This window comes from Candidatus Delongbacteria bacterium, assembly GCA_041675285.1.
GTDB lineage: Bacteria > CAIWAD01 > CAIWAD01 > CAIWAD01 > CAIWAD01 > CAIWAD01.
In genome coordinates this window covers 1-56,771 of sequence record JBAYTZ010000002.1, presented here as the reverse complement: position 1 = coordinate 56,771, position 56,771 = coordinate 1, and the positions used below count along the sequence as shown (strand labels likewise).

General features: G+C 63.0%; 57 protein-coding genes. 43 read left to right on the top strand and 14 right to left on the bottom strand.

Annotated elements, in window-relative coordinates:
- Nucleotides 1–743: 743 nt before the first annotated feature.
- From WC326_01965 to WC326_01920, 10 genes are all read left to right on the top strand, one after another.
- Nucleotides 744–1,349: a hypothetical protein gene (locus tag WC326_01965; protein MFA7329816.1), complete on the top strand. Its 606-nt coding sequence runs from the start codon at nt 744–746 to the stop codon at nt 1,347–1,349.
- A gap of 7 nt (nt 1,350–1,356) precedes the next feature.
- On the top strand, nt 1,357–2,766 hold the full coding sequence (locus WC326_01960) for a hypothetical protein (protein MFA7329815.1): 1,410 nt from the start codon (nt 1,357–1,359) through the stop codon (nt 2,764–2,766).
- Between the two features lie 578 nt (nt 2,767–3,344).
- Entirely contained in the window at nt 3,345–4,289 is a 945-nt protein-coding gene (locus WC326_01955) for an IS1595 family transposase (GenBank protein MFA7329814.1), read from the top strand.
- A 225-nt stretch (nt 4,290–4,514) separates the two neighbouring features.
- Nucleotides 4,515–5,372 carry an abortive infection family protein gene (locus WC326_01950; protein ID MFA7329813.1) on the top strand — a complete coding sequence of 286 codons (858 nt, stop codon included), beginning with the start codon at nt 4,515–4,517 and terminating at the stop codon, nt 5,370–5,372.
- Nucleotides 5,373–5,375: 3 nt separating this feature from the next.
- Nucleotides 5,376–5,816: a DNA mismatch endonuclease Vsr gene (gene vsr / locus WC326_01945; protein ID MFA7329812.1), complete on the top strand. Its 441-nt coding sequence runs from the start codon at nt 5,376–5,378 to the stop codon at nt 5,814–5,816.
- Nucleotides 5,803–7,014, top strand: coding sequence for a DNA cytosine methyltransferase (locus tag WC326_01940; GenBank protein ID MFA7329811.1), 1,212 nt, complete (start codon nt 5,803–5,805; stop codon nt 7,012–7,014). Before vsr ends, WC326_01940 begins: the two co-directional genes overlap by 14 nt.
- Nucleotides 7,011–7,622 carry an Eco29kI family restriction endonuclease gene (locus tag WC326_01935; protein ID MFA7329810.1) on the top strand — a complete coding sequence of 204 codons (612 nt, stop codon included), beginning with the start codon at nt 7,011–7,013 and terminating at the stop codon, nt 7,620–7,622. Before WC326_01940 ends, WC326_01935 begins: the two co-directional genes overlap by 4 nt.
- 365 nt (nt 7,623–7,987) lie before the next feature.
- On the top strand, nt 7,988–8,422 hold the full coding sequence (locus WC326_01930) for a hypothetical protein (GenBank protein ID MFA7329809.1): 435 nt from the start codon (nt 7,988–7,990) through the stop codon (nt 8,420–8,422).
- A 61-nt stretch (nt 8,423–8,483) separates the two neighbouring features.
- Nucleotides 8,484–9,551, top strand: a complete 1,068-nt coding sequence (locus tag WC326_01925) for a DNA cytosine methyltransferase (protein ID MFA7329808.1) — start codon at nt 8,484–8,486, stop codon at nt 9,549–9,551.
- Between the two features lie 3 nt (nt 9,552–9,554).
- Entirely contained in the window at nt 9,555–11,192 is a 1,638-nt protein-coding gene (locus tag WC326_01920; GenBank protein MFA7329807.1) for a TIGR02391 family protein, read from the top strand.
- Nucleotides 11,193–11,349: 157 nt separating this feature from the next.
- Here the strand turns inward: WC326_01920 and WC326_01915 are convergent, their stop codons facing one another.
- The 13 genes from WC326_01915 to WC326_01855 form a co-directional block, all read right to left on the bottom strand.
- On the bottom strand, nt 11,350–12,054 hold the full coding sequence (locus WC326_01915) for a hypothetical protein (GenBank protein ID MFA7329806.1): 705 nt from the start codon (nt 12,052–12,054) through the stop codon (nt 11,350–11,352).
- Nucleotides 12,055–12,266: 212 nt separating this feature from the next.
- Nucleotides 12,267–13,304 carry a hypothetical protein gene (locus WC326_01910; GenBank protein ID MFA7329805.1) on the bottom strand — a complete coding sequence of 346 codons (1,038 nt, stop codon included), beginning with the start codon at nt 13,302–13,304 and terminating at the stop codon, nt 12,267–12,269.
- 77 nt (nt 13,305–13,381) lie between these two features.
- The gene (locus WC326_01905) at nt 13,382–13,927 is read right to left on the bottom strand and encodes a hypothetical protein (GenBank protein MFA7329804.1); all 546 of its coding nucleotides are present in this window, start codon (nt 13,925–13,927) and stop codon (nt 13,382–13,384) included.
- Nucleotides 13,928–14,013: 86 nt separating this feature from the next.
- Nucleotides 14,014–14,205 (bottom strand): hypothetical protein, encoded by a 192-nt coding sequence (locus WC326_01900; GenBank protein ID MFA7329803.1) that lies wholly within the window; start codon nt 14,203–14,205, stop codon nt 14,014–14,016.
- A 9-nt stretch (nt 14,206–14,214) separates the two neighbouring features.
- Nucleotides 14,215–14,619 carry a hypothetical protein gene (locus WC326_01895; protein ID MFA7329802.1) on the bottom strand — a complete coding sequence of 135 codons (405 nt, stop codon included), beginning with the start codon at nt 14,617–14,619 and terminating at the stop codon, nt 14,215–14,217.
- Entirely contained in the window at nt 14,616–14,858 is a 243-nt protein-coding gene (locus WC326_01890) for a hypothetical protein (GenBank protein ID MFA7329801.1), read from the bottom strand. Before WC326_01890 ends, WC326_01895 begins: the two co-directional genes overlap by 4 nt.
- Nucleotides 14,859–14,869: 11 nt before the next feature.
- Nucleotides 14,870–15,061, bottom strand: a complete 192-nt coding sequence (locus tag WC326_01885) for a hypothetical protein (protein ID MFA7329800.1) — start codon at nt 15,059–15,061, stop codon at nt 14,870–14,872.
- Between the two features lie 64 nt (nt 15,062–15,125).
- Entirely contained in the window at nt 15,126–15,791 is a 666-nt protein-coding gene (locus WC326_01880) for a hypothetical protein (protein ID MFA7329799.1), read from the bottom strand.
- A gap of 228 nt (nt 15,792–16,019) precedes the next feature.
- On the bottom strand, nt 16,020–16,337 hold the full coding sequence (locus tag WC326_01875) for a hypothetical protein (protein ID MFA7329798.1): 318 nt from the start codon (nt 16,335–16,337) through the stop codon (nt 16,020–16,022).
- A 57-nt stretch (nt 16,338–16,394) separates the two neighbouring features.
- Nucleotides 16,395–16,697 (bottom strand): hypothetical protein, encoded by a 303-nt coding sequence (locus WC326_01870; protein ID MFA7329797.1) that lies wholly within the window; start codon nt 16,695–16,697, stop codon nt 16,395–16,397.
- Between the two features lie 200 nt (nt 16,698–16,897).
- The gene (locus WC326_01865) at nt 16,898–17,305 is read right to left on the bottom strand and encodes a hypothetical protein (protein ID MFA7329796.1); all 408 of its coding nucleotides are present in this window, start codon (nt 17,303–17,305) and stop codon (nt 16,898–16,900) included.
- Nucleotides 17,306–17,447: 142 nt separating this feature from the next.
- Entirely contained in the window at nt 17,448–17,807 is a 360-nt protein-coding gene (locus tag WC326_01860; protein ID MFA7329795.1) for a hypothetical protein, read from the bottom strand.
- Between the two features lie 38 nt (nt 17,808–17,845).
- Nucleotides 17,846–18,712: a tyrosine-type recombinase/integrase gene (locus WC326_01855; protein MFA7329794.1), complete on the bottom strand. Its 867-nt coding sequence runs from the start codon at nt 18,710–18,712 to the stop codon at nt 17,846–17,848.
- 127 nt (nt 18,713–18,839) lie between these two features.
- Here WC326_01855 and WC326_01850 point away from each other — a divergent pair, with 127 nt between their 5' ends.
- The 32 genes from WC326_01850 to WC326_01695 all read left to right on the top strand — a co-directional run bounded on the left by WC326_01850 (nt 18,840) and on the right by WC326_01695 (nt 50,999).
- The gene (locus WC326_01850; protein MFA7329793.1) at nt 18,840–20,426 is read left to right on the top strand and encodes a hypothetical protein; all 1,587 of its coding nucleotides are present in this window, start codon (nt 18,840–18,842) and stop codon (nt 20,424–20,426) included.
- Between the two features lie 9 nt (nt 20,427–20,435).
- Nucleotides 20,436–21,980, top strand: a complete 1,545-nt coding sequence (locus WC326_01845; GenBank protein MFA7329792.1) for a hypothetical protein — start codon at nt 20,436–20,438, stop codon at nt 21,978–21,980.
- Nucleotides 21,980–26,446, top strand: coding sequence for a phage minor head protein (locus WC326_01840; protein ID MFA7329791.1), 4,467 nt, complete (start codon nt 21,980–21,982; stop codon nt 26,444–26,446). Before WC326_01845 ends, WC326_01840 begins: the two co-directional genes overlap by 1 nt.
- A complete protein-coding gene (locus WC326_01835) occupies nt 26,443–26,952 on the top strand; it encodes a hypothetical protein (GenBank protein MFA7329790.1) in 510 nt (169 codons plus the stop codon). The genes WC326_01840 and WC326_01835 overlap by 4 nt, the downstream gene beginning before the upstream one ends.
- On the top strand, nt 26,949–27,260 hold the full coding sequence (locus WC326_01830; GenBank protein MFA7329789.1) for a hypothetical protein: 312 nt from the start codon (nt 26,949–26,951) through the stop codon (nt 27,258–27,260). The genes WC326_01835 and WC326_01830 overlap by 4 nt, the downstream gene beginning before the upstream one ends.
- A gap of 90 nt (nt 27,261–27,350) precedes the next feature.
- Complete coding sequence (locus tag WC326_01825) at nt 27,351–29,930, top strand: DNA adenine methylase (protein ID MFA7329788.1); 2,580 nt, start codon at nt 27,351–27,353, stop codon at nt 29,928–29,930.
- Nucleotides 29,931–29,983: 53 nt separating this feature from the next.
- Nucleotides 29,984–30,379 carry a hypothetical protein gene (locus WC326_01820; protein MFA7329787.1) on the top strand — a complete coding sequence of 132 codons (396 nt, stop codon included), beginning with the start codon at nt 29,984–29,986 and terminating at the stop codon, nt 30,377–30,379.
- A gap of 29 nt (nt 30,380–30,408) precedes the next feature.
- Nucleotides 30,409–31,272 carry an HK97-fold major capsid protein gene (locus WC326_01815; protein ID MFA7329786.1) on the top strand — a complete coding sequence of 288 codons (864 nt, stop codon included), beginning with the start codon at nt 30,409–30,411 and terminating at the stop codon, nt 31,270–31,272.
- A gap of 85 nt (nt 31,273–31,357) precedes the next feature.
- Nucleotides 31,358–31,918, top strand: a complete 561-nt coding sequence (locus tag WC326_01810) for a hypothetical protein (protein MFA7329785.1) — start codon at nt 31,358–31,360, stop codon at nt 31,916–31,918.
- Nucleotides 31,919–31,924: 6 nt separating this feature from the next.
- The gene (locus tag WC326_01805; GenBank protein ID MFA7329784.1) at nt 31,925–32,374 is read left to right on the top strand and encodes a hypothetical protein; all 450 of its coding nucleotides are present in this window, start codon (nt 31,925–31,927) and stop codon (nt 32,372–32,374) included.
- Nucleotides 32,371–32,745: a hypothetical protein gene (locus tag WC326_01800; protein MFA7329783.1), complete on the top strand. Its 375-nt coding sequence runs from the start codon at nt 32,371–32,373 to the stop codon at nt 32,743–32,745. Before WC326_01805 ends, WC326_01800 begins: the two co-directional genes overlap by 4 nt.
- Complete coding sequence (locus tag WC326_01795; GenBank protein MFA7329782.1) at nt 32,745–33,236, top strand: HK97 gp10 family phage protein; 492 nt, start codon at nt 32,745–32,747, stop codon at nt 33,234–33,236. Before WC326_01800 ends, WC326_01795 begins: the two co-directional genes overlap by 1 nt.
- A complete protein-coding gene (locus tag WC326_01790) occupies nt 33,233–33,784 on the top strand; it encodes a hypothetical protein (protein MFA7329781.1) in 552 nt (183 codons plus the stop codon). Before WC326_01795 ends, WC326_01790 begins: the two co-directional genes overlap by 4 nt.
- Before the next feature lie 8 nt (nt 33,785–33,792).
- Complete coding sequence (locus WC326_01785; GenBank protein MFA7329780.1) at nt 33,793–34,026, top strand: hypothetical protein; 234 nt, start codon at nt 33,793–33,795, stop codon at nt 34,024–34,026.
- A 9-nt stretch (nt 34,027–34,035) separates the two neighbouring features.
- A complete protein-coding gene (locus WC326_01780) occupies nt 34,036–35,430 on the top strand; it encodes a hypothetical protein (GenBank protein ID MFA7329779.1) in 1,395 nt (464 codons plus the stop codon).
- Between the two features lie 33 nt (nt 35,431–35,463).
- The gene (locus WC326_01775) at nt 35,464–35,928 is read left to right on the top strand and encodes a hypothetical protein (GenBank protein MFA7329778.1); all 465 of its coding nucleotides are present in this window, start codon (nt 35,464–35,466) and stop codon (nt 35,926–35,928) included.
- 92 nt (nt 35,929–36,020) lie between these two features.
- Nucleotides 36,021–36,359, top strand: coding sequence for a hypothetical protein (locus WC326_01770; GenBank protein MFA7329777.1), 339 nt, complete (start codon nt 36,021–36,023; stop codon nt 36,357–36,359).
- 218 nt (nt 36,360–36,577) lie between these two features.
- Nucleotides 36,578–39,334, top strand: a complete 2,757-nt coding sequence (locus WC326_01765; GenBank protein ID MFA7329776.1) for a phage tail tape measure protein — start codon at nt 36,578–36,580, stop codon at nt 39,332–39,334.
- Nucleotides 39,324–40,049, top strand: a complete 726-nt coding sequence (locus WC326_01760; protein ID MFA7329775.1) for a hypothetical protein — start codon at nt 39,324–39,326, stop codon at nt 40,047–40,049. The genes WC326_01765 and WC326_01760 overlap by 11 nt, the downstream gene beginning before the upstream one ends.
- Entirely contained in the window at nt 40,049–40,819 is a 771-nt protein-coding gene (locus WC326_01755) for a hypothetical protein (GenBank protein MFA7329774.1), read from the top strand. Before WC326_01760 ends, WC326_01755 begins: the two co-directional genes overlap by 1 nt.
- Complete coding sequence (locus WC326_01750) at nt 40,804–41,370, top strand: phage baseplate assembly protein V (GenBank protein ID MFA7329773.1); 567 nt, start codon at nt 40,804–40,806, stop codon at nt 41,368–41,370. Before WC326_01755 ends, WC326_01750 begins: the two co-directional genes overlap by 16 nt.
- Nucleotides 41,371–41,378: 8 nt before the next feature.
- Nucleotides 41,379–41,627, top strand: coding sequence for a hypothetical protein (locus WC326_01745; protein ID MFA7329772.1), 249 nt, complete (start codon nt 41,379–41,381; stop codon nt 41,625–41,627).
- Nucleotides 41,624–42,052: a GPW/gp25 family protein gene (locus WC326_01740; GenBank protein ID MFA7329771.1), complete on the top strand. Its 429-nt coding sequence runs from the start codon at nt 41,624–41,626 to the stop codon at nt 42,050–42,052. Before WC326_01745 ends, WC326_01740 begins: the two co-directional genes overlap by 4 nt.
- Nucleotides 42,049–43,236 carry a baseplate J/gp47 family protein gene (locus tag WC326_01735; protein ID MFA7329770.1) on the top strand — a complete coding sequence of 396 codons (1,188 nt, stop codon included), beginning with the start codon at nt 42,049–42,051 and terminating at the stop codon, nt 43,234–43,236. The genes WC326_01740 and WC326_01735 overlap by 4 nt, the downstream gene beginning before the upstream one ends.
- The gene (locus tag WC326_01730) at nt 43,236–43,916 is read left to right on the top strand and encodes a hypothetical protein (protein ID MFA7329769.1); all 681 of its coding nucleotides are present in this window, start codon (nt 43,236–43,238) and stop codon (nt 43,914–43,916) included. Before WC326_01735 ends, WC326_01730 begins: the two co-directional genes overlap by 1 nt.
- A gap of 4 nt (nt 43,917–43,920) precedes the next feature.
- Entirely contained in the window at nt 43,921–46,050 is a 2,130-nt protein-coding gene (locus tag WC326_01725; GenBank protein ID MFA7329768.1) for a hypothetical protein, read from the top strand.
- Complete coding sequence (locus WC326_01720; protein MFA7329767.1) at nt 46,050–47,180, top strand: fibronectin type III domain-containing protein; 1,131 nt, start codon at nt 46,050–46,052, stop codon at nt 47,178–47,180. Before WC326_01725 ends, WC326_01720 begins: the two co-directional genes overlap by 1 nt.
- Before the next feature lie 12 nt (nt 47,181–47,192).
- A complete protein-coding gene (locus WC326_01715; protein MFA7329766.1) occupies nt 47,193–47,630 on the top strand; it encodes a hypothetical protein in 438 nt (145 codons plus the stop codon).
- 12 nt (nt 47,631–47,642) lie between these two features.
- On the top strand, nt 47,643–49,427 hold the full coding sequence (locus WC326_01710) for a hypothetical protein (GenBank protein ID MFA7329765.1): 1,785 nt from the start codon (nt 47,643–47,645) through the stop codon (nt 49,425–49,427).
- Nucleotides 49,424–50,173, top strand: coding sequence for a hypothetical protein (locus tag WC326_01705; protein MFA7329764.1), 750 nt, complete (start codon nt 49,424–49,426; stop codon nt 50,171–50,173). The genes WC326_01710 and WC326_01705 overlap by 4 nt, the downstream gene beginning before the upstream one ends.
- Before the next feature lie 11 nt (nt 50,174–50,184).
- The gene (locus WC326_01700; GenBank protein ID MFA7329763.1) at nt 50,185–50,400 is read left to right on the top strand and encodes a DUF350 domain-containing protein; all 216 of its coding nucleotides are present in this window, start codon (nt 50,185–50,187) and stop codon (nt 50,398–50,400) included.
- Nucleotides 50,400–50,999: a transglycosylase SLT domain-containing protein gene (locus WC326_01695; protein ID MFA7329762.1), complete on the top strand. Its 600-nt coding sequence runs from the start codon at nt 50,400–50,402 to the stop codon at nt 50,997–50,999. The genes WC326_01700 and WC326_01695 overlap by 1 nt, the downstream gene beginning before the upstream one ends.
- Nucleotides 51,000–51,149: 150 nt before the next feature.
- On the opposite strand, the gene WC326_01690 is transcribed toward WC326_01695, so the two are convergent.
- On the bottom strand, nt 51,150–52,364 hold the full coding sequence (locus tag WC326_01690) for a site-specific integrase (GenBank protein ID MFA7329761.1): 1,215 nt from the start codon (nt 52,362–52,364) through the stop codon (nt 51,150–51,152).
- Nucleotides 52,365–53,262: 898 nt separating this feature from the next.
- Between WC326_01690 and WC326_01685 the strand changes: the two genes are divergently transcribed.
- Nucleotides 53,263–56,226 (top strand): SUMF1/EgtB/PvdO family nonheme iron enzyme, encoded by a 2,964-nt coding sequence (locus tag WC326_01685; protein ID MFA7329760.1) that lies wholly within the window; start codon nt 53,263–53,265, stop codon nt 56,224–56,226.
- Nucleotides 56,227–56,771: the final 545 nt, after the last annotated feature.

Genomic DNA, 56,771 nt, shown 5'->3' with positions numbered 1-56,771 from the left:
GCCAGGACTAAACCGGGGCGGGGGGGGGTTCTGGGAAAAGCGGGCACTCCAACGGGGGAACAATGAGAGTAAGGGGTGTCTCCGAGCTCGTGCGTTTTCTAGAATATGTTTGACTCTCGAGATGTGACTCGTTACTCTATGCTCAGCGGTCCACAGACACACGAGATACAGAGAGATTCTACGGCCGCAAGGCGGTTCTTCTCCATGAAGAGGTTTCTATGGCAGATGCTGCATCCATAATCCAAAAAGTAAGACCCACCGGTCTACCAGTAGAACCTTCCTCAATTGAAAAGGCTCTGGAGATTTATCTGCCAGAGCACCGGTATGTAGTCAGGGCAAATTTCTCGCCTTTGGCAGTAACAGCTACTGTAAGACTTGTTAGTTACTCTGTGACATTCCCGGGAATACTAGAGTACGTGACAGCTTCCCAGCTTATGACGCTGATTTCGCAGGTTGGCTACCTCTTGATACACCAAGCGATTGCCGCAAATCTTGCGCCTATAAATATGGAAGATTATCTGGTTAGTCAGCGAGCAGGAGATGTTATTTTCACGCATGTAGACGGACTCCGGTTTAGACGTAAGGTAATGCATTCTGAAGGTGAGGTAAACCTGTTGGTCAGTTGTCAGCGATTCGCTGTTCACGGGCGCATGGTAGTAAGTCATGTCACGTTTGATTTCGCTGACTCTGCCGCCCGAGGCGCAGGCACAGTTGTAATTCTACTGCCGTCTTGAGGTTGGCTTATGAACTTCAAAGTCGATGATGCAGTTACGTTGCTTAATATTCAATATGGAGTATGTTTTGGGGTGTTATTTGCCCATCAATTTGTTGATCCAACGATTGCCACTCAGCTCACGTTTAATTGGCCGTCAACTTTTTCATTAAGGGCGTCAGTGCTGTCCCTAACGATTTACTTCTTTCTTGACTGGACAACAGTAAATACACTTCGTGCCCGTCAGGATCTCTGCCAGGATGGTGATGTGTCTTTGCTTCGTGTGGTGTTTCTTTCGCTTTGGATATGGTTTCTCGGCATTGTAGTCACACTTGGTCGAACATCAGGTGACGATCGGTTACTTTTTCTTGCTGTTTACGCGCTAGCAGCAAGCAGTTACCACATTGCAAATTATCTATTTGGATGGTATCCAGTTGCACAAGGGAGACAGCTTTTTGGTACACTTGCCGGTCTGGGGGTTGCTTTCCTCTCTCTGGTTCTCCTCTTGAGATGGTTTCTTCAAGTGGGCACCACTAACGCAACAGAGAATGCTCAGTTATTTCTGTCCACAATTCTTGTATTAGTGCTGGTGAAGGTTTTCCACATCTCCATACTTGCAAGTCGTAAAACTGCGTGAGGCGGACATGAATGGCATTGGCTTTTTCGTTCTAGTGATGATTTTGTTGGCCATAAACGGAGCTGTAGGTTTCTGGCACACACGTCGCGATAATCGGACCACGCAACTCATCTATCGTGCCGACCCTGGAGTTCGTGGTTGGCTCGGAATAGCACTAACTCTTACTGGCACCGTGGTTGGCGGCGGCATGTTCTTGGCTGTTGGACAAATCGGATTTGAGGCTGGATTGGTGGGCTACCTTGTAGGAGTTATCTATCTTTTCGGTCTTGCGTTATTGGCTCGTTTCGTCAGACATATCCGAAAATTGATGTTTGATCGAAAAGCACATACTCTTATCGAGTTGGTTGCGTGCAACTACTCACGTCCAGTTGCTGTCCAGTTCGCGGTTATAAATTGTCTCATGTATGTTTTTTTGTTAGCAGGCCAGTTCGTAGGGATGTTTGTATTCGCCAAATATGTAGCTGCGACAATTGGAGTTGAATGGATACCTTGGGTTCTTGTTACAGTGGCTGCGGGGATGATGCTTTGTTATCCAGTTTGGGGTGGTCTGCGGAAAGACGTCATAACAGATTACTTTCAGGTTACGATTGTTGGGCTCGTTGGTGGTGTACTCTTGATTGGGCTGCTACAGACCGGCTTCTTTTCAGAAGGTATAAAAAACTTGCCGCTATCTAAGCTTGATGGCACTGGATACGGCTTCGTCTTCTTAATTGGCATAGTTCTTTTCCTCGGCCCACTTTTCCTTGTTCGTATGGACGTATGGCAACGAATCTGGACGGCAAAGTCCGACCGAGATGCGGTCATCGGTCTTGTGCTAGCGGGCGTCTTATCACTATTATTCTACGTCTTGTTTACTTCTATTGGAATGGCTGCGTTTTTAAAGGGATCCATTACGGCGGAGAATGCGACTCTTGGGTGGGTGTTCGAGACCTTCTCAGATCCTTGGATGTTGGCTTTTATCAGTGGTGGCTTTTTCTTTGCAGTTCTAAGCTCGGCCGACACATTTATCAATAATGCGTCGGTCTTTCTCTCGTGGGTGGTAAGTGGTGGCAATTGGACTAAGGCTGAAAATAATCAGACTCTAGACAAGGCGTTAGTTAAGAAGACTAGAATAATTGCACTCGTCTTAACCGTTTCGGCTCTAGGTCTTGCCTTTTTGATTCCTAATTTTGTAGACCTGTTTGTGGGCGCATTCTCGTTACTCTTGATATTCCTTCCAATGATTGCTGGACTCTTGGTGGAGGAGTGGAGAAGTAGTGCTGCTGCGATATCATCTGGCTTGTCTGGGGTAATAGTGTTCCTCGTTCTATTCTTTACCTGGAATCCTACTCAAGCTTTCGCCCCTGCGGTAGTATTAGCAATAGTTATTCACGCCGTTGTTGCACGGTTCTCGGCTTCACGGAAGGTGTCGGCATAAGAATTTTCCTATTTGCTGAGACAAATAAGCATTAGAATATTGTTGGTCAGCCTGATTAGATCTGTATTCCGTGGCCGACAGGAAGTAAGAAATCGAAATACCTTGTTTTAGTGTTGTTCGAGAAAGCTGATGCCACTTTGTTCTGAGTTGCTCCGCGCCACAAGAGCCTTTCGGCGTGCCCTTTCTGAAGGAGCGGTTTCAGCCACGTTGGGCAACTGCCACGAAAGGTGAACGCGTCAACTATCTGCTATTCTTGACGGAACTCTAAAGGCTGCTGGAGCTGCCTAAGCCCGAGCCCGCCCAGGCCGACCACCAGGAGAACGGTTGTGGTTTGGAGCGCTGTGTGACCTGGGTTGGCACCAACGACAGCATCACCCTCAATTTCATCTACTTGTACCGGCGCGGCTGTTTCGTCTGCGAGGCCAAAGAGTGAATTGAGCGCAAAGCCCCTTCCGTGTTTTCCTAGGTTCTTCATGATTACGTAGCTGATTCAGCCAGCTAACCTGTTGATGTTCATTGGCAATCAGATCGGCTGTCCCACCCTGGGCGTTTCTTCGTGCATCGTCCAGGAGGAATCCATGCTGTCGTCCAAGATCCAATTCCAGAAGGGCCTCGGGCTTGCCGAGTTCCTTCGCCGATTCGGCACCGAGGCCCAATGCCGGGAAGCCTTGCGCCAGTGGCGTTGGCCGGACGGCTTTGTCTGTCCTCGTTGCGGACACGATGTCGGGCATTCCCTTCGCACTAGGCCGGTGGTGCAATGTGGAAGGTGCCGCAAGCAGACCTCGTTGACAGCCAACACCTTGTTCCACTGGTCCCGGCTGCGTTTGACCCAGTGGTTCCTGGCGATCTACCTGATCAGCCAGACCAAGACCGGCATGTCGGGGCTGGAGCTGTCCCGGCACCTGTGTGTCCAGCAGAACACGGCTTGGCTGATCTTGCACAAGCTCATGGAAGCCATGAGGTTCCGGGAGGAGGAGCGGCAGTTGGGGCCTTATGTCGAGGTGGACGACGCCTACCTGGGCGGTCGTGCACCTGGCAAGAAGGTGGGACGCGGCTCGCCCAACAAGACGCCGTTCCTGGTGGCGGTCGGCAAGAACGACTCCGGCCTTCCTGTGCATGTGCAGCTTCAGGTGGTCAAGGGGTTCCGCCGGGCCGTCATCGCGACGTGGGCCAAGGACCATCTGAAGCCGGACGCGCACGTGCGCAGTGATGGCCTGTCGGCGTTTCGGGTGCTGGAATCCCATGCGCGCGTGCACCAGCGCCTCATCGTCAATGGAGACAATCGGATGATGGACACGGCCTTCTTCTGGTCCAGCACCATCTTGGGCAATCTGAAGACCAGCTTGCAGGGCGTGTATCACCAGATCCACGGCAAGTACGTGCCGCGCTTTCTGGCCCTGTTCCAGTACCGGTTCAACCGCCGCTTCGATTTGAAAGAGCTGGCGATCAGCGCCATGCGCCTGGCGGCGAGATCCAACCCGTTGCCTTTGCGTCAGATCCGTTTGGCTGAGTCAGCTACTTAATCATGAGGTTCTTTGATATGAAGGTGTTGGGCGAATCCTGGCTTGGTGGATCCTACACCAAACACCTATCGAGGGACACGAACCGGCGCCGGTTCAGAGGGGCGTCCGTCGCATGGCGGGGACCCCAAACGAGCGTCGCGGCTGATGGGGTGCAACCGCGCGCGGGCGGTTTTCCATGTAGGCGACTTCTCCGTGTTAGCTTCTTGCGTGGCAATTGGAGTGATCATGGCGAGTGAGTTGATTCGCGCGGAAACGAGAAATCTGCTTCGGGAGTACTTCGTCGGGACAAGTCTCTCGATCATCAGGGACCGCTTCGAGGCGGCTGGAATCACCTGCGACGAGTTTTTCGATCCGGGTGTGTCAGGGGAACGGCGAGGTCTCGTGATGCGGTATTACCACGCGCTGGACCTCACGTCTTGGAAGGACGTGAAGAAACTGATGCGTGTGTTTGAATCGGTCCTGGATGAGTTGGAGGTCGGTGTCGAGGCCAAGGACCAATACAGGGCTGGCTTCGCCAAGGAAGAGCTGGGAAAGTTCAGTCGGGCCCTTCGCCGCGATGGGTTTCGATGGGAGGATGCTCGTCTTCTCGCGCCAACCGACTTGCTCACGATGGAGAACATTCATCATGCAATCTCTGGGTTGGACGCGCCCGAGTTGAATCGGCAGATCACGCGCTTGCGCGATTCCGTGAACGATGATCCCGCGCTGGCGGTGGGCACGGCGAAAGAAATGCTGGAGACCACCTGCAAGACGATTCTCGGGGATTGTGGCGTCGAGGTTGAAACAGGTTGGGATGTTTCGGAATTGCTGAAGCGAACTCGACGGGAACTGAAACTACTGCCTGATGACGTGCGTTCGGCGGCCAAGGGCGCGGAGACCGTCAAACGACTGCTGAGCAACCTGGGGCAAGTTGGCATCGGACTGGCCGAGCTTCGGAATTTGTATGGCAGTGGGCATGGGCGTGCTGGCAACACGAAGGGGCTTTCGCCACGGCACGCGAGACTGGCCGTTGGTGCCGTTGTCACGGTAGTGCAGTTCTTGTTCGAGACTCACGAGGACAGGAAGCGATCCCAGATAGTGTGAAACATGGACACGCTGACACCAGCCGAGCGCAGCGAGCACATGAGCCGGATCCGGAGCCGCGACACGGGACCCGAGATGGTCGTGCGCCAGCTCGTCCATGGCATGGGATTTCGCTACCGGCTCCATCGCCGTGAGCTGCCGGGATGTCCCGACCTCGTCTTTAATTCACGGCGCAAGGTTATCTTCGTGCATGGGTGCTTTTGGCACGCACATGATGGTTGCCGCAACGCCAGGATTCCCAAGTCGAACCAATCGTTCTGGTTGACGAAACTTGCCGCGAACAAGTCGCGGGACCGCTCCAGCTTGGAGCGGCTGGTTGACATGGGATGGAGAGTCCTGGTCTTGTGGGAGTGCGAACTGGGCGACATGGAAACCACGGCAAGCAGGATCCGTGGATTCCTGGAAGGCGGGATGCCCGAGGGGAGTGACGATGCGATCGGTTGAGCTGTTCGCCGGCGCGGGCGGCCTAGGCCTGGGGCTTTCCCTGGCCGGCTTCCACCCGGAGTTGGTGGTTGAGTGGGATCAATGGTGTTGCGACACGCTGACTCGCAACAGGGAGCGCGGCTACCCGCTGGTGAATGACTGGCGCGTGGTGCGCGAGGACGTGCGAAAGGTCGATTACGGGGAGGTGCCGGGCCCAGTGGACCTGGTCTCCGGTGGGCCGCCGTGCCAGCCGTTCTCGATTGGCGGAAAGCATGGCGCCTTCATGGATGACCGGGACATGTGGCCCGCCGCGGCGGACGTGGTGCGGCGCCTCGCGCCCAGGGCCTTCCTCTTCGAGAACGTGAAGGGGATCACCCGCGCCTCGTTCATCAACTACTTCCAGTACATCCAGCTGCGCCTCTCCTTCCCCGAGGTGCTCCCCAAGCGGGATGAGCAGTGGATCGATCACCTTCGTCGTCTTGAGCGCCACAAGACCAAGGGCAACACGCGTGGGCTGTGGTACAAGGTCGTGGCTCGCGTGCTGAACGCGGCGGACCATGGCGTGCCGCAACGGCGGGAACGCGTGTTCATCGTGGGCTTCCGGAGCGATCAGCGGCAGGGGTGGTCCTTCCCCGAGGCGACACATTCGTTGGATCGCCTGCTGTGGGACCAGTGGGCGACGGGCGAATACTGGGATCGTCACGAGGTGCCCAAGCGAGACCGGCCGGCGCATGCTGGCCAGCATGAAACCAGGGCGCGTCTGCTTCTTCGGGCCGGGATCGAGCCTGGTTTTGGGCGTGAGAAGCCGTGGCGAAGCGTGCGCGACGCGATCGCGGATCTTCCCGATCCCGAGCGCGGTCGGCGGGGACATCATCTCAATCACCAGTTCCAGGACGGGGCCCAGGTGTACCCTGGCCATTCCGGCAGCCCCATCGACTTGCCAGCGAAGACGCTGAAGGCGGGTGATCACGGCGTGCCTGGCGGCGAGAACATGCTGGTGCGCCCCGACGGCACGGTGCGCTATTTCACTGTGCGGGAATCGGCGAGACTACAGACGTTTCCCGATGGCTACGAGCTGCATGGGTCTTGGACCGAGTCGATGCGCCAGTTGGGGAACGCCGTGCCGGTGCGGCTGGCCCGGGTCGTGGGCGCGAGTCTGGCCGGGCAGTTGATTCAGGGCGACATCGATCGGCTGTCCCACCAGGGCATCGCGTCATGAGCACGCAACCCTACAACCCCCTCGACAAATCGAATCTCGGAAAGAGCATTGCCGACGCGATGCTTGCCTCCACGATCCAGCAGCTGGGGACGCTGAAGCGGTTCACGGGCGCGGGCATCTACGCCATCTACTACGCGGGGCCGTTCGAACCCTATGCGCCGATCTCATGGGACGGCAAGGAGCCGATCGACCTGCAGCCCATTTACGTGGGCAAGGCGGTGCCCGATGGCGGACGCAAGGGAGCGGTTCAGGACGAAGGAAAGTCCAGCACGGCCCTGTTCAAGCGCTTGAACGAGCATGCCAAGAGCATCGACCAAGTGGAGAACTTGGATCTGAAGGATTTTCACTGCCGCTACTTGGTCGTGGACGACATTTGGATCCCCTTGGGCGAGCGGCTCCTCATCAACCGCTTCGCGCCGATTTGGAACACGCTGGTCGATGGCTTCGGCAATCATGATCCAGGTTCGGGCCGCCACAAGGGCATGCGGGCGCGGTGGGACGTCTTGCATCCTGGCCGGTCCTGGGCATTGAAATGCAAGGCGAGAAGCGAGTCGACAGAGCAAATTGCCCAAGACGTCAAGACGCATTTAAGGGCATTGGTCGGATAGACGCTTGACGTTATAAAACCCGGTTGATTTTCGAATCTCCTCGGATCGGTGACATTGTTCGATCAAACGTAGAGGCACCGTTGAATCCACGACACTTGTTTGTTGATTCTCGAATGACAGGGCTCTGCGCCTACTGTGGTGGCGATCCCGAGACTCGCGACCACGTACCATCCAAAATCCTCCTCGACGACCCGCTTCCTGTCGACCTCCCCACCGTTGACGCATGCGCAAAGTGCAATGGCTCCTTCTCGCTGGACGAGGAGTACGTGGCGTGTTTTCTTGACTGCGTCATTTCCGGGACCTGCAAGCCAGAAAGTGTGTCACGGCAGAAGGTCAGTAGGGCTCTGTCGAGGAATCCACAGCTGATGGCACGCATGGCAGATTCGTGTCGAATCAATGAAGAAGGGATTCAAACATGGGTTCCAGATGATAGCCGATTGCGCAACATTGTGCTCAAGTTGGCTCGTGGACATGTGAATTATGAATTGAGTCTTACATTAGTAGAAGAACCAAACTTAGTTTATGCAGAGCCTTTTATTTTGATGTCTGAATTTGATGTATCAAAGTTTGAACAGGGGAATATGATTGATTCGCGCCTTTTTCCTGAAGTGGGAAGTAGATCCTTTCTTAGGAAACTTGGATCACGTCCATATGATAGAAATCCTGGACCCTGGATTGTTGTGCAAGAAGGTCGCTATCGTTATTCAGTAGAACAGACGGATGGAGTTATAGTTAGAATTGTCTTGAGTGAATACTTAGCATGTCTGGTAAAGTGGCAATTTGATAGAAATGAAGATTGAATTGACTGAGTGTATTGATTTGCCTGTCAAATCAAAAGTTCTGAAAGGAAGTTGATAGGCCGTGAAAACTGAACGTGACATACACGATACTGCCAATTCATCCATCAACAAGGACAATGTAGGCAGGCCCACTGCGATCGATTGCTTTGCTGGGTGCGGCGGTATGACCGAGGGCTTTCGACAAGCAGGTTACAATGTGATCGGAGCCATTGAAATTGACCCAAAGGCGGTAGAAGTCTATCAGCTGAATCACATAAATGTTGTTGTTTGGCAGTGCGATGTGAGAAATGTTACCTCTCGGTCGATTTTTGAAAAGCTGAAGATCAAAAGGGGGGAATTGGACTTGATTGGCGGTTGTCCGCCTTGCCAAGGATTCTCAAGATTGCGAACAAGGAATGGAAAGCACGAGATTCGAGACGACCGGAATGACCTTATTTATGAATTTCAGAGGCTCGTTCTTGAACTATTTCCAAAGCACGTTATGCTCGAAAATGTTCCGCATCTAATCAATGATAAACGTTTTTTGAACTTCACTAATTCACTTAAGGAAGCTGGGTACTCAATCAAATCGGACGTGTTAAACGTTGCCAAATATGGGGTGCCGCAGCGCCGAAGAAGAACAGTGTTGGTTGCCAGTCGAGTGTGTGATCCATGCTTCGCAAGTGAATCAACTGAATCTTGCACGGTGCGACAAGCCATTGGATCTCTGGGCCCCGCAGGAAGCAGTGGGGATCCATTGCATGATTTGCCCGAGAAAAGGTCGGCAGTGGTGAGCGAGAGAATCAGTAAGATTCCAAGAGATGGAGGAGGGCGGAAATCCCTGCCTTCGCATCTACGCCTCCATTGTCACCAGGACTCGGATGGATATAGAGACGTGTATGGACGCATGAATTGGGATGAGCCTGCGCCCACGATTACCACAGGGTGCTTCAATCCTTCAAAGGGTCGCTTCCTACATCCAGACGAGAATCGAGCGATCACGATTCGTGAAGCCGCACTCCTTCAGTCCTTTCCTTCGACCTATGTTTTCCCATGCGGAATGGGAAAGGTGAAACTGGCCGAGATGATTGGGAATGCCCTTCCGCCGGCATTTATTCGCCTACATGCGCAGGCATTGACTAGAGGATAGACCATGAGTGATTCACCTTTCGAGATGCGTTTTGATCCACGCACGATCAAACATCTTGGCGTGCGAATGTACTCTACATTGCCGCCAGCCATAGCGGAAATTATTGCAAACTCGTATGATGCTGACGCGACAAACGTCACTGTAAAACTTCGCGAAGAGGATGGAAATCCTGTTGAAATTGTCGTAAGTGACGATGGCGATGGCCTAACCAGGGACGAGATTAACGAGAAGTTCTTGGTTATAGGACGTAATCGGCGCGACGCGGAAGGTGATGATCCATCATTGAAATATGGCAGGAAACGAATTGGGAAGAAAGGACTGGGCAAGCTAGCACTTTTCGGATTGGCTAAAACTATCAAAATAATCACCAACAAAGACGGGAAGAGAAATAGTTTCGTCCTCGACTGGGATGATTTAAATAGCGCCACTGGAGTTTATAAACCAGTAGCAATTGAGGTAGATCGGCCAACAGATAGCCAAGATGGAACAGTAGTTTCCTTGACTGGATTGAAGAGAAGATCGCCTTTTGACGCTGTTGGACTTGCTGATAATCTGTCGCGACTATTTATTGTCGATGAGACGTTTGTGATTGCCATTGAGACATCAAGGGGAGACAGGATTTCAATTGATAATCAACGCAGGTATAGAACTCTTAATGTTGAGTTTAGTTGGGATGTTTCGGAATCTCAATTTGTGCCCAGCAGTTCACCGTACGTTGGACAGCTTACCGGGACGTTGATAACGGCCGAGACTCCAATAGCTCCGTCATCTGGCCTTCGGGGAATTACATTATTCTCAAGACAAAAACTTGTAAATGCCCCTGAGTTTTTTGCATCAAGCACATCAAGCCATTTTTATCAATATCTGACTGGGTGGATTAGAGTCGATTTCATTGATGATCTGGATGAAGATGTCATCTCGACCAACCGACAGTCGCTTGACTGGGAGCATCCTGAGATGGCGAAGTTGCGAGATTTTCTATCTGGGATTGTGTCGCAGGTGAACAACGATTGGCGTAGGAAAAGAAAGGAAAAGAAAGAGGAGGACTTGAGGAGGACAACCGGCATCGACACTGAAGCATGGATGAGCACGATGCCCCCAGATGTAAAAGAGAGCACCAGTCAGATCATAGAGAGTCTTGGTGGTGAAGATGCGTTAGGACGTTATACGCCTATCATTAAGGCGTTGCACACGTTGGTGCCTGAATATCCTCTTCTTCACTGGAGACATCTTCACGAAGGAATTCGTGAGAGAATCAAACGTTACTACGAGAACAATCAATATGGCGATGCGGCAAGTCAGGGTGTGCAGATATATTGCCAAATAATTCGTGATTTGACAGGACTGACTCAGGACGGGCACGATTTGGTGAACAGGGTATTTGGTGGCAAGCCCTTCGCCACACTTCCACCGCTTCAGCTAAATGGCCTAGTTTCCGATTCAGAGAAGAACATTCAAGAAGGGCAGGCGCATCTTTCTCGCGGCGTGGTCACTGGCTTTCGCAATCCTATTTTGCATGCTCCACTGGACGTGTCTGTCCCGGCCGTTTTTTCGGAACTGGACTGTCTAAATGTCCTTAGCCTTGTATCCTATCTAGTCACTCGATTGGATCACGTGAAGGTGAATGTGCCTGAGGTTTAAAATCGACAAGAGGCGGCCAGCCGCCCAGGAGTAGACGGCCGGCCGCTGACCTGAGCTCCACGACGCGGTTCGAGAGTGCGAATCCCAAGGGCCCGGAGCAAGATGCGTGGGCCCTTTTCGCGCCTGAGGAAACTTCACTGTCCAAATTCCCAGCCAGTTACTCTTTAACCTGGACGCCCATGATGAGGCGGATCTCGTGCGTCGCGTCGCCGGGGTCAGCCTCATCCACCTGCCAGCCGGCACCCAGCGCCATCCAGAGGCCGTCCCCACCATGCGCCAGCGTGGGCCCCAGGAACAGGCTCTCCTCGCTGGCACGCAACTCCCCGCCCAGGCGTAGGTGGTCTAGCAGGGGGACACTGAACCCGGCGGCCAGTTCGAACTCAGTCTCGTCCTCTTCGAATTCCACGACGGGATTCACGGCGAAGTCCACAGGGCCGAAGGTCTGGGAGAGGAGCAGTTTGGCCTCCCAGACCGTCTCGCTGAGCGTGCTGTTGTTCTTGTGCTCCAGGTAGAGGATGGGGTGGGCGAAGGCCTGGGCGTCCTGCAGGAGCCGGTAGCGGAGTCGGACCTTGAAGCCATCCCAATCCAGCGGGGCGCCGGGCGTCCGTGAGAACACCTGGTACACGGCCGCGTCCAGGCGGTCCGACATACCGATCTCAAGCTCCGCCTGGTGGACCGTTTTGAGGTTGGTCTCCCGGTTCGCCCAGTCCGGGCTTTGCACCGTCAGGTAGTGCTCCAGCTCGGCCTCGCCCGGCTTCATCATGGCCGAGCCGTAAGTCCAGACCCAGGGACGCTGGTCGGCCCATGTGGTTGTTGAGAGCAGAAGTGCCGTCGTCACGATTTCCAGGCGCCGGATCATCATGTCGTCCTCCGATGGTTTGTCCTTTCGCGATGGTGCCCTGGGCAATCCATCCGCGGTGCTCCAACATGTTAAAGTTAGGCAAGACAAACAAAAGAAGGACAGGATGAGTTTTAAAAAGGCGGCCACCCCCGCACCTGGATTCAAGGGAGTGGCCGCCGGCGAAACGCGCTGTTGAAAGCTGAACGTAGCGAATGGAGTGGGGGTTCCCGGGGCTACCCCACGGGCCGGATGGTGGCCGGCAACTGATCCAGGTCCTCGACATTGATGGGGATGGGCGGGATCCATTTGAGCCGGCGGTCCAGGCGGCCCTGGCCGACGAGGTACGTGTGCCAGTGGGCGCGGCGGATGTGCGGCCTGGGGCTGGCGTGCGTGCCGGTGGCCGTGGCAATCGTCCCTTCCTGGGCGGCGGCCATCCCGCGGCGCAGGGCGGCGCCGATGCGCGTGCCGACGTCCCAGGTGCGTGGCTGGTTGGGCGGGAAATAGCGCAGGCCGCGCTTGGTTCTCAGAGGTGTCGGGAGGCATTGCCGTGGCTGGATCATGTCGGCGTTGTCGCTGCACAGGTAGAGCAGGAGGGGGACGACGGCGAAGAGGGCTGCGTGGACGAACACGTTCTCTTCGCCAACGGGCGGCTTGGGGCCGGCCAGGCTTTTTTTCCAAGCGTCGATGATGTGCTTCTTCGTCTGATCGAATGTCTGATCGAGCCTGAGCGTGGTGATTTGTGGTGTCCCGAAAAGGAAGTCGCCGAGCATGATGCAGAGGACATCGACGCCATCAGTGTGGGTGTCGAACCAGGCCCAGACTCCATCGACATAGAACTCGCCAGTCCCGGCCATGTTGGGGACGGGTAGCCTGGGTGTTTCCAGGTAGACGCACCATTCTGGGATGCGGACGATGGCCGGCGGGAGGGGGCGGCTGGTGTCGAATCCTCCATCCAGCAAGGTTTGGTATAGGGCTGGGTCGAAGCGGTAGATCCCCTGGGTCGCACGCCATGCGAACAGGCCCGCCGTGGCCCCGCCGAAGATCCTGACCGCGCTTTCTTTGGCGATGTCCATGAGCCGAGGCTGCGCCGCCGCCAAGGCAAAGGTGCCTTCCCCGAAGGAGCAGAGGACGTGAGCTGGCGGCGGACTGATTCCGAGCCGGCGATGAAGAGCGACGCGGTGTGCGAGTTGTCGATCCACAGCGGACCAGATGCCTTCGAATTGGCGGTTGAATGCTGCGAGGGCTTGGCAAGGAATGGGCAGGTCGTTCATCGGATGGTCTCCATGGACTTCAATCGGCGTGGGGCCAGTAAAGGTGCATTGCAAGGGTGAGACCTGGTCGTCACGCGTCATCCTTTGCGATCACGTTCTCGGGAAAAGAGGCTCAGTGCCTCCTTGAGTTTGCGCATGCGGGTGCCGTGGCTTCGGCTGGCCTGGGCTTCGCGGACGAGGCGTTCGCCCCGCCAGTAGTAGCCGGATCCACATCCGCGGAAGGGGGCCTCTTCGGTCTGGGCCTGGGCGAGGGCAGCCTGGTACTCGGTGGCGGCCAGTCGGGAACGTGCCTGGGCCTTTTCGGGGACGGCCAGCTTGACCTGGACGGCGCCTGAAGCGAGGCGTTCGAAGGTGGCGGCCATGCCGGCGCCGTGGTTCTCGCCCCCGCAGCGGCAATCGCACTCGGGCCCGGTGGCGCACGTGCATTTGCTGTCGCACTTGCAGTCGGTGATGGCGTCTCCGGCGACGAGCTGGCCGCTGACCTTGAAAACCTCGCCCATGTGGTGAAAGCGCAGGCTGCCGCAGATGCTGCAGGTGGCGCCGTCGGGAAGGCGGTAGGCGTCCGTCACGAAGGGGAGCAGGCAGCCCAGGCACTTGTGGTAATGGCGTCCGGTGCGGGTCATGGCGGTCGTCCTTTCGGGTTCAAGGCGAGGCCGGCGACGGCAGCGGCTTCGACCCCGGGGGCGACGCCGGCGGGCAGGCCATAGACTCAGCCGCGGGATAATGTGCAGACGGCCTGGGCCATGATGACGCCGTGGCGCGTGACGTAGTGAATGCGCATGCGGCCGCTGTCCCGGAACTCCATGAGGGCATTGAGTGGCGTTGGGCAGGCGCGGATGTAGGCGGCCATCTCCTCCCAGGTGTGGGTGGTGTCTAGGCGGGTGGTGGACTGGTGATCCATGGAGTGCTCCTACTCGTTGATGCGCCAGGCGCAGTAGACGCAGGCGTCTTGACGCGGGCGGCTGGTGTCGTGGATGGCGCCGTCGATGACAGCGGTGGCGTGACCAGCGACGCGGACGATCCAGCGGCCAGAGGTGCCAATGGTCTGGCTGAAGACGTCCAGGTGCACGCGCGGCTGCCCGGCCATGGCCTGGAAGGCGTGGTAAGTGGCGCGGTACTTCAACCAGACGACCATGGCCTTGCGGTCCGTGCCCCGGCCGCAGCGGCGGCCCAAGGCGGCGAACTCATTGTAGACCTGGTCGTATGGCAGGCCCGTGGTGATGGCGCAGGCCCGGACGACGCAGTCGTTCTTCTGGCGTGGCCTGCGGCTCGTGGCGCGTCCGCCGTCATCCTGCTGGAATGGCACCCCACTCATTGGGCGGCAGCTTTCCGCTCTGGACCCATGAGGCTGGCGGCCAGCGTCTCGTTGTCTTCGGTCGTCGAGGCGTCAATGCACTCCAAGGCGATGCGCACCTCCTTGCGCCAGCGGGCGCGGTCCAGCCAGTCGAGGACCCCCAGCTCCAGGCGGATCCAGGCTTCCACCCAGCGGGGGCTGACCTCGGGACGTTTCCTGCGCGCGAGCTCTTCGCGGATGGTCTGCTCGTATTGCGACATGGCGTCCTCCTTCAGCATTCAACAAGGGTCTTGAGCTCTTCGGTGGTGGCCCGGCGGAAGCGGATGCCGCCCCTTGGACCGACGATGACCCGGGCGACGTAGCCCTCGGCGCGCACGGCGTAGTGGGTACCGGGCGTGGTCCAGACGTCGCGGAAGCGGGGCAGCGTGTGCAGCAGGGGGCGGAAGCGGGCGTCGAGAAGCATGGGGTTCTCCCTGGTGGTTGGCCCGGGCCGGCCATGCGGCCTGCCCGGGCGGGTGCTGGTGGTTCTAGCCGATGCTGCTGTTGTGCTGGCTGCGGGCTTCGGCGGGGGCCTTGTCTGCCCAGCTGTTGAGCTGGTAGCCGAAGCGGTTGAGGATGGTCATGTGCGTGTTGGCGACCCAGCGTCCGTCCTTTGCGTAGAAGCGGATCCTCTCCCGCCAGACCTTGCAGCCGGGGCCCTTCTGGAAGGCGCCGCAGAAGTTGTCGCTGTAGGCGACGTCGGGCTGGGTGGCCCAGCTTGTGATCGCGATGGTGCGGGTTTCCCGTCCGATGGTGAGGGTGACCTGGGCCTTGCCAGTGGGCGCCATCAAGTGTCCGATCATGTGCTTGATGTCCTGGACCAGGGCCAGGGCGCGCATCTGCGCCCTCCGAAGGTCCGCATCCATGTATCCCCCGCCGATGTGCGTGTCGGCCTCGGCGGCCTTGAGCTCAGCCAGCAGGGTGGGCATCAGGGTGTCGGCGTCGACCTTGCGGACCGTGCGTCCGCTGTCCAGGGCCAGTTCAAGGGCTGCGTCGTCCTCGGCCAGGAATCGGCAAGCGTCCTCGACCTGGGCGAGCTCTTCAGGGGTTTCAGAGTTCCGCGAGGCGTGGAAGGTCCCGTCGACCAAGGCGGTCAGGTAGGTGTCGGTGCCGGTTTCGTCCGTGTGGCTGATGCTGAAGTGTTGGGTCGTCATTGGTCTGTTTCCTTTTGTGTTGGGCGTAACTACGCATCGAGTGTTTCGCAAGTCAAGTAAAAAGTGAAATAGATTCGGACTCTTTTAAATGGTAAAAGCCATCAAAGACTTAGAATAACTAGATAAACGGAAGACGCCCCTTTCGGGGCGCTGGATTAGTGGTTTGTGGCCTGGCTATGCGGTGGCGTAGCGATTTGGCAGTTCCTCCCAGCCGACGGTGGCGCAGACCTAGGCCTTGCCTCCTGCGACCAGGATGTCGCCCTCGCTCATGCTGGTGTGGGTGAGCCCGGCGGCCTGCAGGGAGGGGCGGGCCTCGCCGTTCGGGCTCCAGTGATCGCCCTGCAGGGCGGCGTAGATGCGCTCCTTACTGGGCTGGTGGATGGTGAGCAGGTGGACGTGGGTGGTGGTCAGGGCCTCGATGTGGCGGGGCGTGTCGCCCAGGCGCTTGGCGTACCAAACCTCAACCGGGGCGTCGCCGAGGTCGGCCCAGTTCAACTTGGCCAGGATCGGGAAGGGGGTGAGGTCGGTGATGGCTGCGGGCTTCATGGGGTTCTCCTTTGGGAAGGGCCCGGGCGCACATGGCGCCCGGGCTTGGGTTTGGGGTCAGCAGGTGCAGGTGTTCCAGGCGGCCTTGCGGCCGTAGCCCAGTTGGCTGCCTTCGACCAAGTAGACCACCTCTTCCTTGGTCGGCTCGGGCTCGCTAGGCAGATGTTCCGTGGGGAGGCCTTCGTCTTCCCGCCGGGCGCGTTCAGCTTCGAGCTCGTCCTCGTCCATGGCGCTGGTGGTGGTCACACCCTGGATCGAGTACTCGAAGGGCCATGCAGACTGGTGCATCAGGCGGACCTCGATGCCCGGGTTGACGCTGGCGATCTCTTCGAGCAGGGTGATCAGGTTTTCGATCTTCATGTCCGTGCCTCCAATATTCCTGCGGACACCTTGCCCGCCTTTTGATGGACATAAATACGCAGAGATACTTTGCAAATGCAAGTTAAACGTGAGTAATAATTTGACATATTAGGTGTTTAAATAAGTCAAAACGATAGCCAAGATGAGGTAAACGCAAGACGCCCCCGGAGGGGCGTCCATGCGCAGGATCTGGTTGTGCCTTAGCGGGCAACCTTGCCGAGTTCGAAAGCGGCGCGCAGGGCGGCTTTGACCTGCCAGACGCTGACCTCGTGGAAGTCGAGGGCGTCCATTTTACGCTCCGTCAAGGTCTGGATGCCGAGGTGGACCTGGGCCAGGACCTCCATTCCGGCGTCGATGGTCGCTTCGTCGGCGTCCGGCTGGGCGGCGGCGGCAGGCGCTTGCCAGAGCTTGGCAGCTGCCGGGAAGCCGATCCATTCGGCGTTTACGCCCAAGCCGCGGTTGGCCATCTCGTCGCGGGCCAGCTGCAGCGTGTCCAAGGTGTCGGTTGCCATGAGCTGGATAAGCTTGGTCTTCAGGGTCTGCATGAAAGCGGCTTCGTCCTCGCCCAGCAGGTTGATCAGGCCTTTGCGCGTCATCTTGGTTGCCATGTCCGTGTCTCCTCGTTCGGGGCCTGCGCTGTTGCTTGCCCTCTTTTGTTGGGCATAACTACGCAGAGACACCTTTCGAAGTCAAGCAAAAGAACAAAAAGATTATGACTATTTTATGGTGTCAAAATCGGACAAATAGTTATCAGAGAGTTGAACAAGTAATAGCGCATGGGCCTGGGGGCGCCAAGGCCTGCAATTGGGCCAACTTGGCTTCCACCCAATTGGGCGGGTAGAGGAGCCGCAGCCACTCGCCCACCTGCTCCAGGCATTGCAGGTAGGCGCCCCGGGCGCCGTACTTGGCCACGCTCCGGGTGACGACGTACGCCCTGCCCCCGACCTGGACCCGGCCCTCGAAGGCGTGACGGACCCACACCTTGCCGGAAGCCCGGACCTCGGTTCGCAGGGTGGGGTAGAGGTAGCGGCTGGCTTCGATGCGCGCCTGCTCCAGGTTGACGCCGGGGCCCAGCCGGTCCTCCCGTCGTTGGGCGCGCAGCTGGCGCATGGCAAGGGCTGCTGCAGATTGGGATGGCATGGCGGCTCCTACTTGATCGCGGGGGTGTTGGTTCGCCGGCCCTCGATGGCCGCCCGAAGCTCTTCGTCGGCCACATGGGCGTAGACGGCCGTCGTCTTGGGGCTCTCGTGGTCCAGGGCCACTTGCACCAGGCGCAGGTTGCCCGTCTTCTTCAGCAAGCTTGTGGCGAAGGTGTGCCGGAGGACATGGGGATGGATGCCCCGCTCGATTCCCGCCAGGGCCACCCACTGGTCCAGTAGGCGTCGGATGTGGCGGGTGCCGATCCCCTTGCCTGTGGTGCTGCGGAAGACCGGCGCGTCCCCGGGCTGGCGGACCACCAGCGGGCGCAGCAGGTCCCGGGTCTCCACCGGCAGAAACCGCGTGCGCTGCTTGCCGCCCTTGGTCCTCACCCGGATCAGCTTCTCGCCCAGGTCCACGTCCCCCACGGTCAGGTCGGCGGCTTCGGACACCCGGAGGCCCGTGTCCAGGAGCAGGCAGAAGAGGGCACGGTCCCGGGGCTGGCTGGTCACATCCGTTCGCTTGGTCAGCGCCTTCCGAAGGGCCGTCTCTTCGGCGTCGCTTAAGTAGTCGGGTGTGGCTTGGTGGATCTTGGGCATGCGAATGGCGCCAACCTCGGCCGCCAGGGGGTGCTGGGCCCACGTCAGGAACTGGTTGAGGACCGTCAGCGCCCGTCGCTGGGTCAGGCTTGATCTCCCCTCTCGGACGAAGTACCGTGTGATCCGATCCATGGTCAAGTCCTCCATGGCCGAGGACTGCCCGTCAGCTTCCATGGCCTTTGCGAGGCGGCGAAGCTCCGCCAGATAGGGCGCCCGGGTGTTGGCTGCCAGTTGGCGCGCCTGGAGGTGTTCGTCAAATCGCGGGATGTGGGTGCGCATGGCGTCTCCTTGTTGGGTGCGGTCAGCTTGGGCAAGGTCGTGGGTGGTTGCCCAAGCCTGTATTCGGACCTGAGTCTGCACTACCTGCGCGCGGAAGTCAAGTCGTAACCCATTGAGAACAAACCAGATGGGCATCCGAAAGCCACAGCCCGCCAAGCTCTCGTCCGACGAGATGGCCTTTGCCCAGATCCTCTTGGACCCCGTTGCGTTTGCAGCTGCCTTCTTGACCCAGCTGGATGGAGAGACGGCCGGCCAGCCCATGGCGCTGTGGCCCCACCAGCAGGACGACCTTCGGGATCCCGATCTGCAGATCGTTCATCAGGACGGTCGCGCGGTGGGCAAGACCGTGGACATCGTCGTGCAAGTCCTGCACTACGGCGTGACAGCCCAGAACGGGCGCATGCTGGTGACGGCCCCCAACGACGGGCATGTGAACAAGGTCATCGAGGAGGTGGAGGCCCACCTGCAGAACAGCGAGTTCCTGCTGGACATGGTGGCCATCGACCAAAACAACCGGCACCGGATCACACGCAAGCCCTATTACCAGATGACCTTCAAGACGGGAACGACCATCTACTTCCGGCCCGCGGGGCCAACAGGCAAAAGCGTGCGCGGTTTGCACTGCGACGTGGTGCTGGTGGATGAGGCTGCCTGGTACCCAGAGCCCGCCTGGCGCGCCCTGCGCAGGGTGATGAACCGCGGCGGCAGGATGCGCGCCTATTCCAATCCCAACGGCCTGCGCGACACGACGTACTACAAGATCACGCAGAAGGGCAGCGGCTGGAAGGTCTACAAGTGGCCCAGCTGGATCGTGCCAGGGAGCACGAACGAGTACATCGAGGAGGAGGCCCGCTTCTACGGCGGACGCGACTCGGCGGGTTTCCAGCACGAGGTGGCCGGCGAGCATGGCGCGCCGAGCTACGCGGCCTTCAACATCCGCCAGTTCCAGGCCTGCCAGCGCAAGCTGGAAAAGGTCTACCAGGTGATCCGCCTGGACGGCGAGGAGTTCGAAGCCCTGCAGAGCGTGGACGAGGCCATCGACCGCATGTACGGTCTGCTCGATCAGCTGGAGGAGAATCGGGGCATCTACTGGCTGGGCGGTGATCTGGGCTACACGAACGACCCCAGCGAGCTCACCGTCTGGCTGGACGACGAGCGCGGGCGCCTGGTGCCGGTCCTGCGTGTCCACAACGAACGCCTGCCCTACACCTACCAGGCGGCGCTCATCGCCATCCTCGATGACCACTTCGATTTCGCCGGCATCGGGTTTGATGCGGGGTCCAACGGCCTGTCTGTCGAACACATCCTGACGACCGAGGATCGCTATACGGGGCACCAGTTCGCCCATCGGGTGGAGACCTACGACTTCGGCGGCAGCCTGACCACGGGGTACGACCCGCAAGGCCGGCCCAAGATGCAGCGCATCAAAGAGTACATGACCAGCCTGATCAACGGGCGAATGGCGGCCCGAACCCTCCTCTTTCCTGCGGTCGACGTGGATCCGGATTGGGACAACCAATTCACCACCCAGACCTATTCGCAGAACCAGGGTGGCCGCCTGATCTACTCCAAGGGCAATGACCACATCATCGACTCGACGCGCTGCGCCGTGCTGCGCAAGGAGCGCGAGCTGCTCAAGCAACTGGTGGACGACGGATCGGGCGCCGAGGCCGACTTCGTCATGCCGCTGGTCACGGAAAACGTGTTCGTCTAGGAGGACCCTATGGGGCTTTTCGGCATTGGGACCCGCCAGACCACCTTGGCCGCGGAAAGCGTCTACGAGGTGGGCGGTGAGCTGCGCAGCCAGTCTGCCACGCTGGACCCATTTGGCAGCGAGATGGCCGTGGAGGGCATTCCAGCCGATTGGCATGAGCGCGGCGCCAAGGCCTGGGAGTATTACCAGCAAGAGCCCATCGTTAACAACTGCATCAACGCCTGGCGCACGCTGGCGCTGGGAGAGGACTTCACCCTGATCGCCAGCAGCCAGGAGCTGCAGAAGGAAGTGGACGCCCTCAAGGATCGGCTGGGTCTCAAGCGCTGGCTGAAGGACCAGATCCTGCAGCTCTTGACAAAGGGCGAGGCCGCGGGCTTCAAGGAGTACGGTGGCCAGGAAGCTGGGAAGACCGAGGACGGCCGGCCGCAGTATCGGGACTTCGCGCAGGTCAAGGCGCTGAACCCGCTGCTCCTGGATGTCAAGGTTACGGACGGCAAGGTCATCCAAGTGACCTCGTTCACATTGGACGCGTCGAACCAGCGGACGAACGAATCACCTGTGGCGCTGGAGCAGTTCCGGCGCTGGCTGTGGGACGCACCGGGCTTCGCCGAGCACGGCACCAGCATGGTGCTCCCGGCTTTCGAGTCGGTGGAGCTCTTGCGCGACTACCGACGCGCCGAGCGAGCTATCGCCAAGCGCTGGGCCACGCCTATCCGCCTGATCAAGGTGGGCGGGCAGTTCGGCAAGACCGTGGTGATGCCGAAGGCCAGCATGCTGAAGGACATCAAGAAGGTCTTCGACTCGATGAACGCCCGCCAGGGCGCGGTGGTGCCCTTCTACGTCACCATCGACACCTATGGAGCCGAGGGCGAGGCGCTGAAGGTCGAAGAGAAGGCCAAGGAGACCAAGGGTGACATCATCGTGGGCATGGGCTTCACGCGGGCCCTGGTCTCCGGTGACGGGGCCAACTTTTCCACCGCCAGCCTGGGCTTCGCCAAGGTCCAGCTCATGCTCTCGGACATCCGGGACATGGCGCGCGAGATGCTGCGCTGGGTGCTGGACGACTGGCTGGCCATGCGAGGCCAGGAAGGCGAGAGCCTGCACATTGCCTTCCAGGAGGTGGATCTGTCCGCCGGCGCCGACCAGCGAAAGGTGCTGGTGGATCTCTACGACCGCGGGTTGATCAGCGTGCGCAGCCTGCAGGCACTGATGGGTTTGTCCCCGGACATCGAGCATGCGCAGATCGGGCGCGAGACCAAGCAGGTGATCGCGCCGCTTTCCCCGGGCGACATCGTGGGTCTGGCCCAGCAGGAGATGCTGACCAACGACCAGGTCTTCTACCTGCTCAACCTGGCCGAGAGGCTGAAGGGGGCGACCGGTTCCGGCGCGGCGCCGACCGCCACGGAGACTGGTGCCCCCACGGAGGGCGCGCCGCAGACCGGGGACGTGGCCAGCCTCTACCTCCAGGTGGACCGGATCATCCGCTCCCAGGCTCGGCAGGCCGCCCTGGACCGCCTGGCGGCCCTTGAGGCCGAAGGCAGCCAGGCCGCCTGATGCCCACTGACTCCTGTGTCTGTGGCAGCCCGCATCCGCCGCTGCCCCTGGGAGAACTCCACCTGCATGTGGAGGCGCTCTTCCTCGTGCACGGAAGCCGGGCGCTGTCATCCCAGGCCCTCAGCCAGAAGGAGGCCATCGCCCAGGCCACAGCCAATAGCCTGGCCCAGGCCGGCGCCTACACTGACGAGGTGCTGGCAGGCAGCCTGAAGGCCCTGGACCGGGCGGCCAAGGACGTGAAGGCCCAGATCCTGGTGCTGGGCGACTTGTCGCAATTCGGGCCCGGCGCCCAGCCGGGCAAGGCCGTGCAGCTGGCGCGGCTGAAGGCCTTGAATAAGAACCTGACCCAAACCGCCACTCAGCTCAAGAAGGACCTGTCGCTGGTCTACCAAGACCTGACGGCGACGGCGTCGAAGGCCGGCATCGAGGGCAAGCTGGCCCAGCTGAGCGCCCTGAAGGTGGGTGGCTACCAGACGTTGAACCAGGCGGGCCGGGAAGCCCTGGCCGAGGCGGCTTTCTCGCTGGTGCCGACGGATGCCCTGGACTTCCTCTCGAACTACCAGCTGCAGCTCCTGGGCAAGCTCTCGGACGACTTGGTGGCGGGCATCAAGGGCGCCGTGCAGGTGGGCATCGCCCAGGGCGAAGGTCCTGCCAAGATCGCTCGGCGCATCGGCGGCATCGTCAAGGATCCGGAGGAGTTCCGTCAGGCAGGTAAGACGGTCTTCAAGACCGTGCAGCAGCGCGCCGAGCTCATCGCGCGCAGTGAGGTGATGCGCGCCTACAACCAGGGCGCGCTGAAGTTCGAGACGCGGGTGGGGATCCGGCGCGGGCGGTGGCTAACCGCAGGCGATGAGCGCACCTGCCCGGACTGCGGCCCGCTGGACGGGAAGGAATTCGACCTGGTCGACCTGCCCAGCCAGCCCCTGCATCCTGCCTGCCGCTGCACGCACGTGCCTGCCGACATCTCCCAACTCCTCACGAAGGAGGCGCTGGAGGCCCAGCTTTCCGGCCAGACGCTGGAGAACCCGGCTGTCCAGGAGGCGCTGAAGGGAGGCGACTACAGCAAGCTCAACATGGTCCAGTTGCGCGAGGTGGCCAAGGAAAAGGGTGTGTCCGTGGCCCGCACCAAGGCCGACCGCATCGTCCTCCTTTCGAAGGCGTCGGGACAGAGTGAGGAGTGGCTGGCCGGGCACACGAGCGCCGAGCTGGAGGCTTGGTTCAAACAGTACAAGGTGGGCGCACTGAAGTCCAAGGACGAGATGCTGGCCGCCCTGCACAAGGTCGACCATGCCACGGACGCGGCAAAGGCCGCGGCCCTGAAGCAGGCCGAGGACGCAGCGAAGGCCGCGCAAAAGGCGGCCGAGGAGGCGGCCGCCAAGCTTGCCAAAGCCAACCAGGCGGTGGCCGACTTCCACACGGAGCTGGGCAAGCTGAAGACCCTGGAGACGGATCTCGGCAAGTTCAATGAGTTCCACGCCCAGATCGACGTGTTGGTCAAGCACCTCGTGCAGACCAAGGACCTGCTAGGCCCCCAGCAGCTGGCCGAGCTGGAGCAGTACGTCCTCAAAGCCCATCACGCGTTCACGGATGCCGTGGCGGCCGTTCCGCAGACGGCCAGGCGGGAAATCCTCAAGGCCGCGAAGGTCAAGAACTTCCAGTGGTTCACGAAGGAGGAGTCGGTTGCCTACCTGACCACTCCGTCAGTGCAGCCGAAGATCGCCGAGCAGGTGGCTGCCAAGGTGGCTGCGGCCAAGGATGCGGCCAAGCTGAAGATGGCGCCCACGCCCGCGCCCAAACCCCAGGCCCAGCCCAAGGTCCAGGTGGCAGCCCCAGCGCCTGCGCCCAAGGCCAGCCCGGCCGTGCAGGCGCGTAGCGCGGATGAAGCATGGGAGGCCTACAAGGCCAGGAATCCGTTCACCTTCCACAGCGACGCCAGCGAGCTGGGCGGTGTGCACACCAAGTATTTTTACCTGGACGACGCCGGCGACAAATGGCTGTTCAAGCCGATCAATGAGGACTTCCGCGCCTGGGGAGATGAGGTGGCCTACCTCATCCAGCGCGAGATCGATCCGGACGCCATCGAGGTGCGCTACATCGAGCTGGGGGACATGAACGGGCGTCGGCGCATGGGTTCGATCCAGCAGATGAAGAAGGGGCTCCGGGACCCCAGCAACTTCGAGAAGATGGATGTCGCGGCCATCGACCCCGCAGAGCTCGTGCAGATCCAGCGCGAGCAGGTGGTGGACTGGCTCATCTCCAACCACGACGGCCACGCGGGCCAGTTCCTGCGCGCCCAGGACGGCCGGGTCTACGGCATCGACAAAGGCCAGCTCTACAAGTACTTCGGGCATGACAAGCTGTCCGTGGACTACGCCCCCAACGCCGGCGGGCGTTTCGACGAGCCCATCTACAACAAGGTCCTGCGCGCCCACCGGGACGGGAAGATCAAGCTCGACCTGCAGGCCACGGAGGAGCGGATCCGCCGGGTGGAGGCCATCTCCGACGCGGCCTTCCGCGAGATGCTCATGCCCTATGCCGGCCGGCGCTACGCCGGTCAGCCCGGCGCGCTGGAGGACTTCCTGCGTGCCGCCCTGGAGCGCAAGAACTCCGTCCGCGCGGACTTCGAGAAGCTCTACAGCCAGATCGAGTCGGTGCGCACGGGCAAGAAGGTGGACTTCCGCTTTGGAGACGTGGTGCCGAAGGCTGCTCCGAAGACGGCACCTGCGGCGGCGGATGATGGGCTCGCCTGGGCGCGGGGCAGCCGCATCGACCTGAAAGCCGAAGTGCAGACCATCCGCGAGTCCGGCTGGCAGGGCCGATCCCTGGCCGTGGACAAAGGCGACATCGAGGACCAGAACGTGCTGGTGCGCGAGGTGCTGGGCGTGGGTGGCAAGAAGGAGACCGTGCTGCAACTGCGCCTGCGCGTGGAGGCCGACAAGCGTCTGGTCAAGGTCCTCAAGTCCAACGTGGTGGGGGAGCTACCTAAGGAGCTCGTCTGGGAGGACGAGTTCTGGGATACGATCCTGGCCGCCGTGAAGACCGCCAACACGCACGCCACTGATCTGGGATTCAATAGCTCCAAGCTCGCTGCTGCAGAGAACCTGCGCCCGGTCCTGGCGCGGCTGGTGGACAAGGGCAACGTCATCGAACGTGCCATGGCCAAGCAGTATCTGGAGGTCTTGGACGAAGTGGCCCGCGCCACCCATGCCAGCCGGGGCGGGACGCCGACACGTCTGCCCATGATGAAATCCTTTGCCCCTTCGCCCGACGACCTGAAGGCCTTGCGACAGGGTGCCGAGCAAGCGGGAAAGGGAAAGGCGATCCGCGTGCGGACAAGTGCACGCTGGACCGAGGACCAGGTGGCGGCCCAGGGCCAGGGTCTCGTGGTGGAGGCCGAGCGCATTCCGCTCTCGCGCTTCCATTCCAGCATCAACGACAACCTGGTGGAGTATCACGCGGACCTGGGCGATGGCGTGGAAGTGGTCTACAAGCCTTGGCAGGGCACAGGCAAGGCACAGGGCAAGAGCTACGCCATGCAGGGCCGCATGACGGTCAAGGCACGTGAGGGTGTGTCGGAAACGACCGTGGCCAGGGCGCTGGAAAAGCTCAAGGCCCTGGGGCTGGACGCTTCCCCGGCCTCTGCGGTGGACGAGGAGCTCATGTATCTGCAGAAGGTGGCCTATGCCGCCAAGGTGGATGAAACGCCGGCCTTCCAGGCGGCCGCGGCGGAGGCGAAGAAGGCCGGGTCCAGCGAGGCTGCCGTGCGCATCTGGCGCGATGCGTGGAGCCGGCACCTGGGCGTGAAGGACGTGACCAAGCTGCCCGACTACGACCCGGCGGGTGTCTATCAAACGTCCACGGCGGGCGCCCGGGCCGGCGCCGGCATGCGCGTGCAATACCGCTTCGACATCCCGCGCGAGGAGCTGGCCCGGGAACTGGACGGCTACGTGCTCCAGCACCACCTGACCAAGGGCGACATGCAGAGCTTCCTTGAGACCGTGCTGCCGACCAACCGCTCCTTCGTGCCCACGGCCGAGCGCTTCAGTGTGGGGGTGCCCATCGGCGGCATGAGCCCGTCCCAGGACATGAACACGGGCGGCGCCAGCTACTTCTTCACGAGGATCGTGAAGGCCGACCAGAAGCAGGTCAATTGCGTCCGCTTCAAACCCGACATGCTACGTCGCGCCGACGCCATTAGCTATGATCACGACAAGTATGGCAACGTGGTGGGCAACTCCGTGCGGGAGAACCGTATCTCGGACATCGCCACGTGGAAGCGCATGCCCCGGCACGGATCCAACGAGACCATTTTCAAGGGCGCCGTGCCGCTGCTGGAACACTTGGACAGCCTCGTGGTGGGCAGTTCAGGCCAGAAGGCCAGCGTGGTGGCCCTCTTCAGGAAGCATGGGATTTCGACTCTGCCGGATGGCCGGCGAATCGAGGACGTCGTGAAGGTGAGCGGATGAAGGACGACATGCGCGAAATCCAGCGGATCGCCTTCCAGGAGTACCTGGATGTGCTGCCTGGAGAGTTCGGCTTTGACGTGACGATCACGTTTTCTTCTGATGGTGGCACCATCCGCAGCTTCCATGCTGGAATGCGCGTGCTCTCGGCCACGCCCATCTTCGACCGCGCCAGCGGCCAAGTGGACCATTGGCGCTACTGGTTGCTGTTTGCGGAAATGGGAATCCTCGACACCTACGGCGGCAGTCATCCCGTGCACTGCTTTGAATGCGAGGTGCTGGAGCGCCAGGAGCTTTTCCTGACACTGCGAGAGGTGAACGACGAGTACCGGTTCCTTGTCTGTCGGAACGACCCACATTCGCTGGACGAGCGCCAAGAGCTCATCTACCAGGAGTGGGATAAGCAGGTTGCCCGCATCGGGGGCGTGGCGGCCTTACAGGCCATCCTGGATGAGCAAGCTCGACACTGGAGGGAGACCCTTCTCTCCACGGGAGAAATGAAGCCGTGAAGGTGCACTGGTTCTACGTTTTCGACCTGGAGGCCGATGCGCGCAAGAAGCCCATCGGCGCGTGGATCATTCAGGACGGAGTGCTCGACTACGTCTTTGACCCGGCCTACCCGAATGACGAGGACATCCCGTCGGATCTCATCAACCGGATGCTCGAATCCGGTGAGAGGGTGCTGGGCCTGGAAGGCCTGGAATACTGGCAAGGTCACGTTGGCTACACCCGGAGCGCAAGCCAAATCAACGAAGAGGACGTGACGGATTATCCTGGTTGGATCAGGAAAATGCAGGCCACAGTAACCGCCGACTGATTTCCCGCCGAAAAAAACCGCTGACCGTATTGACACGCCCTCTCGGACAGAAGATCGTTTTCGCGAATCCACGAATTCGCGGGGACGAGTATGTCCTTCCTGACGGTTGAAGCCGCCCTTTTCCCTGAGCTGACCGCCCAAGGCGCCGGTGCGCCCAGTCATGGCGTCCAGTACATCGGGAACAAGCGCAAGCTGCTGGACTGGATCCGCGAGCAGATCCCGGAAGGCGTGAAGACCGTGGTCGATGCCTTCGCCGGCGGCGGCAGCGTGAGCTACATGCTCAAGCGCGAGGGCTTCCAGGTCCACTCCAACGACAGCCTGCACTGGCCCCACCACATCGCCCGGGCCGTCGTAGTCAACCAGTCCGAGACCGTGACAGACGAGGAGATCGAGGCCCTCTGCCAGTCGAACCCCAAGGCCGGCAGCTTCGTCCGCGACAACTACGAGGGCAAGTTCTGGAAGCCCGAGATCCACGGTGTCATCGACGAAGTGCGCGAGAACGTCGACGCCTTGAAGGGCTTCAAGCGGGACATCGCCCTGGCGGCCCTGGGCGCCACGATGCTTTCGGCCCGAGGCTGGTTCCCCCAGTTCACCACCAGCAAGGTCAGCGAGGACGGCTACAGCCCCGAGCAGTTCCACGAGCGGCTGGGCCAGGTCATCCGGCGGCTGAACTCGATGGTCCTGGACGGTCCGACGTGCACGGCCCAACGTCTGGACGTGCGGGAGTTCCTGCCCAAGGTGAAGGCCGATCTGGCCTACTTCGATCCGCCCTACGTGACCGAGTTCAGCGCGGCCAACTACAGCGCCAATTACCACGTGGTGGACGCCGTGATGGTCAAGGGCGAGGGGCGAAATCCCAAGGCCGACAGCGTCACGAAGATGGAAAAGACCCAGGCCGACCTGACCAAGGCCAACATCCTGGAGTTCTTCCAGGCGGTCTTCGGGGCGGCCGAGCACATCCCCAATTGGCTGCTCTCCTACCGCGACCACAGCTACCCCAGCGAAGCCGAGCTGCAGGAGGTCTTCGAGAAGGCCGGACGCGAGTTCCGGCTGGAGACGAAGGACTTCTCCTACGCCAGCCTGGCCGGCAAGCGGCGCAACGAGGACCCGGCCAAGGCCAAGGAGTACCTGTTCGTGGGCACGGCCAAGAAGGCCGAAGAGCCCGCCGAGCCGGGCAAGTCAAGCTTGCCTAAGGAGGACGACGTGAAGGACAAGACCCCGGTGGACGCGGCGGCCATTGCGGCCATGCAGGCAGCCGCGGCGGGCAAGGCCCGCATGACCGCCAGCCTGGAGGTGGGCCATCTGGTGGCCGTGGCCGAGGATGCCAAGGAGGGCGGCGAGGACCACGAAATCGCCTTCGTCCTCTGCCACGCGGGCACCAACAAGAACAGCGACCACTTCACTGTGGACGAGCTAAAAAAGGCCGCGGCCAGCGCCGCCGGCGTGAAGATCAACCTGAAGCACGGCCAGAAGGCCCAGGACATCGTGGGCAAGACCGAGTCCGCGGCCTTCGAGGACGTGGAAGGCGGCCGCGTGGTCTGCGGTGGCAAGCTCTTCACGGGTTCCGACGAGCTGGCGGTGAAGGCGCGCAAGCTCATCCACGAGGAGCTAATCACGAAGGTCTCGATGGAGTGCTCCTACCAGAAGGGCGAGTGCTCCATCTGCGGCCACACCTTCACGAACGCGGCGGAGCGCTGCGAGCATCTGAAGAAGCAGAAGGGCCAGAAGGTCGAGGGCAAGGACTGCTACGAGATCCTGCACGGCGTGACCTTCACGGGCGCCGGCCTCTTGGAGGGCTACGAGCCCGCCGACCCCAAGGCCGACATCACGTCCATGGCCCAAGGCGAGGATGGCCGGATGCGCGCGTCCTCCTACTACGGCGACGTGGGCGCGCGCCCTGAGAACGTCAAGCAGGTCCTCATCCAGCAGGAAATCCGGGACGACCTGTGGCGGGCGCAGGACGCCTTCGGCATGGTCGTGAACACGCTCGTGGGAGAGTTCACCGCGGGCAAGGCCACGCTGGATGACACCGGCACGAAGATCCGCCAGGCCGCCACCGACACGGCGGATCGCGTGATCCAGATCCTCACGAGCATCAGCAAGGAGACGGACGACATGAAGGACCCGAAGACCCAGGCGGCCACGGACAAGCCGCTGAAGGACATGACCCAGGCCGAGCTCCTGCAGGTCGCGGAGCAGTTGGCCGCCCAGAACGAGGAACTGACCGGCAAGGTTCAGGCGGCCGAGGACGAGAAGGCCAAGAGCGCGGCCAAGCAGGCGGCCGAGGCTCTGGTGGCCCTGATGGAGAAGAAGGGCCGGGCCTTCGCCGACGCGGCCGCGCGCCAGGCGGAGGTGGAGCGGCTGGCCGGCTTGTCCGACGAGGCCCGTCAGGCCGTGGAGGACACCTGGAAGGACCTGCCCGACAAGCAGGCCGCGGAGCCCACCGAGGAGGAAAAGGCGGCGGCGGCCGCGGCGGCCGAGGACGGCGGCGTCGGCAGCGCCAGCGCGGCCGGGTCCGCCAGTGGCGGGGCCCTGCGCGCCAACGCCGGATTGGCCCCGTCTACGGGTGCCGATCCCGCCCCCCAGGGGCTGACCCAGAAGCTGGGCGACGGCCTGGCCGCCCTGCACCAGCGCCGGCTGTCCCGTGAGCGGGGCGAGGTGGCCGAGTAGGAATCATCACCACCCGGTGATGCCGGGTGCTTCACAGCCAGAAGGAGAGCAGCATGTACAACAACTCCCATCCCGGCATCGAGTACGGCGACGGCGTCCTCAAGGGGCCGGGCACGCCGGGCCAGGTGCTGAAGAGCGTCGGCAACAACGAGTTCAGCGTGGTGAACAACGCCAGTGACGTGCCGGCGGGCGTCCTGAAGAAGGCGGACAAGGACTGCAGCGCCCAGGGCGCCACGGAGACCACGCCCTGCGTGGTGGACACGGGGGGCTTCGTCTTCCAGACGGACCAGTTCACCGGCACGCCGGCGGCGGGCAACAACCTCACCTTCGATGCCACCACGGCGAAGCTGAAGGTGGCCACGACCGGCCTCAAGATCGTGGGACGTGTCCTCTCCGTGGACGGCTCGGAGATCAGCGTCCTCTGGACCAACCACGGCCTGGTGGCGTAACGCGCCATCCTGAGACAAGGAGACCCCACGTGAAGAAGCATGCCACGATGAGCGAGGCGGAGCTGCAGGCCCTGGCGAACCTGGTGCAGCAGGCCACCCGCACGGAGAACGGGCTCTATGCGCTGGCCGAGGCCGTGGGCCCGGTCATCCGCATGGAGATCGAGCGCAAGAACATCGTCCCCCTCATCCTGACCGAGCACACGCTGTCGCCCGGCCAGGACGCCAAGCACTCCAAGCGTCGCGCCTTGCAGGCCCACTACATCGGCGTGGGCGGCCAGCCGCACCGCCAGGAGGTCAACAACGACCAGGAGGTGGTTTTCCCGGTTTTCCGCGTCCACGCCAACCCGATGGTGGACGTGACCGACCTGGCCAACGGCAACCTGGGCAAGATCGAGGAGATGCAGGCCGACGCCGCCCAGGCCATCCGCAACAAGCTGAACGCCAAGCTGGTGGCGCTGCTGTCGGCCGCGGCCGCCCTGGCCCCCACCACCAACGTGGTGACCATCACGGGCGGCAAGCTCACCGACACGGGCCTGGGCCAGCTGATCAGCAAGATCAACGACCTGGAGCTGAACGCCCGCTACATCCTGCTGCGCGGCAGCCGCCTCATCGACCTGAAGGACTTCAACCTGGACACCGAGTCCCGGCGCGAGTTCGTCGAGAAGGGCGTGCTGAGCCGCTTCGGCGGGGCGGGCCTGGTGAACACGGCCTCGATGAACGCCAACGAGGTCATCGTCATCCCGGACATGGAGGTCGGCAAGTACGACATCCGCACGGCCCTGAAGGTGGACCCGCAGAAGTCCGGCTTCAAGGTGGGCTTCCTGACCTACCACGAATGCGCGATGGGCATCACCCGTCCCGACCTCATTTTCAAGGCGGTCATCACCGCCTAGGCCACCTGACCGCTTCCGCAGCCGGCCGGGGGCAACTCCGGCCGGCCCTCTCCCCGGAGGATCCATGTATCACGTGAAGGCCAGAATGACAACGGTGACCATCGGCACGCGGGTGTTCAGCCCGGTCCTGGTCACCCGGTTCCAGGGTGAGCTGCCCCCCGACGTGGCGAAGCATGACGACCTGCTCTTCATCGAGGAGATCCCGGATGAAGAGCCTGTGGTGGTGCCGGGTGGACTCACGGCGACCGGCACCCTGGAGACGGAGCCAGGCACGGCCGGCGAGGGCGACACGGGCGCCGGAGGCGCGCCGGACGGAGAGGGCCCGGGTGAAGGCGCTGGCACGACCGGTGAGGGCGGCACGGGCGCCGGTGGCGCGCCGGACGGCCAGGGCCCGGAGACGGACCAGACCCTTCTGACGGACAAGGCCCTCGCGGATGGCGTCACCCTCCTGAACGTGGGCGGCGATGACGACGACGGCCCGGGAGCGGATGCGGATCCGGATCCCTTTGCGGATACCCCAGAGGGTTCGGGCACGCCGGGCGCTGGTGCCCCGGCTCCGGCCCAGGCACCCGCTTCCGCAGCCAAGGCGCCCTCGGCCCCGGCCACGATCAAGGGCAGCCGCGGCAGCCGCGGCAGCCGGAAGTAGAATCCCATGGCCACGACGATCACGGACCTGATCCAACACTTGCGGGGCGAGCTGGTCGCGGCGGATGAAACCGACCTGACGACCGACCAGTTGCGCGGCGCGCTCAAGCGGGGCCTGGCGGCCATGAACCGCGACTTCGAGCGCGCCTACGTCCTGCAGGAGGATTTGGAGACCATCGAGCCGGTGCTGTCCGGGGCCGACGAGGAGCTCCTCCTCCTGGCCGCCCTGCCCACCTGCTGCCGGATCGAGATCGCCAAGGCCACGCGGCGCCCGAGCTTCAAGGCCGGCGCCATCGAGATCGACAACACGCGCGCCGCGGGAGCCTGGCGCGAGCTCCTCACACATGCGAATGAGGAGTACCTGCGGCTGGTGGAGCTGGGCGTGGCCCAGGGCCTGCAGTCGCTGAAGCCCCTGCTCTTTGAACGTGGATCGGTGATCGCCGAGGAGAGCGTGTGAGCTATCTGACGGCATCCGAGGCCGACCTGGCCCTGAGGGACATGGGTCACTTACTCGCCATGACCGGCGACGTGATCCAGCTCCGGACGCGCCAGGTCCCCCCGGCCACGGGCTTCGCGGGGGACCCGGGCGAGAGCCTTGGGCCCCCCGTGGCCGTCCCTGCCGTGATCAGCGCCAAGGCGCCGGAGGACTTGCTACAGGTGGGGCATGAGGTCCTGGTCGTCGTGGCGGCAGCCACGCTGGTGGCCGAGGGGGACGAGTTCACGCACGGCAGCGGCCGCTTCCGGGTGGTGGACGTGGTGGAGCGAAACCTCTTCGGCACGGTGACCCACTTGGAGCTGGCAGCAAAGAAACTGCACGGGGGCGCCTGATGCTCGACGGCGTGACCATGCTGCTGGACAAGAAAGCACTGGAGAAGACCCAAAAGCTCTTAAAGGCCTTTCCCCAGGTCCTGGTGAAGAGTCTGAGTCTGGCCGTCATGCAGATCGCTCTCGTGGTGCAGGCACAGGCCAAGCAGAGCCTGACGGACGAGGGGGCCATCGACCTGGGCGCGCTTCGCGCCTCGCTCCACATCGTCGTGGTGGGGCCGCTCACTGTCCTCGTGGGCACGCCCAGCGAGTACTCGGCGCCCGTGGAGTATGGCACCAAGGGCCACTTCGTGAAGGTGGACAACATCCCGGGCCTGAGGGAGTGGCTGGTGCGCCACAAGATCCAGGACGGGGCGGAGCGGACCTACTTCTTCGTCCATCCGAAGCCCCGGCCCTTCATGGCGCCGGCCTGGATGATGGGCGTGACGCTGACCCCCAAGACCGTCGAGGAGGCCGTGGAGATGGCCTTCCAGACGGTGGAGAAGTTCCTGTGATCGTCCAGCGCGCCTTCGCGGCCCACGTGGCGGGCCTCTCTTCCGGCCTTGCCGTCTTCAAGGACGAGCTGGCCTGGACGCAGGGTGGCGAGCCCTGGCCCTGCCTGCTCGTGACCCTTGTGTCCCTGACGCCGGGCTCGAAGGGAACGGGCGTATACGACCAGCGCTCGTTTGACGCCACCGCCGGCGCTTACACCTACGAGAAGTTTCATGTGGAGCGCCAGGTCCTTCGTCTCACGGTCCGCAGCGCGGCCCTGTCCGGCAAGAGCGGCGCCACCCTGGTCGAGGAAGTCGCAACCACCATCCGCACCCTCATGCGCGCGCATGCCCAAGGGCAGCCCCTTGATCTGGTGGACGTGGAAACGGGGACGAGCGTCCACCTGGAGCGCCTTCGCCTGATCACCGAGAGCGACCAAGGGCCCCAGCTAAGCCGGGTGCCCTTTGAAGCTCAGAAGACCCTGGATGTGGAGCTCGTGGTGGTCTGGCCCGTGGTGACGGCCGTGGCCCTGCCTATGCAGGACGTGAATCTGACAGTGGACTTGGAATAGGGAGAACCATGAACAAGAACGAAGGCAAGCCCACGCCGGCGGCGGCGGCCCCGGACCCGGCGCCCGCCGCCATCCCGAGCGTGCAGCAGCGGGTGGAGACGGTGCTGAAGAAGCTGAAGCTGCCGGAGCCGGTGGTGGCCGGCGTCTTGGCTGAGCATGGGCTGACCCGGACGGCCCTCGTGGATCCGGCGGAGTTCCAGGCCCAGGTGACCGCGTGGCTCGCGGCCCCGGCGCAGAAGTAGGAGGGCATCGTGACCCGGATCATCAAGGACGTCTACACCGAGTACTTCTCGGGGCTGGCCGGCATGAGCCAGCTGCCCGCGGCCATTGAACTCGTGGCCGGCGCGGCGGGCGGGGGCGACAAGCTGACCCGCTACATCCTCAGTGACAAGCGCAGCGCCATCGATCTCCTGAAGAGCGGCCCGCTCCTGCAGGCGGTTCTGGAGCGCCTGGATGCCGGCTCCTCGGTCATCTACGCCCTGCGCCTGGCTGGCAGCGCCCTGGCCAAGGCGACCATGTCCATTCCCGGGGCGACGGGCACGGCCTTCACCATCGATGGCTACTACCCGGGTTCGTGGTGGAACGATGTCGAGATTGGCGTGACGGCGAACGGTGGCGACCGCACGGTGGAGATCCTGGATCCCGCCACGGACACGGTCTACAGTTTCACCGGAACGACCAACCAGGCGCTGGTGGACGCCATCAACGCCGGCCAGTCCGTAGTGAAGGCCACCATCGGCGCCGGCACGCTGGTGGCCGCCAAGACCACGGCCAACCTGACGGGCGGCAATGATGGCCTGACCCTGGCCAACGGCGACTACACCGCCGGCATCACGGTCAGCGAGGACTTCACGGACGTCAACTGGGTCCACTTCGTGGGCGCGGACACGCTGACGCTGTGGGCGGCCATCCTGGCCAGCTGCCGCACGATGGTGACGGGCAACCTGGGCGAGCGCTTCGCCCTCCTGGACGTGGCGCGCATGACCGTGGCCAATCCGCTGGCGCCCACGGCCGCCGAGGTGTCCACCTACCTGTCCGCCATCCAGACCCTCATCGCCACCGTGGCCGACACGAACGCCGTCATCTGCACGGGCGAGGCCCAGTTCACCGGCCACGACGGGACGGTCTACTGGAACCGGATCACCAGCGCGATCTCCGGCCAGCTGGCGGCCCTGAAGGTCCAGGAGAGCCTCCTGGCCAAACAGCCGGCGGGCATCTCGGCCGTGTGCCCCGAGTGGAACGTGGGCCAGCAGACGGTGCTGGTGACGGAGAACCTGATCCACCTGCGCCTGGAGCCCGGTCTCGGCCTCATCATCGGCCTGTCCAACGTCCGCTGTCCCACCGGCAGCTCCTTCAACCGGGTCGAGAAGCTGCGCGCCGTCTACGCCTTCGGCAAGGCCTGCCGTCTGGCGGCCCTGCCGCACTTGGGCAAGCCCAACGACGTCGAGGGCGAGGGACTGAAGCTCCTGGAAGCCAACATCCGCCAGGTGGCCAACCTGATGGTCCAGAAGGGCGAGATCGACGACTACGAGCTGCAGCTCATCTCCACGGCCGAGATGCGCGCCGCGGGCGAGGTCCAGGTGGTGGCCAGCGTCAACAGCATGAAGGCCTTCGAAATCATCCTGGAGAAGGTGTACCTGAGCTAGGCCTTGCCGGCTCGCAACTGAAGGAGAACTGCCATGCCGCCCACTCCGGGATTCGCGGACGGCGTCGCCGGGAACAGCGTCAAGCTGCTCATCAACGGCACGCCCGTCTTCGGCCTGAAGAATTTCAACTGGAAGCTCGCCCAGGACAAGAAGCCGGTCTTTGGCGCGGGGTTCGCGGACGCCCACGGGGTGGTCCGCTCGAACCACAAGACCTACGAGATCGACTTCGAGATCACCGAGCTGCTGGTCCCCATGACCGCGCTGCGCGCCGCCATGAGCGCCGGCAGCCTGGCCGCGGGCGAGATGTACCTGGACCCGACGGACTTCCGCAACGGCGTCATCGTCCTGTTCTATCCGGGCCTCAACGCTCCCATGTCCAAGACCTTCACGGGCGTGGAGCTGACGGCCTGTGACGGGGGCATTTCGGACGGCGAGGACGCCGAGGCCATCAGCATCAAATGCTCGGGCTTCGCCACGGGCATGCTGCCCTACGTGTGACGCACAGCCCGGGGAGGCTGGACGCGGACAAGCCTGGCCAGGCCCCGCGTCCTCCTCCCCGGATCTCTCTTCATTCCAACCCCGGAGACATCATGCAGTTGCAGACCATCACCCCGGAGCTGATCGAGACGCTCCGTACCGCCTACCCCAAGCAGAGCCTGTTCCAGCTGGACCTGCCCGACGGCCGCACGTTCATCGTGCGCGGCTCGTCCTGGGACGAGTTCAGCCGCCTGGGCAAGGCCGCCAAGGGCAACGAACAGCGCCTGGCCCTGGACATCGTGCGGACCTTCGTGGTCCATCCGGCCCTGGACGCCAAGGATCTGGAGTACAACACCACGGGCGAGTGGGAGCCCGGCCTGATCGCGGCCCTGTCCGAGAAGGTCCAGGAGGTCCTGGGCTACTCGAAGGAGATCTCGGTAAAAAAGCTCTAAGGGCGGCGCGCGCGGACCTGGAGGGCGCGTGGTACCTCCAGGCCCGCGCGGTGATCGCCCACCGGTTCCCCGCCTACACGTTTGAGCGACTGGATGACTTGCCCTTCGACCGGGTGTTCGAGCTCTGCGTGGCGGCCGAGTGGCTGGGGGAGCAGGAAGCCAAGGCAAGCAGGGCGCCCCGGCGCGCCGCGAGAGGCAGACGATAGGAGACGCGCCCGATGTCGATGACCGGTTTCACCAGCGCCATCACCATCAGCGTCTTCGGCACGTCGAACCTATCGGCCTTCAGTGCGGCTTCGAAGCGCCTGGACAAGTTCGCCGGGTCCTTTGAACAGACGGCCGAGCGGGTGAAGAAGGCGGGCCTGAAGACGGCCCTGGTGGGCCTGGGCATCGCGGCCAGCCTGGCCATGCCCATCCTGCAGGTGGGCAAGTTCCAGACCGAGGTGGCGCGGGTGGGCGGCATCGCGGAGGCCACGGCCGAACAAGTCATCCAGATCGGGGATGCGGCCAAGTACCTGGGCGCACGCAGTCTTTTCACGGCCCAGCAGGTGGCCGAAGGCCAGGCCGAGCTGGCGTCCATGGGTCTCACGGCCACCCAGGTGTCGACCAAGACGGGCATCATGGCCGACACCATCGCGTTCGCCACGGGCCAGCAGGTGGCCATGGCCGATGCCGGCGCGCTCCTCGTCGGCACGCTGAACGCCTACCAGAAGCCGCTGTCGGAGGCGACGAACCTCAGCGACATGTTCACGGCGGCCATGAACAAGACCAACCTGAAGTTCGCCGACATGCAGGAGTCCATGGTCAACACGGCCTCCACGTCGGCCACCTTCGGGCAGTCGACGGAGACCAACCTGGCCCTCCTGGGCGTCCTGGCCAATCGGAACGAGGTGGGCGCCCGAGCCGGCACGCGCCTGGCCATGACGATGACCAAGCTCTACACCCAATCGAACAAGCTGAAGAAGGGCCTGGGCGTGGAGGCATACGACCAGGCCACGGGCAAGACCCGCGACTTCATCGAGGTCTTCAGCGAGATGAAGGCCAAGCTGGGCGGCTTGTCCGACGAGAAGAAGAACCTGCTCCTGACGGACATCTTCGGCGCCGAGGGCATCAAGGTCTTCAACATCCTCCTCTCCAGCTCGCGCGAGGAGCTGATGGGCCTACGCACGTCCATCAGCCAGTCGTCTGGGGCGGCCCAGGAGTTCCAGCAGCGCATCCTGGAAACGCCCACGGGTCATTGGAAGCTCATGAAGAGCGCCGTGGATGGCGTGTCCATGCAAGTCGGCAGCAGCCTCATGCCGCTGGTCATTCCGCTGCTGGACGCGGTGAAGAACGTCTCCGAGGCCATCCTGGGCTGGATGGAGGCCCACCCGGCGCTGACCAAGGTGGCCGTGGGCTTCCTGGGCGTCCTGTCTGTGGGGCTCATCCTGGGCGGCATGCTGCTCTTCGTGGGCGGCGGCATGCTGCACCTGGCGGGCATGGCCCTGCGCCTGCCGGCCAAGCTGGGCCAGGTCGCGCTGTCCATGGGGGTCACGAACTCGGCGGCCATCCCGCTGACCGCCAGCCTCAAGGCCCTGGCCCTGGGCGCGCTGAAAGTGGTGGCGCCCTTCGCCCTGGTGGGCCTGGCGATCTGGGGCCTGGTGAAGGCCTGGGACACCAACTTCCTGGGCTTCCGCGACACGGTGGAAGAGGTCTGGTTTGCCATCAAGCCCGTGGCCCTGGCCATCTGGGGCGCGCTGAAGGCCATGGGCGAGGGCATTTCCTCCGTGTTCGACGCCACCATCGGCCGCTTCTGGGCCTTCCTGACCGACTGGTACAAGGGGGCGATGAGCGGGATCTCGCCCATCCTCTTTTTCGCCGGCATGGTGGCCTGGGGGCTGGGCTTCATGGTGGGCACGATCCTGCGCGCCTGGAACTGGATCAAGGCCAATCCCATCGTCAGCGGACTGCTCTTCGTTTCGCTGGCCGCCTTCGCCTGGCCGCTCATCGCGAGCGCCACCAAGGCCGTGTGGTCCTTCGCCACCCAAACGGTGGCGGCGGGGGCGCGCGCGGCCTGGGGCTTCCTGACGGCCCGGGTCGCGGCTCTGCGGGCGGCGGCGGCCACGCTGTGGGCCGGGCGCAGCTCGCTCATCCTGCGCGCCCAGATCGTGGCCGTCGCAGCGGTCACGAAGATCTGGGCTGGTATCCAGTGGCTGCTGAACGCGGCCCTGACCGCCAACCCCATCGGCATCGTGGTCGGACTCCTGGCCCTCCTGACGGCGGGCATCGTCTATGCCTACCAGCACAGTGAGTGGTTCCGAAACCTACTGGGCACGCTGTGGGACGGCTTCCTGTGGGGAATCAAGACGGCGGTCAAGCTCATCTTCTGGCCCATCACGGCCATGAAGGCCCTCTACCAGAACTTCGCGTCCGTGCGGGATTTCCTGGACGGGATGTGGGACGGCTTCAAAATGGGGATCAACGGCGTCGTGGGGCTGATCAACGGCCTGATCAAGACGCTGAACCTAATCCCGGGTGTCGAGATCCCACTGGTCCCCGAGCTGAAGACCGGGACTGGTCTTGGTCAGGATGTCGCCGGCGCGAAGGCCGGGATGGCGGGCATGTTCCGCAAGGACGAAGCATCCCCCGCCTCCAAGGCCGCGCCCCCGTCAGTGGGCGCCCCAGGCCCGCTGTCCGCCGTCCTGGGCGGAGCCCCCCGAGGAGGCAAGCTCGCCGCGGCGGCCCAGGGCGGCATGGCTGCCGCCATGCCCGCCGATCTCACCCCGGCCCGGCCATCCACCGGCGCACAGCCTGCCCGGGCCATCACCCGCAGCCAGCAGACGACGACCGTCGACCGGCGCATCCACGTGGCCAAGATCGAAATCCAGGCGGCCCAGGGCACGCCGGCCACCAGCATCAAGGACCAGATGTTGGAGGCCTTGCGCGAGGCCGCTGGCCAGGAGGACGGCATGGACGAGGTGAGCTATGCCCAATAGCCCCATGGGCCCGCCCGCCCCGCCGGCCAACTTGGGGTCCATCGCCAGCCAGGAGCAGGACTTCATCGACCAGGGCCAAGCTGCCGGGTCCGTCACGCGCAACTTGACGGAGATCCCCTTCAGCCTGGGCGGTCTGATCTTCCCTGTCCCACCCCGGGCCATGCAGGTCAAGCAGGCCATCAAGATCGACGAGGTGAAGATCCCCAAGAAGAGCGGGTCCATCCGGCAGCCCACGGGATACGAGTCGGCGGAGATCACCGTGGACCTGGAGCTGGTGCCCGAGGAGAGCCTGGACGGGACGCTCATCACCTCACCCCTGGAGCGCCTGCGCCCCCTGCAGAAGCTCTTCCGGGATGGCCGGGCAAGCCTGCCCAAGCCCGTGGAGATCATCTCGCCCTTGACCGACCTCTTTGGCATCCGCCAGGTGCTGATCCAGGAACTCACGGCTGACGAGGACGGGGAGTCGGACTGGATCCCCGTGCACCTGGTGCTCACCGAGTATGAGTCCATCAAGACCCAACTGGAGCACCAAGCTGCCGCGGCCGGGGCTTCGGACGAAGCGGCCGCAGAGGGGGAGGAGGCCATCGAGGGCGACGAGAACCTGGATCGCAACCTGGGCTACGTGCGCGACCAGTTCAACGAGGGGATGTCCGAAGGCAGCGGCGAGGCCCCGGGCGACGACCTGGACGACCCCGGCTACGAGGACGGCGACTGATGGGCGCCTGGACCCATCCTGTCTACGAGGTGGAGGTTGCCGGCCAACGACTGGACCCGGCCGTGGTGTCGTTCTGGGTGCAGGCTCAAGGGAGCGCGGCGGACAGCGGGCGCCTGGTGCTCGCCGATCCGGAAGAGACCCTGGCGCCCACGCTGGCCCGCGGGCAGAAGGCGGTGATCCGCTGGGGCTACCAGGACGACCCGGCTCTCACGACGATCTTCGAAGGCCTTGTGCGCGCCGTCCAGCCCGACGGCCTGCAGGTGGCCCTGGAGCTCATCGACTACCAGGCCGTGCTGCAGGCGCCTGGGCGGCGCATCACGCGCACCTGGGAGCACGTGGCGCCCGCCGAGCTGGCCCAGGACCTCATCGCCGGCACGGGCCTGTCTCTCACGGCCAAGGTCCCGGGCGCACAGATCGACCGATTCCCCGTTCACAAACTGACACCCAAGGAGGCCCTGCAGCAGCTCTGCACGTGGCTGGCCCGCGAGACGGGCGAGGACCACCGCTTCCACGTGCGCGCCGGCGTGCTGGTGCTGGGCCCGCCCGACCACGGCCAGGCGCCGGCCCTGGCGCTGGAGACGGGCGTGACCCTCATCGACCGCCGGCCGGGCAAACTGGGCATGACGCTGGTGGAAACGATGGTGGCGCCGGTTCTGCACAGCCAGGTGGTGACGGTGGACGGCGCGCGCTTCTTCGTGGAGGAGGTCTTTCACCGCTGGAGCGCCGGCGGGCGCACGCTGTTACAGGTGGTGCCATGCGCCGCGAGCTGAAGACCCTGGTGGAGCAGTTGCGGCCGGACCTGTCCGCCTACATGCGCCTGCCCCTGCGCGGGACCGTCACGGCCGTGGACGACCAGCTCTACACGGTCAGCGTCCAGCCGGACGACGAGACCCTGGCGCCCTTGCCCCGCTGCGAGATCCTGGCCGTGTGGGCGACAGCGGCCGCGCGGCTCGTCATCCTGCCCACCGTGGGCGACGCGGTGATGGTGGCCTTTGAGGGCGGGGATCCGAACCGGCCCTTCGTGGTGGGCTTCCTGACCGGCGCCGGGACCGCGGGCAAGGAGCTGGTGCTGGAGCAGGGGAAGTCCCGGGTCGTCATTCACGCGGAAGGGCTGGTGGAGGTCGAGTCGGACGTGAAGGTCCACGTGAAGGCCCCGGCCGTCCACCTGGGCACGAACGCGGCCGAGCAGGTCATCCTGGGTAACACGTTTCAGTCGCTGTTCAACGCGCACCAGCACATCGGGAACAAGGGCCGGCCCACATCGACGCCCATCGTGCCTTTGTCGGGCGCGGAGCTTTCAAACACCTCTCGGACGGAGTAGTGTAAGGCATGGCACTGAACCCGCAGACTTTGGCCAGCCTGATCCAGTCCAAGACGGCGCAGCACCTGTCCGGCCTGGACCCTGCCCTGCCCGGCAACGCCGGAGCCATCGATGCCGCCCAGACCCTGGCCCTGGCAGAGGCCATCGTCGAGCATTTCCAGGCGGCTGCCCAGGTACTGCCCGGCATCCCGGTGGCCACGAGCGGCAGCCCGGGCTCCCACACGGGAGCCACCACTGCGCCGGGGGTGATTGAGTGAGCCGCTTCCAGGCATTCGACCTCGCGTTCGACGTGGACGGCGACGTGGTGGTGGCGCCGAATGGCGACGTGGCGGCCGCCCGGGACGGCGACGTGCTGGCGCGCGACATCCTGGACCGCTTGGCTTGCCTGCCTGGAGAGCTGCCGGCCCATCCCACCTGGGGCTGCCGGATCAAGAGCCTGCTGGGCGCGCCGGACTCCCCGCGCACGCGCATGCTGGCCCAGCGCTACCTGCGCGAGGCCCTGGAGGACGAGCCGCGAGTGGAGGACGCCTCCATCAGCATCCAGCCCTTGGCCGCGGCGCCGGAAGAAAAGGTCTACCGGATCCGCTTCGCCGAGGTGGGGGATGGCCGGCTGCAGGAGTGGGTTTGGGGATTCGGCTTGTCCGGGAGATTCACGGTCAGCCAGGGGGAGATCCAGGCATGAAGACCTTCGATGAGATCCTGGCCGACCTGCTTTCCGCTGTCGTGGCCAAGACTCCCTTCACGAACCTCAACGTGGGCGCCGGCCTGCGAGGCATTCTGGAGGCGGTCGCGTCGGGCATCGCGGGCCTCTACCAGCTCATCCGGACGGTTTCTGGCGCGCTCTTCGTGCAGACGGCCGAGGGCACGTGGCTGGACCTGAAGGCCCGCGAGGTGGGCGTCCGGCGCCTGTCCGCCAAGAAGGCCCGCGTGCGCCTGACCTTCGGTCGCGGCACGCCGGCCACCCAGGACACGCTCATCCCCGCCGGCACCATCGTGCGCAGCCGCAAGGACGCCAGCGGGCGCAGCCTGCGCTTCGTGACGGACGAGAACGTCACCCTGGCCAATGGCCAGACGAGCGTGGTGGGACTGGCCACGGCCGAGGAGGCGGGCTCCATCGGCAACGTGGGCCCGGGCACCATCGCGCTCATCGTGACGACGGTCTCCGGCATCGAGACGGTGATCAACCAGGATGTGGGCGAGCTCTCCTACCTGGTGGAGGAGGGAGCGGACCCCGAGTCCGACCGGGCCCTGCGCGAGCGCGCCATCCTCAAGTGGGACACGCTGGGCGTTGGGGGCACACGGGGCGCCTATCAGGCCTGGGCCCTCGCCGTGCCCGGCGTCAAGGCGGCCATGGTTCTGGACGACGCGCCCTACGGGCCGGGCACGGTGGGGCTGGTCATCCTGGGCACCGACGGCGTGCCCACGCCCCAGCTGCTCGCCGACGTGGCGGCCTACGTGCGACCCCGGCAGCCGCTCACGGCCCAGCTCACCGTGACGGGAGCCGTGGTGGCCCAGATCCCCCTCTCCCTCACCATCTGGCGTTTCGCCACGGCGGACGAGACTGCGGTGGATGCGGCCGTGCGGATCGCCCTGCAGGCCTACTCCGACGGTCTGCAGCTGGGCGAGGGCCTCGTCCGGGCGCGCCTGGTGGCGGCCGTCATGGCCGTGGACGGCGTCTACAACGTGACCGTGGACGCGCCCACCGCCGACCTGCCCGCCACGCCCATCGAGTACCTGGACATCGATGCCACGGTGGCCACGCTGATCCACCGGGTGAAGGGACGCAGCTACCAGGAGCACGCCCAGGAGGGCGGCGGCGCGATACCGGTGATTGACCCCATTGACAAGACCGAGTGGAGCTTCTGATGGAGAGCCGCCTGGGACCCTGGCTGCAGAGCATGCTGCCCAGCGTGCGCCGGAAGAAGGATGACAGCATCCTTTCCGGCCTGCTGGACGCCTGGGGCTTGTCCCTCGACGCGGCCAAGGACGCCATCTACCGCCTGCGCCGGCGGGGCTACGTGTGGCAGCTGGGGGACGGCGCGGATCCCTACTACGCGGACGCCCAGCGCGGCCAGGACCTGAACCTGCACGCCCTGGACAGGGGCACGCGGAGGCTTTCGGGCGAGACGGACGGCCACTTGTGGCAGCGCCTGTCCATCCTGCCGGCGACGCGCACCTACGCGGGCAGCGCCATGGGGATGAAGTACCTGGTGGAGGATGTGCTGGGCCACACGCTCGCGGCCCTGACGGTCTACGCGGATGACCCGCAGAGCTGGCTGTGGCTGGAGGACGTGGACCTGGCCGCCCGCGTGGAGGACGACCGCCCCCACGTCTTCAGCGCGGCGGACCAGGCGGACCCGGAGATGGAAGATCAGCGCCAGACGCGGGTCTTCAGCCAGGCGGATCTGGACATCCGCTTCACGTTTTGGCTGACGGTAGAGACGGCCACAGCCCTTGCCGCCGAGGAGAAGGCGCGCATCACCGAACTCATCTGCGCCGAGAAGCCCGCCCACGCGGCGGCCGTGGTGCACTTCGTGGAGGCTTGAAGCCATGGACCGCTACCTGTTCTTTTCGGGCGACAAGCCCACCATCGAGGACCTGGACTTCCAGTTCGGCAGCCTGTTCCAGGGCATTCTGGATCGGGCGGGCGACCTTTTCTCGGATGGTGTGATCACGGGCTTTGGTCTCAGCAAGGTGGGTAGCGACCTGGTGGTGGCGCCGGGCGTGGCCTACCGGGATGGCGAGCGCATTGCCGGCGCGACAGCCTTCACCCAGGGTTGGCCGGCCCTCACCTGCTACGTATTCGTCGGCTACACGCTGACGGACGGCGCCTCGAAGACCCACTACGTGACCGGGGCCCCCCACCTGACCAGGCGAGTGCATGGTTTCTCCGTGCGGCTGAATGTTTCGCCCACCCCTGGAGCCAATGAAATCTGCGTTGGCCGGGCCCTGGAAGGCGGGACGGTGGAGGACCTGCGGGTGTACGCCCAGGTGGTCAGCGACAAACGCATCCATCCGCCGAACGCCGACACGCACACCGAGGCCGACACATTCATCGTGGGCAAGAAGGAAGGGGTCACCGAAGGAAGCCTGGCGCTGACGGTGGCGAATGCCGTCGCGGAGCACCCGGAGCTGCTCCTCCTCTTTCGGCATGGGGTGATCAACCTCCAGGACGGTCACGGGGACCGCGTCATCGAGACGCGAAAGATCCCGTCCAAGCCGAACACGCCTGCCCTGTCGGCAGACGACCTCACCCTGAAGATCCACGGCCTGGCGCCCGAGCGGGACGCCGAGCTGCGCATGGCCATGGACGCCCACGCTGCGGCGGCGGTCAGCGCGAACACCATTTCCTCGCATCTGGTGGAGATCGACGCCTACCGGAACCTCGTGAACGCCAAGCGCCTGCTGGGCTATACGCTGGGCCAGATCCGGGGGACGGAAAACGTCAGCGGGGCCCCGGACCTGGACGTGGTGCAGGCCAAGCAGGCGGCCATCGTCTCCGGCGCCGCGGGAATCGTGCGCGAGCCGGGCGCCCTGGCGCTGCTGACGGGATTCACGCACCTGGTGGGATCGGGGACCGGACTGAGCACGGACCTTGTGGGAAAGAAGCTCCTCTTCCACGCGGACGGCTTCCTGAAGGAGTACACGGTCGCCAGCGTGAACACGGGCAACCAGACCCTGGAGCTCACGGTCCCGGCCGAGGAGACGGTGGACGCGGCCTGGTTCTACCTGGCGGATGCGGACTCCCTGGGCTACTCCTCCAGCGTGACCACGGCCACGCAGATGCTGGCTGCGATTGAAGCCCACAAAGCGGACCAGTCCGTGGTCCGGGAAGAGCTTGTTGCCTCCAAGAACGCCGCCGGTGACCTGGTGCTGCAGGCCTTCACCATGCAGGAAGCGGGGGGAGCCGAATCCTACAGCCTGCAGCTGACATGGAACAAGCCCGGCCTGGTCGACCTGGAGGAGATCCGCGGATACCAAGTGCGGGTCTACGAGCTCAAGCACAACCGGACCAAGATCTCGAACGGCATCTCCAAGGGAAACCTGGAGTCCTCGCACGCGGACCTCATCCACCGCGTGGTGGACTTGGGCACCAGCCAGCGGCGCAAGATCGAGGTTACCCAGGCGAGCGACCTCACCACCACGGGATCCACGGTCAGCCTGGTGAAGGTGGCGGGACCCTCCACGTTCCAGGCCGGCACGCGTGTCGTCGTGGGCAGCGAGTCCGGAGTGGTGAAGTCCTACGATCCGGGCACGCGAACCATTGAGCTCCTGAACCCGCTCCCCGCAGCGCCGGCGTCCGGCGTGGCCGTCACCAGCTTCAGCCTTGAGTGGGATGAGGAAGTCCTGACCGAGCGCGTCGAGATGCCCATCCAGGGTGGCCAGCACCTGGTGATCTACGTCCAGGCGTTGACGGAGCACGACGTGGCCGGCGACTGGTCGACCGGCCTGGTTGTCCTGACCGACACGCTGGAAGACGCCGACGGCGTGACCCTGGCGGAGCGAATCCGCCGGCTGCGCGACATGGAGCGTGGGCGCTTCGGCGTCGAGCGCGACCGCATGGTGGCGGATGTCCAGGAGCAGCTGGTGGCCATCCAGCAGGCCCTGGCGTCGCTGCCCACCCAGGACCAGATGGATGCCGTGGTGGCGACCATCGAGACCATCCAGGCGAGCCTGTAGTGGCCACCCTGGTCCAAGCGGGGCTGCCCCCGGGGGCCAGCGTGCTGGTGCAGGACAACCTGCGCCAGCGGGCGGATGGTGGACGCATTCGCCCCTTGGTGGCCCGGGCCGCGGTGGTGCCGACCAGCGGCATCCTGGTGGTGGAGGGCCTGCCGGACTCCAACTACGGGCTCTTCTTCACGCGGCCGGAGCTGCTGCGCCATGCCATCCCCTCCATCGACGTGGGCGACCGGGCATCCTTCCGCCGTGCGGGTCGGCGCCTTGTCCCTCCACCCGTGGTGTTGGTCACCGCAGGCGTGGCCGGGCACTTGGTGGTCCTGGCGTGGCGCATCCGCGCGGGCGGCTGGAACGCCAATCGCTACGTGGTGGAAGTGTCGAACAACGGGGGATCCAGCTGGTTTTCCGTGGTGGAGGTGGCGAACCCGGACGCCCGGGACATCACGCTGGACACGCTGACCCAGGGTGCCACCTACCTCGTGCGCGTGAAGGCCTACAACGCCGATGGTCGATGCATGGGCCCTTCCAACAGCCGGTCGGTGACCGTGGGCGCCAATCCCGCCATCCCCGTCAACCTGGATGCCCTGGCCGATGGCACGACCTACGGTCGAGTGCGCAAGACAGCGCTGGACGCTGTTGGGCAAATCGACTTGAGCTCGGTTGGGATCAAGAATCGTGGTGCGCTGGCCTTGTTGGACAAGGTCACCGACAAGCAGATCGAAAAGGATGCAGTCATCAGCACGGTCATCATGGATGGGGCAGTGACCCAGACGAAGATCGCAGCCCTGGCTGTGGGGACGTCGCAGCTGGCCAACACCTGTGTCACTTCCACGAAGATCGGGTCCGGCGCCGTTGGGTCGGGCCAACTCGCCAGCACGGCCGCCAGCCTCACCAAGGTCACCGGCGGAATCCTGACGGGATCCGGAAGCGAGGCCACCCTGCCTAGCGGCAAGACCTTCAATGCCACTGCAGGGGCCACCAAGCTGAAGAGCTTCACGTCCATGCCACTGGTCAGCCAGGTCGTGGATGGGGAGTGGTTTGCCGTCACGACGGGGAGTTCGAAGGGCATCTACGTGCGTGTGGGGACGGTCGCCGTGAATGGTGCCGGCGTGGAAAGTGGTTTCAGTTCCTGACGGGAGGGGCACATGCTGGAGTCCAATGGACTGGCGACATGGGGCGGTTGGCTGTTCGGGGGCATCACCCTCCTGGTGACCATTGCATTGGCCTACATCATCAAGCCCATCAGCGACCGGGGCCTGCGCACGGAGCGCGACCTGAAGGCCATGTCGCAGGCCCACACTGACCGACTGACCGAGCTACGGCGGGAACAGGAGGGTCGCATGGAGGCGCTGCGCGATGACCAGCGACAACGGCTGGAAGTGCTTGGGAAGAAGCAGGTGGAGACCGAGACCACCTTGAAGATCTACGTGGAGACCCAGGCCAAGATCCAGCAGAGCCTGGGCCGCATTGAGGGCAGCATGTCCCAGGTGGCCGGCGCCCAGACGGCGCAGGCTGCTTCGCTGGCCAGGCTGGAAGACGAGGTGGGCGAGATCAGGCGCCTGCACATGAAGGCAAGCAGCTAAGGGAGGGTCCGCATGGCCACCATCACCATCGGCACGGGCGGGGACTTCCCGACCCTGACGGCTGCCTGGAGCGGCGGCGCCAACAACTTGAACAACGACACCCTGCTCCTTCTGGAGGACATCGTCGATCCGGCGACCGCCTTCATGGAGAACTTCAGTTGGACCGGGGTCACACTTGACCTGAACGGCCACACGCTGAGCTTTCCCAGCCTGCCGGGCAACGTCTACATCTTCAAGTTCACCGGCGCTGCCGCCTGGACCATCAAGAACGGGTGGATCATTTCATCGGGCGCCGGCTTCACCGCCCCTGGGGCCATGGCGCTGACGCTTGAGAACCTGACCGTCAGGCTGAACACGGCCTCGTCGGGCATGTGGGCAGTCATCCTGTCGAACAACGGGGCATCCCTGACGGCAACGAACTGCTGTTTCGAGTATGCGTCCGAGGCTATCGTTGGGATCAACCACGGGCTGATCAGTCGCTCCACGGGTACGGCGGCTGTCAGTCTGACTCGCTGCCGGCTGGCCACCACCTACAACGGGATCCACGGTGACGGCCTGGCCAACAATGTGCAGATCATCGACACGGACTTCGTCAACTGCGCGGGCAACGGGATCCGGCTGAAGGGCGGGGGCACCCCGGTCATCCGCGGGGGCGTTATGCACTGTCGCCGCGGCTTCGCCGGTCAGCCGGACAACAGCCGGATTGGGATCGCCTTCTCGACCCCGTTCGGCGTGTCCGCCGGCGCCCTGATTGAGAACATGGGCTTTGCCGTGAACGGCGCCCACCAGATCTACTTCGGGCTCTCCGGCGAGTACGACCAGGGCACGGGCGGGACCATCCGGGGCTGCTCGTTTGGTTCGGACGAGTGCACTTACGGCGTGACGATCCAGGCCAATGGCGTGGTCGTGGAGGACAACGTCTGGCACGGGTCTCGCAGCCTGATCCACCACGCGTTGATGGTGGGCAACGACAGCGGCACGGACTTGGGCCAGGCCAACCGGGCCCGCGGCATCATCGTGCGGCGGAATCTATTCCGCAACGACGACCTGCCGGAAGTGGACGGGACCTACAACCACCACGACATCGTGGTGAAGGCCGACGCGGCCCTGATCCACGACAACACGTTCCTCTGGGCCAAGGCCCTGGACTTCGTCACCATCGTCAACTTCACCTTCGTGTACGTGAAGGGCGGCGCGGACTGCCGAGTCTACAACAACGACTTCCACTCCACCTGGGACGGTCTGCGTCTTTTTAGGCTTGGCCCCACAACCGGAGTCAACACAACGAACCTGACCATCGCCAACAACAAAGCGACGGGTACCTACGAGGTCCATTTCTACCTCAACGACGCCAATCAGACGACGGGGCTGTCCGTCCACCAGAACCTCGTCGGACTGTCCGCCTACGAGTACGGCATCGGCGACTTCGACATCACTCAGCGGGCGTGGTTCACGGGCAACTTCACCGATCCGAACTGCTGGCAGATGAGCTGGGGCGGCGATCCGTCCCTGGCCGGCATCGCGCTGAGCGCCCAGGGCCTGGCCCCCATCGGGCGGCATGACACCCCCCTGCCGGATCCGGTGATCAGCAGTGCGACCCCTGGCTGGGAAACACCTGCAGCGGCCCTGACCAACTTGACGGCCTTGAGCATGACGGGCATGACGCTGGTGATGGCGCGCCAGACGGCGGCGGACGAAGCCGCCCTGGACGACTGGATGCTGGCGGCCATCGCCGCCGGCCAGACCTGGGCCGCGGGCGCGGGCGCCATCCTGCAGGTCGACGTGGTGGCGGCGTGACTTCGCCCCGCATCTGGGCCCTGGTGCTGGGGGTCGGCAGCCTGCTGGCCTGGCAGGAGTGGCGCGTGCGCCAGGCGGAGGCCGTCGCCGTCGCCGCACGGCGCGCGGCCGCCCAGGGGCAGCCCGTGGTCCAGGTGGACGACTCCACGACGGTCACGCGCGGGCTGGAGGGCGTGGAGCTGCAGCGCGACGCCAGCATCCAGCGGCTGACGCGCGAGCTGCACGCGGCCACGCGCGCCCAGGTGAACCTGGCCCTGCAGCTGGACCTGGCCGGCAAGGACATGGTGGCCACCCGGCTGCTGCTGAACCAGGTGCGGAGCGCGCCGGCTGACTCAGGACTGACGCACTACGAGGTGCCGTTCGTCTTGGACCAGGGCGACAGCCTGGACGGCCTGCAGGTGGCTGGAACCGTGGGTCTGGACCAACCGGGCCCGGACTGGCTGCCCAGCCTGGCCGTCCGTCTGGAGGCGCTGCAGGCCCGGGTGCACGTGGCCATCGATCTGGTGGAGGGTGCGGACGGCTGGCGGGCCATCACGCGCACGGGCAGCCCGGCGCTGACCGCTGGCGTGACCCTTGCCGTCCAGCCGCGCCAGCCAACATGGCGGGATCGCTTCCACCCGCTGGCTGGCCTGGGCGTGCGGGATGGGCATCCCGAGGTGCTGGCGGGCGTGCGACTGGATCCCTGGGGCGCGGCCGTGTCTGCCGGAGCCGGGGCAGTGGGCGTGTACGTGTTCAAGGCGTTATGAAGGAGGGACCCATGTTCGAGCAATTGGTGCGTGCAGCGGTGGTGAATCTGGGCTACACGACCCTGATGATCTTCCTGGCCGTGGGCCTGTGGAAGGCCGCCGACCGCTGGCTTTTCCCCGGCATCGAGTTCATCCCGGAGATCCGACGCGGCAACGTGGCCGCGGCCATCCTGGCGGGCGTGCTGCTGCTCTTCTGTGCCCAGCTCGTGTCATCGGGCCTGAACTGATGGGTGCGCCACGCACGCCCCGTCTGCAGGCGGGCGGCTGGCTTCTGCTGGCCATGGCGATTCTGCTATTCCTGGCCAGCACCTGCCTGGCTGGCTGGACCACGCGGTTCGACCCCCACTTCCAGAAGTATTCGAAACGCTACTTCGGGGTGGACTTCGATTGGCGCTGGTGGAAGGCACAAGCCATCGCCGAGAGCGGCTTGGACTCAACGGCGCGTAGCTGGTGCGGCGCCCAGGGTCTGATGCAGATCATGCCCGGCACCTGGGAGGGCATTGCGCCCAAACTGGGCATCACCTCGCCCTGGCTGGTGAAGGACAACATCCAGGCCGGGATCTACTACGACGCCCGCATGTGGGCCATCTGGAAGGCCCCCAGGCCGCTGGAGGAGAGGCTGTCCTTCACCCTGGCCAGCTACAACGCCGGCGCTGGGCACATCCTGAAAGCCCAGCGATTGGTGCCGGCCGGCGTGATCAACAATGAATGGACCCCGGTGGCAGCGAGGCTGCACCTCGTGACCGGCAAGCATGCCGACGAGACCCGCGACTACGTAACGCGCATCCGGCGGCTGTTCCAAACCCTCTCCAGGCACCCACCGTAAAGGACGCCTGCCCGCTGCGGTCTCGGTCGTGTCCCACCGCCCCGTTATCCTGTGGTCACGTGGGAGGGAAGCAGTGCGACAGGTGACAACCCACGAGATCAGGCTTCCTGGTCGCTGGCCCCCGAAAGGGGGCCTTTTTGTACCCGGCAATCAAGCCTCTGGGCCGCTGTCCTTTTTGCGCGAGCGCAGCATCTCTTCAGTCGCCCGCTCCACGCTTGCCCGCACCGGCTCCATTGCCAGCCGGGCGTAGATCTCCGTCGTCATCTTGGACTCATGCCCGAGGGTCTTCTGGATCACTTCCAGCGGGGTCCCCGTGTCGATTTGGAAGGACGCTAGGCTGCGACGCAGATCGTGCATGCGTAGGCCGACAAGACCGGCCCTCTCAAGGATGCGCTCCCAGCCGACGCTTGGATTGGACAAGTGTCCGCTGCGCGGCATGTCCGGGTTGTCTGATACCTGTCCTCCTTCACGCCCGGGGAAGACGAAGTCGCCGCGCCGGGTCGCCAAGCGGTCCTGCAGGATCTGCAAAGCGGCCGTGGGAAGGACCACGTCGAGCTGCTTGCTGGTCTTGGACTCGGCGGCTGGGATCACCCAGAGACCCTGGTCCATGGAGACGTCGGTCCAGCGCATGGCCAACAGGTTGCTCTTGCGCGCCCCTGTGAAGAGGGCCAGGAGCACGAAGTCCCGGATGTCCTTGTTGGGCTCCTCGTCCACGGCCTGGAAAAAGGCAGGCAGCTCCTCTACTGACAGGCGACGCGTGCGCCCCTCTTCCCGGTAGAAGGTGATGGCGTGTGCCGGGTTGTGGATCTCCAGCTCGTGCTCTCGGATGGCGCGATTGATGACCGCCCGCAAGAGGGCCACCACCCGGTTGGCCTGGTGCTTTCCGTGGTTGTCGCCGATGGCCTGGTGCAGGGCCACCACTTCCTTCCGGCGAAGAGACCGCAGTGGTCGCATGGCCCAGGGGACCAGGAACCGGTTCCACTGGTTCTGGTACTCGCGGATGGTCCTGGGCTTCCTGTGGCGCTCCAGGTACTGGCAGTACTCATCATAGGCCACCTGCAAGGTGACCTGCGCCGTGCGCTCTTGGAGCCTGCGCTCAGACCCGATGGATTCACCCTTGACCACCTGGAGCAGGATCTCGGCAGCAAGGCGCCTGGCCACGGGGATGGAGACCAGGGGATAGCTCCCAATCCTCACTTCTTCCTTTCGCCCATCTACGAACTTGACGACGTAAAAGGACTTCGCCCCTTTGGCCGTCACCATAACTGCCAAGTGCTGAACCTGCTCGTCGTACACCCACTCCCGGCTACGGGTCGTAGAAAGCTCGTCTAGGGCCTTCTGAGTGAATCGGAATCGCTGCGCCATGGTGCTTCCCTATCGTGTCTCGTCGGCCATTTCGGTCCCATGCCGGTCCCATGCAATCCGTCTGGAAGTTGGCGAATCCATCCGAAAAGTGGCAGAGAATTTGTGACCCATTTTCAGCGAAAGGCTTTGATAGTTGGCAATTTCCAGCCAACCGCAAACGAGAGTTACCGTTTTGCCGCGATGGCCGGACAAACTCTTAATCAGTTGGTTCGGGGTTCAAGTCCCTGTTGGAGCATTTGAGCATCAAAGGGTTCCGCCACAAACGGAGCCCTTTCTTTTTGGCCGGTCCCACCTCAGTCCCACCTGCCCGGTCCCACCACCGCCGTCCCACCGCGTGAAGATCTGGGCGGATGCCCTGGCACGAAATCGTTGTGTATTGGCCGGTTGCCGCAAGCGAAGGCGGCTTGCCAAACCAGCAATCCTACTTCGTACTGATTGCCTCGTCCGCAACAGCCGCTGTCCCTCCGTGAAGCGAATTGGGCAAACTCCCGGCGCAAAATCGCGGCGTTCCGGTCAGTCGCAGTCTGCGAAGGAGGTGCGCCAAAGCAGCGGTCCCACCTGGTCCCACCTGCCTAGTCCCACCGCTGCCGTCCCACCATGCAGGGAGTTGGGTCAGCACCTAGCGCGAGATTGCGGTATTCTGGCCAGTCGCGGCCAGCGCGGCTGGTTTTCCAAATCGGCGAGTACCCCCAGCACTTCTCTCAAATCACTCTTCCCACATGAATTGGATGGTGCGGCGGAATTCAGTCAAATCACCAACAGCATTCCATTGCTGTTACTGATTTGACTTGGGGATGCAAAGCTGAAGAGATATGCTCCGGACGCTTGTTGCAGCATCCCTTTCAACACCGGTTTTCTATCCAATGGGCCGGTTTGTGCCATTCTTCATGGAGGAGAAATGAGTCCTCGATGGTCCACTGCCACCCTAGCCTTGGCGGCCCTGCTCACGCTGTCCGCCCGCGCCGACATTCCCTATCCCATCATCTTCGTGCATGGTATTGCTGCTGGCAATTTGCACACCTTCGAGCACAGCATCCTGGGGCTGCGATCTGTCTACAACCTGCCTGCCCCTCTCGTGTTTCACGTCTGTCTGAATCATGACGAGCACGATGACACGGCTCTGCTTACAGGTGATGTGCAGGCGATCGGCTTCACGGGCTTCAACGAAACGGGCTTGATGACGCCAGCCAGTTCCAACCGGCTCTTCGCCATCAACTTCGACGACGACGAGTTTCAGAATGTGGGCGGCCACGGCGACCACAACGGTTCCAACCAAGCGGCCATCTTCAAGCAAGGATACGCGCTTTCCCTGGCCATCACGCAGGTCCGCGCTGTGACGGGTCTCGACAAGGTGATCTTGGTCGGCCATTCGATGGGCGGCCTGGCCATTCGCGAGTATCTGCAGCGCACGAACGGCGCCGGTGGTACGCATCGATGGTGGAATGAGGCAGACGGGCACCATGTGGCGCAAGTGGTTACGACCGGGACCCCGCACATGGGCAGCAATGCGGGTACAGATGATCCTACTTTTGTTGCCGCAGGAGGCGAGCGCGATGATTCGTACGATAACGAGACGGAGGCAGCCCGTGACTTGCGCTACAGCTACGATGATTATCCTGGTTGCCCGGACAATACGAACCACATTGGCATCTACCTCTTTGGCGGCTATGAACAGTGCCTTTGGGAAGATCCCTGGCTAAATCCTTGGCGCTATCGCAACGTGGATATTGATTGCGACGGTAGTGAAGAAGACTTGATTGTCGGGCTTAACGAGTGGTCAGGTGACAACTTCGTAATGCCACTGCCAACTGACATTCACTATACGTGGATCACCAATGACAGCGGCATGGGTGAGGAGTTCCCAGCGCTGGCCGAGTGCATTCCCTGGTTCATCCTGGGCGATGGTGCCGTGCTTCTTGAGCGGCAATGGCCCCACAGCAACAGGAACGAAGCACTGCCGCTGGGAATTGCTGATTCGCTCTTTGCCGCAGCTACGCATTCGCGCTTTTTATCTGAGGAATGGTGTCCATGGGTCAGTGAAGGCGAGGACACACTGACCATTGCCCGCGGCCTTGATGAGCCGGACGAGGCAGACCCGAACTTCGGCATCGCCTTGGGGCGCACCGTCCAAGGGCTTGCTACTCGTCAATCTGGTGGCGGCTGGTTGGACAACGACTGTTTCCGCATCACAGCGCCCACTTATGGTGCATTGGCATACAGCTTGACCGGAGGCGACGGTGTGGTGGGCATTTCGATCATGGACAGCACCGGCCAGGTCGTGCAAGGCGAGTTGGACGAACCGCACACTTTGGAGCGCAATCTTCCCCCGGGGACCTGGTACTTGCGTGTGGTGAGTCAGGCCGACGCGGACAGTTGGCAGCATCCCTACACCATCAGCACAACATGGACGCCCATCGAGATGACGGCGGACTTCAGCGCCTCGCCCCTGAGTGGCCAGGTGCCGCTGACGGTGCAGTTCACGGACGCCAGCACCGGACCTTTCATCCAGCACGAGTGGGATTTCGACAACAACGGCACCGTTGACAGTTACGCTGCCAACCCCACCTGGATCTACACGACGCCGGGCGACTACAGCGTGAAGCTGACGGTGACAGACGCCATCTACTCAGCTTCCCGGTTGCGCGCAGCCTACATCCACGTGGGTGGCAATCCCGGCCCCACTGAGCAGCCGCAGCCCGTGGGCGACCTGGCCATCCAACTGCTGGACCCGGACACAGCGATGCTGTCCTGGTCGCCCGTCACCCAGGATGTGGGCGGTAACGCCATCACATGCGTCTATTACGACGTGTACCATGGTCCCACGCCGCATTTTATTCTCTCCGCGGCCAGCAAGATCGGCACGACTTCAGCCACGAATTTCAATCACGACTTCTCGGGTGATCTGGGATTCTACCGTGTCAAGGCCCTTTCTTGCCAGAGCTGGCAAGGGCTGGACATGGTGACTATCCCCGCCGGCCAGTTCATGATGGGCCAACAAGGCGTAACATTTTCTACGCCAGAACATGTGGTAAACCTAACAAACGACTTCCTTATTGGAAGAACGGAAGTTACAAATATGCAATTCTTAGTCGCCCTGAACTGGGCAAATGATCAGGGTTTTGTCACTGTAGTTGGAGACTATATTCAGCAATATAATGTAGACCTTATGCGGATCAATCAGAGCGGCCAGGACAGTTACGAGATCCGTTATAGTGTTGACGAGCAACAATTCTATTTACACGCTGGGACCTACAGTGGCGGAGGCGGAGGTCCTGGCTATGCTTACCCCGGTGGCATCTATGACCCCGCGAACCACCCAGTAAAGTTTCTTTCTTGGTACGGCGCGGCAAGTTACTGTGACTGGCTGAGCCAGATGAATGGCCTACCAGCATACTACAACGGCAATTGGGATCAAGTCCCAAGTCTCAACAACCCTTATTCGGCGATAGGCTACCGTCTACCAACAGAAGCGGAATGGGAGTATGCAGCACAATACAATGACGAGCGCACCTACCCTTGGGGACAGGCTGCGTTGGATTGCGAGCGGGCCAACTTCATGCTAGGAGTGTTTTGCAAGGGCTGGACAACACAGGTTGGCTTCTACCCGAATGGGGCCAGCGCCCTTGGTTTGCTGGATATGTCCGGTAATCTCTCGGAGTGGTGCAACGACTGGATGAGTGACTACAGCGCAAGTGCGTTGACCAATCCAGTAGGCCCAGAAAGTGGTTCCTACCGCAGTTTTCGGGGCGGCAGCTGGAGTTTTTCCGCCCCCAGCTTGCGTTGTGCAAGCCGCGGGATTTTTGGCGCACCATCAGGTATGATCAACCATCGAGGTTTCCGTCTCTGTAGGACACTTCCTTGATCCAATCGCCTGCGCCCCTTGATCTTTATGTGAACGACCCTCCTGAACGCCGAACCAAGCGCAACGTGGAGAAGTGTCATGGCATGCGCCGGGCGCCACCGAAGGCCGTGGCGGACATAAGCCCAATGGTCGCGCTCATGGCGGCTTGCGCTACGCACTCGGGGTGATTAGCGTCATGCTGGTTCGGATCTTCACAATCCCCTTCGATGCCCAGCGCGTACTCTTTCAGGACGAGGACCTCAACATGTTTTACAGCATGATTTTACGGCAAAAGACGTGTGATACAACGATGCGCGGCGTTCTTCGTCTGACAAGGCGCGCTGCTCAACGAGATAATCGTTACACGGGAGACGAAACTGAAGCCTCAGTTGGAACCTAACAGCAGAAGTCTGGGGCTGCAATGCAACGGAATGATATGTGACCACTGCTGTCCGGTTGAGCCGCCCGGAGTTTATCGTAGCGCCAGTGCTGGAGCGGGCTGCGGGCGAGTTTTACTTGGTGTCGATTTGAACTGAGGTGGCCAGTTCGTGTGTAGCTTCCCGGGA

Excerpts from the sequence above, each read along its gene's own strand:
- WC326_01935 (MFA7329810.1), top strand. The coding sequence starts at position 7,011 with ATGAGCACGCAACCCTACAACCCCCTCGACAAATCGAATCTCGGAAAG.
- WC326_01875 (MFA7329798.1), bottom strand. The coding sequence starts at position 16,337 with ATGAAGCCCGCAGCCATCACCGACCTCACCCCCTTCCCGATCCTGGCC.
- WC326_01880 (MFA7329799.1), bottom strand. The coding sequence starts at position 15,791 with ATGACGACCCAACACTTCAGCATCAGCCACACGGACGAAACCGGCACC.
- WC326_01745 (MFA7329772.1), top strand. The coding sequence starts at position 41,379 with ATGGCACTGAACCCGCAGACTTTGGCCAGCCTGATCCAGTCCAAGACG.
- WC326_01765 (MFA7329776.1), top strand. The coding sequence starts at position 36,578 with ATGTCGATGACCGGTTTCACCAGCGCCATCACCATCAGCGTCTTCGGC.
- WC326_01795 (MFA7329782.1), top strand. The coding sequence starts at position 32,745 with ATGCTCGACGGCGTGACCATGCTGCTGGACAAGAAAGCACTGGAGAAG.
- WC326_01760 (MFA7329775.1), top strand. The coding sequence starts at position 39,324 with ATGCCCAATAGCCCCATGGGCCCGCCCGCCCCGCCGGCCAACTTGGGG.
- WC326_01730 (MFA7329769.1), top strand. The coding sequence starts at position 43,236 with ATGGAGAGCCGCCTGGGACCCTGGCTGCAGAGCATGCTGCCCAGCGTG.
- WC326_01825 (MFA7329788.1), top strand. The coding sequence starts at position 27,351 with ATGTCCTTCCTGACGGTTGAAGCCGCCCTTTTCCCTGAGCTGACCGCC.
- WC326_01855 (MFA7329794.1), bottom strand. The coding sequence starts at position 18,712 with ATGCGCACCCACATCCCGCGATTTGACGAACACCTCCAGGCGCGCCAA.
- WC326_01850 (MFA7329793.1), top strand. The coding sequence starts at position 18,840 with ATGGGCATCCGAAAGCCACAGCCCGCCAAGCTCTCGTCCGACGAGATG.
- WC326_01805 (MFA7329784.1), top strand. The coding sequence starts at position 31,925 with ATGGCCACGACGATCACGGACCTGATCCAACACTTGCGGGGCGAGCTG.
- WC326_01890 (MFA7329801.1), bottom strand. The coding sequence starts at position 14,858 with ATGTCGCAATACGAGCAGACCATCCGCGAAGAGCTCGCGCGCAGGAAA.
- WC326_01710 (MFA7329765.1), top strand. The coding sequence starts at position 47,643 with ATGGCCACCATCACCATCGGCACGGGCGGGGACTTCCCGACCCTGACG.
- WC326_01860 (MFA7329795.1), bottom strand. The coding sequence starts at position 17,807 with ATGCGCCAGCTGCGCGCCCAACGACGGGAGGACCGGCTGGGCCCCGGC.
- WC326_01845 (MFA7329792.1), top strand. The coding sequence starts at position 20,436 with ATGGGGCTTTTCGGCATTGGGACCCGCCAGACCACCTTGGCCGCGGAA.
- WC326_01700 (MFA7329763.1), top strand. The coding sequence starts at position 50,185 with ATGTTCGAGCAATTGGTGCGTGCAGCGGTGGTGAATCTGGGCTACACG.
- WC326_01965 (MFA7329816.1), top strand. The coding sequence starts at position 744 with ATGAACTTCAAAGTCGATGATGCAGTTACGTTGCTTAATATTCAATAT.
- WC326_01940 (MFA7329811.1), top strand. The coding sequence starts at position 5,803 with ATGCGATCGGTTGAGCTGTTCGCCGGCGCGGGCGGCCTAGGCCTGGGG.
- WC326_01955 (MFA7329814.1), top strand. The coding sequence starts at position 3,345 with ATGCTGTCGTCCAAGATCCAATTCCAGAAGGGCCTCGGGCTTGCCGAG.
- WC326_01895 (MFA7329802.1), bottom strand. The coding sequence starts at position 14,619 with ATGAGTGGGGTGCCATTCCAGCAGGATGACGGCGGACGCGCCACGAGC.
- WC326_01910 (MFA7329805.1), bottom strand. The coding sequence starts at position 13,304 with ATGAACGACCTGCCCATTCCTTGCCAAGCCCTCGCAGCATTCAACCGC.
- WC326_01840 (MFA7329791.1), top strand. The coding sequence starts at position 21,980 with ATGCCCACTGACTCCTGTGTCTGTGGCAGCCCGCATCCGCCGCTGCCC.
- vsr (MFA7329812.1), top strand. The coding sequence starts at position 5,376 with ATGGACACGCTGACACCAGCCGAGCGCAGCGAGCACATGAGCCGGATC.
- WC326_01785 (MFA7329780.1), top strand. The coding sequence starts at position 33,793 with ATGAACAAGAACGAAGGCAAGCCCACGCCGGCGGCGGCGGCCCCGGAC.
- WC326_01735 (MFA7329770.1), top strand. The coding sequence starts at position 42,049 with ATGAAGACCTTCGATGAGATCCTGGCCGACCTGCTTTCCGCTGTCGTG.
- WC326_01915 (MFA7329806.1), bottom strand. The coding sequence starts at position 12,054 with ATGATGATCCGGCGCCTGGAAATCGTGACGACGGCACTTCTGCTCTCA.
- WC326_01690 (MFA7329761.1), bottom strand. The coding sequence starts at position 52,364 with ATGGCGCAGCGATTCCGATTCACTCAGAAGGCCCTAGACGAGCTTTCT.
- WC326_01865 (MFA7329796.1), bottom strand. The coding sequence starts at position 17,305 with ATGGCAACCAAGATGACGCGCAAAGGCCTGATCAACCTGCTGGGCGAG.
- WC326_01885 (MFA7329800.1), bottom strand. The coding sequence starts at position 15,061 with ATGCTTCTCGACGCCCGCTTCCGCCCCCTGCTGCACACGCTGCCCCGC.
- WC326_01755 (MFA7329774.1), top strand. The coding sequence starts at position 40,049 with ATGGGCGCCTGGACCCATCCTGTCTACGAGGTGGAGGTTGCCGGCCAA.
- WC326_01905 (MFA7329804.1), bottom strand. The coding sequence starts at position 13,927 with ATGACCCGCACCGGACGCCATTACCACAAGTGCCTGGGCTGCCTGCTC.
- WC326_01770 (MFA7329777.1), top strand. The coding sequence starts at position 36,021 with ATGCAGTTGCAGACCATCACCCCGGAGCTGATCGAGACGCTCCGTACC.
- WC326_01685 (MFA7329760.1), top strand. The coding sequence starts at position 53,263 with ATGAGTCCTCGATGGTCCACTGCCACCCTAGCCTTGGCGGCCCTGCTC.
- WC326_01960 (MFA7329815.1), top strand. The coding sequence starts at position 1,357 with ATGAATGGCATTGGCTTTTTCGTTCTAGTGATGATTTTGTTGGCCATA.
- WC326_01715 (MFA7329766.1), top strand. The coding sequence starts at position 47,193 with ATGCTGGAGTCCAATGGACTGGCGACATGGGGCGGTTGGCTGTTCGGG.
- WC326_01870 (MFA7329797.1), bottom strand. The coding sequence starts at position 16,697 with ATGAAGATCGAAAACCTGATCACCCTGCTCGAAGAGATCGCCAGCGTC.
- WC326_01775 (MFA7329778.1), top strand. The coding sequence starts at position 35,464 with ATGCCGCCCACTCCGGGATTCGCGGACGGCGTCGCCGGGAACAGCGTC.
- WC326_01835 (MFA7329790.1), top strand. The coding sequence starts at position 26,443 with ATGAAGGACGACATGCGCGAAATCCAGCGGATCGCCTTCCAGGAGTAC.
- WC326_01695 (MFA7329762.1), top strand. The coding sequence starts at position 50,400 with ATGGGTGCGCCACGCACGCCCCGTCTGCAGGCGGGCGGCTGGCTTCTG.
- WC326_01900 (MFA7329803.1), bottom strand. The coding sequence starts at position 14,205 with ATGGATCACCAGTCCACCACCCGCCTAGACACCACCCACACCTGGGAG.
- WC326_01810 (MFA7329785.1), top strand. The coding sequence starts at position 31,358 with ATGACAACGGTGACCATCGGCACGCGGGTGTTCAGCCCGGTCCTGGTC.
- WC326_01950 (MFA7329813.1), top strand. The coding sequence starts at position 4,515 with ATGGCGAGTGAGTTGATTCGCGCGGAAACGAGAAATCTGCTTCGGGAG.
- WC326_01930 (MFA7329809.1), top strand. The coding sequence starts at position 7,988 with ATGGCACGCATGGCAGATTCGTGTCGAATCAATGAAGAAGGGATTCAA.
- WC326_01750 (MFA7329773.1), top strand. The coding sequence starts at position 40,804 with ATGCGCCGCGAGCTGAAGACCCTGGTGGAGCAGTTGCGGCCGGACCTG.
- WC326_01725 (MFA7329768.1), top strand. The coding sequence starts at position 43,921 with ATGGACCGCTACCTGTTCTTTTCGGGCGACAAGCCCACCATCGAGGAC.
- WC326_01920 (MFA7329807.1), top strand. The coding sequence starts at position 9,555 with ATGAGTGATTCACCTTTCGAGATGCGTTTTGATCCACGCACGATCAAA.
- WC326_01820 (MFA7329787.1), top strand. The coding sequence starts at position 29,984 with ATGTACAACAACTCCCATCCCGGCATCGAGTACGGCGACGGCGTCCTC.